Source organism: Bacillus badius NBRC 15713 (assembly GCF_001591605.1).
In the GTDB taxonomy this organism is placed as follows: domain Bacteria; phylum Bacillota; class Bacilli; order Bacillales; family Domibacillaceae; genus Pseudobacillus; species Pseudobacillus badius.
Genome location: NZ_BCVF01000012.1, coordinates 1 through 57,671, shown reverse-complemented (window position 1 = coordinate 57,671; position 57,671 = coordinate 1). Strand labels below are relative to the sequence as shown.

The window sequence follows — 57,671 nt, the reverse complement described above, 5'->3', positions numbered from 1 at the left end:
CGGTAGCTAGCCGGATTGACGATTAGCCGGGAAGTAATATCGACAATCGTTTCATATTCAACAAGACCATTTTCCTTTAATGTCCGGCCGGTGGAAACAATATCAACAATCCGGTCAGCAAGGCCGATCATCGGGGCCAGTTCAATAGAGCCATTTAATTTAATGATCTCCACTTGTTCTCCTTTTCCCCGAAAATAGGAAGAAGCCACATTAGGATATTTCGTTGCCACCTTGGGAGCCACCTCATCGACGGTTGTATCCGGCAAACCGGCAACTGCAAGATAACAAGGGCTGATTTTCAAATCAATGAGTTCATATACATCTCTTTCTTCTTCAAGCAGGACATCTTTTCCTGCAATCCCCAGATCTGCCACCCCATATTCCACATATGTAGCCACATCCATTGGCTTGGCTAGAAAGAAACGCAGCTGTTCTTCCGGCACTTCAATAATCAGCTTGCGTGATTCGTCAAGATCCGGAGGCAGCTGGTAGCCCGCTTTACGAAGCAGACCGGCGGCTTCTTCGAAAATCCGTCCTTTTGGCATCGCAATTGTTAACATCGCTATCAAAACTCCCTTCCGCTTGCTGCTTTTCCTACGAAGAATGAAACACTTTTGCATGTTTCTGTGAACCGGTCAACATCTTCCAAGCCAGCCACATCCTGCAACAGCACCGCTTCTCCTGCTTCCCTGCGCTTTCTTGCTTCTTGAATCGCTTCGATCCGCCGCTCATTGCTGAATAAGATGCAGTGCACCTTTTCCTCCTCTTCCAGCTGTTCCAGAGCGCTTAACAATACGTCCACACGCAGCCCAAAGCCAGTGGCGCTAGCCGGACGGCCAAACTTCTCCAGAAGATGATCGTAGCGTCCTCCGTTGCCGGCCGGTGTTCCCGCTCCGTCCACATATACCTCGAACACCAATCCCGTGTAATAGCTCATATGGCTGACGAGCGGCAAATCGAATTGTATATATTCTGCCACTCCATATTCCTGCAGCCTTTCATACAAGCTGCGCAATTCAGCAATGGCCTCGCTGCCCGCGCCGCCTTCAATTAAATCGGCCGCCCCTTCCAGGCAGTTCAACTCGCCTGATAAATCGAGAAAGCGAAGAAGCCGCTGCTGGTCAATGGAGGAAAGCGCCAACCCTTTAACATGCTCACGATAGCCGACATAATTTTTTTCGTATAAAAACCGGCGCAAATATTGGGCTCGCTCTTCTGTGCCTAAAATTTGCCGGAACAGCTCATCCGTAAAACGAATATGACCGAGAGAAAGCCGAAAACGCTCCATCCCTGTTTTTTTCAATACCGATACAAGCAGGGCAATGAGCTCTGCGTCAGCGCTAACCGTTTGGTCGCCAATCATTTCTACGCCAATTTGTTCAAACTCAGCCGCTCTGCCGCCCTCTCGCTGCTGGGCCCGGTAGACGCTTGCGGAGTAAGCAAGACGAAGCGGCACCCGTTCCTTCAGCAGCTTCGAGGCAGCGACACGCGCAATCGGTGTTGTCATATCAGGACGCAGCACAAGAGTGTTCCCTTGCTGGTCAAGCAGCTTAAACAGCTGGCGATCCAAAATAGCCGAAGCGGCTCCAACCGTCTCGTAATATTCAAGGGCAGGTGTTTCAATAAAGCGGTAGCCCCAACTCCTCATCTCTGCCGCTGCCGCTTCTTTTAATTTCCGCTTTGTTTCATATATATGGGGCAGCGTGTCACGCATCCCAACAGGCTTTTCAAACATTAACAGCTTCGACATTATTTATCACCCGATTATCCGTATATTTCACGCAACACACTTTAGTTCGCTAATGTGCTAACATGATGAAGTAATTATAAGTAGTTTAACGTTTCTGACAATTTTCGTCAAGAGAAAGAAAAAACGTTCCGGCTGCCGAAACGTTTTTTGATTGCTGCTTATTATTTAAAGTTTTCCGGAAAGGATGTAATGTCTACATTAAAAATCATTGGCATCATCACATACATAGCTATTGTAATGAAAACAATCGCAATAATATTAATCCAAAAACCGGCACGAACCATTTCGTTGATCTTAATTTTTCCCGTCGCAAAAATGATTGCATTGGGCGGTGTTCCAACCGGAAGCATAAATGCACAGTTTGCAGCCATGGCCGCCGGCATCATTAAGACGAACGGGTGCAAGTTCAACGCTAGGGCCAACGAGGCCAATACCGGCATAATCATAGTTGCCGTTGCCGTATTGGATGTGATTTCTGTTAAAAATAAAACGAAAGTTGTCACAAATACAACAACGAGAAGCATAGACAGACCGTCCAGCACCATCAGCTGTTCTCCAATCCACTTGGCAAGACCAGTCTCGCTAAATCCGGAAGCGATGGCCAGCCCCCCGCCAAATAAAAGCAGCACGCCCCAAGGCAAATCACGCGCTACTGACCAGTCTAACAGCGCTCCTCCCTTTTGTCTGGAGGGAAGAATGAAAAGCAGTACTCCCGCAAGGATGGCAATCATCGCATCACTAATTCCAGGGATAAATTCTTGCCAAATAAATGTCCGTGTAATCCACATAAAGGCAGCAAATAAAAATACGGTCATTACCCATTTTTCTTCTGAACTCATTTTTCCGAGCTTCTGCTTTTCTTCACGAATTAATTCCGCACCGCCCGGCAGCTCTTTAAATTTGATGGGGAAGGCAATATTCACTAAATAAAGCCAGGATAAAATCAAAAGAATCAATACAACCGGAGCTGCAAGAAAGAGCCAATCTGCAAATGAAATGGTGACTCCATATAAATTTTTAATGGCCGCCGCCAAAATAATGTTCGGCGGTGTGCCGATCAGCGTCCCAAGACCGCCAATCGTGCCGGCAAAGCCGATGCCAAAAATAACTGCTTTCTCAAATCCGCGAATGTCAATCGTCCGGTCGCCGGTTTGTTTAACAATTTGAGCAGCTTGATAAGTAATCGCTGTTCCGATCGGCACCATCATCATGACAGCCGCTGTATTAGACACCCACATAGACAAAAAGCCGGTCGCCACCATAAAGCCCAAGACGATACGCTTAGAGCCTGTTCCCAGGAAAGATACAATATTCATGGCAATCCGCTGGTGCAAATTCCATTTCTCCATTGCGATAGCAATCATGAAGCCGCCGAGAAATAAGAAAATAATCGGATCGCCATACGCTGCAGCTGCCGCATCTCCATCAAGCGCGCCCGTCAGCGGCATTAATATCAGAGGCAGCAAAGAAGTAACGGGTATTGGAATCGCTTCCGTAATCCACCAAACAGCTATCCATACGGTAATAGCCAGAACCGCTTTTGCTTCTGGATTCAAGCCTGCCGGCGAGAAAAACAATAGAATCGCAAAGAAAAGCAATGGACCAAGCAAAAAGCCTATCCATTGGACAGGACGCATATAACGGTTTTTTCGGGGAGGATGCGAGTTCCCCTCCTTTTCTTCCCCCGCTTTGACAGCTGCCGGCTGTGCCGATCTCCCATTTGAGAATAACAACAATTGCTTCAGCTTATCATGCGCCTTCCAACATTCATTCCAAACACTTACTCCTGATCGCTGCATACAATCCCCCTCTTAATTATCTAAATTGTTTTTTAATAAAGATAATTCAATGAATCGGTTAATTGTAGTTAAGTAAGTAAAAAAAGTATTTTGAAAGTAAAAAAAGCAAACGCTTTCTTTAAATAAAACAATGTATCTGCTCATGATTTTCTCCATTCAGCCGATACCGGGTTTGCGGGCGTCCAACGGAACCGTAGGAAACGCTTGCAGTTAAAATATGCGCGCTATCTAAAAATGATAAGTATTTACGAACAGATACACGGGAAACTCCCGAGCTAAAGGCAATATCCTCTGCTGAAAAATCAGCTTCCCCCTCTTCCTGTATAGCGTTCCAAATCATCTTCAATGTTTCTTTAGTCAGCCCCTTCGGCAAGTCAGAGGGCGATACGGCCCTTGTATGCTGATGAAGCATCCGGTCAATGTCCCCCTGCTTTACTGCGTGGGAAGAAAGCAAAAATTGTTTGCGCTCCCGATAAGCTAACATCGCTTGTTGAAATCGTTCCCAATTAAATGGCTTAATTAAATAATCTACCGCGCCGTATTGCAGCGCCTGTTGAATGCTTGCCGTATCATTCGCTGCACTAATAACAATGACATCTGTTTCTGAACCGGTTGTGCGCAATTGCTTAAGCAATTCCAGACCAGTCATTCCAGGCATATAAATATCGAGCAGCAGCAGGTCCGGTTTTAATTGTTGCACTTTTTGCAGCGCTTCCTCCGGCAAAGCCGCAGCAGAGATTATCTGAAAACCCGGCAATGCCTCTACATATTGCTTGTTCAGTTCCGCTACCATCGGATCGTCTTCAACAATTAATACCGTAATCATTTGGTTCTCTCCTTTTTCTCCAGAGGAATTATCACCTCTATGATCGTCCCTTTTCCTTCTTGTGAGGATACTTGAATCTCTCCGTTCAGCCGTTCCACACTTTTACGAACGAGATGCATCCCAAAGCCGCGGTGGCTCCCTTTATCGGAAACCCCTTTTTCAAAGATGCGGTCCGGATCGGCCATTCCTTTTCCGTGGTCTTTTACTTCAATTATTAAATGATCTTCTTCTGATTCAATTAATACAGTAACCGGCCGGCCGCTAACGGGGGTAGCCTCCAGTGCGTTATCAATTAAGTTTCCTAAAATCGTAATCAATTCATGCGTCAGCCGGCTATCTACAGCAGGCAAATAAGAATCCTCTGATAAGCGCAGCTCTTTTCCTTTTTCAATAGAATAGCTCATTTTAGCCAATAAAAAGCCAGCAATCACCGGATCTTTCATGCGGCGCGCCAAGTAACCGACACTATCTTGATAATGAATATTGATTTGCTCAATATAAGCGGGCAAAGCAGCATAATTTTTCATTTGTGCCATGCCTAAAATGACGTGCAGCCGATTCATGAATTCGTGCGTTTGCGCTCTAAGGGCCTCGGCATACATTTCCGTTCCGCTCAAACGCTCGGCCAGCTTCTTCAGCTCCGTTTGATCCCTGAACCTGGCAATGGCGCCAATCCTCTTTCCTTCTACGAGCAAGGGGGAAGCATTCATATAAAAAACAGAGCCGTTGATATCCACCTCTTTATCCATAATCGCCTCACCTGTTTCTAATACGGCCATCAGCCCAAAGGAAGAAATAATGGAATCTGCCTCCTTGTCCGGCAATGACCCGAATGCCCTTGTTTGCTCAAGCAACCGGCGAGCGGCTTTATTCATTAATGTCACCTTGCCTTTTCTATCTATCGCAATCGTTCCTTCATGCGCAGATTCGATCATGACATTTCGTTCTTCAAGCAAACGGGCAATTTCATGGGGCTCTAAACCAAACATCACTTCGCGCACTCTGCGGCCTAGGTAGAAAGCGCCCGATAAGCCAATGAACAGCCCGGCAGCAAGCCCGGCATAAATAATATGCCGGCTTTCTGTGACCGCGGTTTCTACTTTCTCTAGCGTGATCCCTGCTGCTACCGCCCCCACTTGACGGCCTTCTTCATTATAGATAGGGGTAAAATAACGAATCGATCGCCCTAGAGAGCCTTCTGCAGTAGACATATACTCTTTTCCCGCTAGCACCCCGCCTTCATCCCCGCCTTGAAATGGCTTGCCGATCAACGCAGGAGCAGGATGGGATTTACGGATCCCGTTCATATCAAAGACTGTAATATAATCTGTCTTTGACTGCCGGCGCACTTTCTCTGCAAACGGCTGAATGTCTGTTTCCGGCCTTTCTCCTGATAAGCTGTTGCGGACCACCTCTGATTCAGCAACAAGCCGCGATGTCATTGCAGCTTTTTCCTCCAGCGTTTCTCTTGTCGACTTGGTTACTTCACTGGCAATCAGCATGTTTGTCACACCGAGCGATGATATGACTACCAGAACAACGAGCAGCACAATAAGTGCACGCAGTGTCAGTTTATATTTTGTTCTTCCGCCCATAATCGGCCTCCCAAAAAATAGCTATATACATAGATTGGCAGAACCTATACGCTTGAACAAGCCTTAATCGCAAAAAACTGCGGGCGCCACTAAAAATGGACAGCCCGCAGTTTTTTAAGCCGAGTGCACAGTCAGTTCTTTTAACTTTAATTGCTTATGCCTAACTATTTGCCAGACATAGATTGCTCCAACCAAGACCGTTAAAACAGCGCCGATCAGAAGAGAAACTTGATAATCCATGGCAAATCCTTCTGGCGCATAAAAGATATATGTGCATACAACGGCTGTCATAAACATAGCCGGAACCCCTGCAATCCAATGCGCCTTGCCTTCTTTGAGCAAATAAGACACTGCTGTCCACAGCATGACCGCCGCTACCACTTGATTCGTCCAGCCCACGTATCTCCATAAAAAGGTGTAATCAATCGTTGAAAGGAAGAACATCGGAGTGGCCACGATAACCGTAAAAATCAACACAACATTTTTCTTTTCAGCATCCACCCACTTAGAAGCCATTTCAGTCAGCATCATTCTTGAAGAGCGAAGTGCCGTATCCCCGGTCGTAATCGGCAAAATGATAACGCCCAGTATCGCTAAGATTCCTCCGAGCGTGCCAAGCAGCGAGGTAGAAATTTCATTGACTACACCAGCTGGTCCTCCAGATGCGAGTGCCGCCTGCAATCCTCCTGTTCCTCCAAAGAAGGTCATGCCGGCTGCTGCCCAAATTAAAGCAATCACTCCTTCAGCAATCATCGCCCCGTAGAAAATCTTTCGTCCTTCTGATTCTTTCTTCATTGTGCGGGCAACAATTGGACTTTGCGTGGAATGAAATCCCGAAATAGCTCCGCAGGAAATGGTGACCATTAAGAGCGGCCAGATCGGCAGCTCCCCGGGATGCAGGTTTTCGAAAGTTAAATTCGGTATCGGCTTACTCCCGAACAGCAAAGCAGCCGCAATCGCGATTGCCATAAAAATTAAAATCGCGCCAAAAACCGGATAAATCTTTCCGATCACTTTATTCACCGGCAAAACCGCTGCCAGCAAAAAATAGGCAAACACAGCAACAAGAGCGGCCATAAAGCTCAAAGGGGTAATTTGCGCAATCAACTGGGCAGGTCCGGCTGTAAACGCAGCCGCTACCAAAATCATTAAAATAATAGACACCACATTGATCGCCGCTTTCATCCCTTTGCCCAGATAACGCCCCACAAGAGTCGGGTATTGAGCTCCTCCGTGCCGAAGTGAAAGCATGCCCGAAAAGTAATCATGAACTGCTCCGGCGAAAATACAGCCGACAACAATCCATATAAATGCGACTGGGCCGTAGAGGGCACCGGATACTGCTCCAAAAATCGGTCCAAGACCAGCAATATTAAGCAGCTGAATCAGCGATCCCTTCCACCAGCTCATCGGCACATAATCCATGCCATCCGCTTGTGTATAAGCCGGTGTTTTCTGGCTGTCATCAATGACGAAAACCCGCTCAACAAATTTAGAATAAACCAAGTAGCCTACGATCAGTAAAAACAAAGCAGCAAAAAATGTAAGCACTCTAATTCCCCCTCTTTTAATTTTCCGAATAATTTAATTAATATTCTATATTCTAAAAAATCAATTAACAACCCTTTTTTTATTTTAAGAGCGCTTACAATGAATTTTTTTCGTTTATACCTTTTTCCTGCTATAATGTTTTATTATTTTCAGCTAATTTCTCTCCCTTATCCTTATGCATAAAAAAGCCAGGACCGGCCCAACAAGCCATAAAGAATGACTTGTTGGGCCGGTCCTTTTTTCCCCGCCTGCTTCTACTTTAGAGACTTGTTCGACAGCTCCGGCTGAGGCTTTTCTTTAATCTGCATAGGATTTCCGCCGGCAAAGGCACCGGGAGGCACATCGCGATGCACAAGAGTGGCAGCAGAAATAACGGCTCCGTCTCCAATCGTCACACCCGGCAGCACCGTACTGTTGGCACCAATCATTACATGATCGCCGATGATCACTTCCCCGAGGCGATATTCTTCAATCAAATATTCATGAGCCAGAATGACTGTATTATAGCCAATAATCGTGTTGCGGCCGATCGAAATCAGCTCCGGAAACATAATATCCGGCACCACTTTATAGGCGAGCGCTGTTTGATCACCGATTTTCATGCCGAGAAAAGTCCGGTATAAACTGTTTTTCAGCCTCATAAAAGGCGTAAACCGGCCAATCTCAATGATCACTGTGTTTTTAAATGTTTTCCAAAAAGAAACGGTTTGATAAATATTCCAGAGCGAGTTGGCTCCCTCCGTTTTATACCGCTTCGTCCTTCTCACTTCTCCGGAACTCCAATCCTTAAAATATCGAGAAGTTCAGGCATCGTATCGAGCATATAATCCGGCTGGAAGGACTGCAAAAAGTCTTTTCCTTTAACAGACCAGGCTACCCCGGCTGTTAGAGTGCCGGCATTTTTTCCGCCTTCAATATCATGAAAGTTATCGCCGATCATCATCGCTTCCTCCGGCTTAGAGCCAACCTCTCGCAAGGCCTTCAGCAGCGGTTCAGGATGCGGCTTGGGCTCAGTCACATCATCCAAAGCGACGATCGTATCAAAAAACGGATACAAGTGAGTCAATTTAAGCCCTTTTATGACCGTATCTCTAAGCTTTGTTGATACAATAGCAAGCTTAAATTGATTTTCTTTTAATGTGCGGATCGTCTCATATACGCCCTCAAACTCCGTAACGAGCAGGTCATGGTTTTCAAGGTTGAATTTGCGATAGCGGGCGATCATTTCTTCTGCGCGCTCCGGATCGATCCCCGAAAATGTTTCTGCGAGAGTCGGCCCCATAAAAGGGTAGACGTCTTCACGCTTATATTGATCTGGAAAATAGTGATTTAACGTGTGTAAAAATGAAGAAATAATCAATTCATTTGTATTAATTAACGTTCCATCTAAATCAAACAGCAATGTTGTTATTTTTGTCATGAGAGTTTTGCTTCCTTTCTTTGGACCAGTTCAGCCGGCTTCCAAAGTGCTGACACCGCAAGCGTCAGCACAATGGCTGTCATCAGCCGGATTAAAAACAGAGCAAGCAGAGGCCATCCGGTAATACCGAGCGGAATAAAAATAACGGTATCCTCCACGACGGCATGGCATGCTACCAGAAAAATCATCGCCAGCGTCACATCCCGGCTGCTGACGCCATCCTCTTTTACCGCTTGAATCATAACTGCTGAACCGAGCGCGAGGCCGAAAAGCAAGCCGGATGCCAATGTCATCGATGTGTTTTCTTTCATTCCCAGCAAGCGAGTAACCGGAGCCATCCAGCGGGAAAAGATATCCAGCCATTTTAAGTCTTTTAAGACTTGAATCATCAACATTAATGGCATGACAATGACCGCCAGCTGGAAAATGCCATAACCCGCTTTTTCAAGACCAATCATCAAAATTTGTCCCCAGCCATCCGGATCGGCTTGCAGCGGCGGAGCCATCCCGTATTGCGCGGTGCCGCCTCCGCCATGCCAAATAAGGTTGATCACAATCGCTGATACAGCAGCAAGCCCCAATCTGACTGCCAGGACAACAGACAGCTTCACGCCAACACGGGCAGCAACACCAGATTCGATAAACAAATTATGCGAAAATGACAGCATAACAGCTAATATAAATACTTCTTTCACGGTTAAATCTAACGATAAAATAGCGCCGATTGCCGCGTATAAATTTAAAAAGTTGCCAAGCACCAGCGGAATGGAGGCATCCCCTGATAAACCAAACAATCCCATAACCGGACTGATCGCCTTCATCAGCCAAGGCAATATCGGCGTATATTGCAGCAGCGTCACGATGAGGGTGACAGGAAAAATAATTTTTCCAAGCAGCCAAGTTGTTTTTACCCCTGAAATAAAACCGTTTTTTAGTGTTTTCCCCATGTTACCCTCCCCATTTATTCATTCGCTAAGCTGTTATAAGGCAGCTGGTTGCTTTTCCGGCTGCGGCGGATGAACAGGAGAATAGCAGCCGCTGCCAAAAGAACGAGCGAAATCACTTGGGCGATCCGCAGCGAATCTGTCAGCATTAAGCTGTCTGTCCGCAGCCCTTCAATAAAGAAGCGCCCGATGGAGTACCACATCACATAAATTAAAAACAGTTCTCCCCGTTTTAAGTTCACTTTGCGCAAGCCTAACAGCAAGAGGAAACCAGCAAAATTCCAAATGGATTCATATAAAAACGTTGGATGATAATATTGTCCGTCAATATACATTTGATTAATGATAAACTCCGGCAAATGCAAATTCTCCAGGAAGGAGCGGGTCACTTCCCCGCCATGCGCCTCCTGGTTCATAAAGTTTCCCCATCGGCCAATGGCCTGCCCCAAAATGATGCTTGGAGCGGCTATGTCAGCCAATTTCCAAAAGGAAATATTTTTGGTTTTTGAGAAAACCACAGCTGTCGCAACCGCGCCGATCAATGCGCCATGAATGGCAATTCCGCCATTCCAAATTTTAATAATGTCTCCAGGATGCTGAGAGTAATATTCCCATTGGAATAAAACATAATAAATGCGCGCCGAAATAATGGCGAGCGGAATCGCCCAAATGAGCAAGTCGGCAAATGTATCTTTAGGCAAGCCGAGACGGTCGCCTTCTTTAGCAGCTAAATAAAAGCCAAGTGCAATGCCGAAGCCAATGATTAAGCCATACCAGTGAACCTCAAATGGCCCAATCGCAATAGCAATCGGATTAAGCGGATAACCTTCCATTCTTTTTCCCCTTTCTGCCCATCAACTGTTATTACATAAAATCTGTATCGCGCTCGCTGATGACATTCGCTAACTTATCTGTGAAGTCTTTCGCTGTGTTGATTCCGAGGCGTTTCAAGCGGAAGTTCATCGCTGCTACTTCAATAATGACGGCAATGTTTCTTCCTGGACGCACAGGAAGGGTGATTTTCGTAATTTCTGTATCAATAATCTTCAGCTTATCTTCTTCAATTCCTAGCCGGTCATATTGTTTTTTCGAATTCCAAAGTTCAAGATGAACATTGAGAGTAATTCGTTTGTTGCCTCTGATGGCGCCAGCGCCAAACAGCGTCATAATATTAATGATGCCCAGCCCGCGAATTTCCAGCAGATGCTCAATCAGCTCCGGTGCACTGCCGACAAGAGTATCATTGTCTTCCTGGCGAATCTCCACACAATCATCAGCTACAAGGCGATGCCCTCGTTTTACAAGATCAAGAGCTGCTTCGCTTTTACCTACTCCGCTTTGGCCGGTAATCAGTACACCTACACCGTAAATATCAACAAGCACACCGTGAACGGCGGTTGTTGGAGCCAGCATCTTTTCCAAATAATTCGTCAACTTACTTGAAAGTCTCGTTGTTGTCAGCTTTGATCTCATCACGGGCACTGCATGCCGTTCTGATGCTTCAATTAATTCCTCCGGTACTTCCAATTCGCGTGAAATAATAATAGCAGGTGTTCTGTCATCACATAGTCTTTCCATTCGCGGCAGCTTCTCGTTTGAATGAAGCTTCTGAAAGAAAGTCAGCTCCGTCATTCCGAGCAGCTGTATCCTTTCTTTCGGGTAATAATCAAAAAAGCCAGCAAGCTCAAGGCCTGGCCGGGAAAGGTCACTTGTTATAATCGGACGATGAATGCCGTCTTCACCGCTGATGAGTTCCAAATCGAGATTTTCCAGCAAATCAGATGTACGCACTTTAGCCACTGTTTCTTCCTCCTCATGATGGCATTCTGATACCATTGTAACACTTTTACTAGGTTCAATTAAAATGAAGAATGATAAATTTTCATTTCCATGTCATGAAAGGAGCCTTTGCCATCCCTTCACAACCTGGATAAAAGTAAAAAGAAACAGGGAGGGATACGGATGAAAAGGCTAATGGCTGCTAGTTTTATTGACCAGCTTTTTGCGTGCAACAGCCGATAGAGAAAATGCCGAGGCGGCAAAAAACTGTGTTTCCTCATAAAATAAAACCAGCCTTCTCCGCTTTTCTGTCGTTGCTGCTCGACAGATAATGGCGGAGAAGGCTGGCTTTTGCTTTTCGCTCAACAGGAGCAATCAGTCATTTTTTTTAAGGATGGTCATCTGCAGAGCCAGGTTGACAATTGCCATAATGACGGCGATAAGAAGCGCCATGCCAAAGCCGGAAATGTCAAATGCAGAGCCCATGATGCTGTCTGTCAAAAGCAATGTAGCAGCGTTAATGACAAACAGGAAAAGACCAAGCGTCAAAAAAGTAATCGGCAAAGTAAAAAGAACAAGCAGCGGTCTGACAATCATGTTTAAGATGGACAAAACAACACTAGCAATAACCGCCGATAAAAAGCTATCTACGTGCAGGCCTGTAAAATAGCCGGAAATGGCAATAAACAAGACTGCATTAACTAAAATACCTATGATCCAATTCATCTTTATCACTTACCTTCGGGAATAGAGGGCGGTTCATTCTCTCCATCATTCGATGCTTCATGAAATAACGTTGTTTTTACGGAAACTGTTCCCGTTTTTGTTTCTGCGTCGATGACTACTTGGCCAGTCGCTTCTTTTTCGCTCTCAAAACGGACAAGCTTCTGAACCATTTCCTCTTTTTCCATTATTTTTTTCATTCCAGATTCAGGAAGCAACAGGGAGCCAAGATTGGTGCGCAGCATCCCCTTCATCGCCATATGATCCGGCACATACACTTCAATGTTTCCGGTTACCGCTTGGGCTTTAACCGTGTGGGCGGCATCGGACTTTAAATCACAAAGAACGTTGCCGTTAAAGGATTTAATATCCGTGTAGCCAACCGAGCCGATAACATGAACAGCTCCGTTAAACGAGCTGGCTTCCACTTTTTTGCCTTCACAATCAACGAAGAAGATTTGGCCATTGCCCGTTTCTCCTTCAAAGTCGCCCACCTTCGATTTTTTCACTTCAATTTTGCCGTTAGCTGTTTTTACTTCCAGCTCTTGCACTTCCATGTCGCGCATGGCGAAGGAGCCGTTAAACAGCTTGACAGAAATATCATGGACAGCAGTTTCCGGCACATACAAAACTGTGTCCACTTTCATTAGCTTTAAGCCGACCGAGAAGGAGAGCTTGTCTTCACGCGCATAAAAAACACTGTTCTTGATGAACGATTCTCTTGCTTCATCTTCGTTGTCAGCCCCGTAGATTTTAACGTGGCACTCTGCCTTTACGCCGCTTTCCGTCCAAGGCTTAATCGTAAAGCTGCCGCTCGCCACTTCTGCCTTAATGCGCTTCGGAGTAAAGTCTGTTTCTTGAAACGTATGCGAGAATTCGGCTGTTTTTCCGAGCGGAAGTTCAAAATCCTTGAGCTTCTGGACAGCCGACTGGACAAACTGAAAGAGCTTATCCTTTGGCTGGTTAGCGGAAGCGCCGGATGGCTCGCTTTTCTTTTCTGCGGTGCCGCTCAGCTTTTGGCCAAGACCGATCAGCTCATCGAAGAAGCTGTCCCGCCGCTCTTTGTATGCTTGCTTCGAAGGTTCTTTATCCAGAGCCTCCAGCAAAGTTAAGCCTTCACTTGCTGAAATTAAACCTGATTCCACCATTTCTAAAATTCGTTTTTTCTCTTCGTTCATCTCAGGCACTCCATTCATTTAAGAATTGGCTTTCTGTTCATTCTTACGAAGATCAAAAGAAAAAGTTTCACTATTTTTGCAAGCATCTGCCAACCGCTGCATCTTAGCTTTCTATGTGCTCCACTCTCTGGCGCTCGCGGGCTAATACTCTATTTAAATAATGACCAGTGTAGGACCCTTCTGCTGCCGCCACTTCTTCAGGCGTGCCGGAAGCTACAATGGTTCCTCCTTTATCGCCGCCTTCAGGGCCAAGGTCGACGATGTAATCTGCCGTCTTGATCACATCAAGGTTGTGCTCAATCACAAGAACGGTGTCGCCGTTTTCCACCAGCCGCTGCAGCACAGTGAGCAGGCGGGCGATATCATCCACATGCAGGCCGGTCGTCGGCTCGTCCAAGATGTAAAACGAACGGCCGGTCGAGCGGCGGTGCAGTTCCGAAGCAAGCTTCACGCGCTGTGCTTCTCCTCCAGACAGTGTCGTCGCCGGCTGTCCCAGCTTGATATAACCAAGGCCGACATCTGCAATCGTCTGTAGCTTACGTTTAATTTTAGGAATATTTTCAAAAAACTCCAGGGCATCCTCTACTGTCATAGCAAGAACATCTGCAATATTTTTGCCCTTATATTTCACTTCCAGCGTCTCGCGGTTGTAGCGCTTGCCATGGCATACTTCACATGGCACATACACGTCCGGCAAAAAGTGCATTTCGATTTTGATAATCCCGTCTCCGCGGCATGCTTCACAGCGGCCGCCCTTCACATTGAAGCTGAATCGCCCTTTTTTGTAGCCGCGGACTTTCGCTTCATTGGTCGAGGCAAATACTTCGCGAATATCATCAAAAACACCGGTGTAAGTAGCCGGATTAGAACGAGGCGTCCGCCCGATCGGCGACTGATCAATGTCAATCACTTTATCAAGATGCTCGATCCCTTTGATCGTGCCGTGCTTGCCCGGCTTTTGCTTGGAGCGCTGCAGCTTTTGCGCAAGAGTTTTATAAAGAATGTCGTTAATTAACGTACTTTTTCCCGAACCGGACACCCCGGTCACAGCAATAAATGTACCAAGCGGGAATTTAGCTTTTACATTTTTCAGATTGTTCTCTTTTGCGCCTGTTACTTCCACCCAGCGGCCATCCGGTGCGCGGCGATCGGCTGGCAGCGGGATAAACTTTTTCCCTGACAAATACTGGCCGGTCAGCGAAGCCGGATCGTTCATGACCTCTTCCGGCGTACCGGCTGCCACAATTTCACCGCCATGCACGCCGGCCCCAGGTCCCACATCAATTAAATAATCAGCGGCCATCATCGTATCTTCATCGTGCTCGACCACAATCAGTGTATTGCCGATATCTCGCATATTTTGCATGGTGCTGATTAAACGGTCGTTATCACGCTGATGAAGCCCGATAGACGGCTCATCGAGAATATAGAGAACACCGGTCAATCGTGAGCCGATTTGGGTAGCCAGGCGGATCCGCTGGGCTTCTCCTCCCGACAGCGTACCAGCTGAACGGCTAAGCGTTAAATAATCCAGGCCTACATCGACTAAAAAGCCAAGCCGCTCGCGGATCTCACGTAAAATTAACTGGGCGATCTGCATTTCTTTTTCTGTTAATGACAGGCGCTCGAAAAATTGCTCTGCTTCTTCGATCGAAAAATCAGTGACCTCGCTAATATGCAGGCCATTGATTTTCACGGCCAAGCTTTCTTTTTTGAGACGGTATCCTTTACAGGTCGGACACTTTTGCTGTCCCATATACTTTTCCATTTGCTCCCGGATATAATCCGAGCTTGTTTCTTTATACCGGCGCTCAATATTGTTAAGGACACCTTCGAACATAATGTCATTTTCCCGGATTTGGCCAAAGTCGTTTTCATAGCGGAAATGAACCCGTTCCCGTCCTGATCCGTTTAAAACTTTATCAAGCTGCGCTTTATCCAGCTCCTTGACAGGCACATCCATCGGAATGCCGTAATGATGGCAAACCGCTTCTAGCAGCTGCGGATAATATTGTGAGCTTGTCGGCTCCCATGGGGCAATCGCATGCTCCTTCAAGCTTAACTCCGGGTTAGGAATAACTAAGTCCACATCTACTTTCAGCTTCGATCCGAGACCGTCACATGTCGGACAGGCTCCATACGGACTATTGAAAGAAAACATGCGCGGCTCAAGTTCCCCTATGGAAAAACCGCAATGCGGGCAGGCATGATGCTCTGAAAACAGCAATTCCTCGCGGCCGATAACATCGATAATGACATTGCCCTCCCCGAGCTTCAATGCCGTTTCCAGGGAATCAGCGAGCCGGGCTTCAATGCCGTCTTTTACTACAACACGGTCAATCACGACCTCAATGGAATGCTTTTTATTTTTCTCAAGCTCAATCTCTTCCTCAACTTCCCGCATTTCTCCGTTGACACGCACGCGGACATAGCCTTGGCGCTTGATATCTTCAAACACTTTGGCATGCGTGCCTTTCCGGCCGGAAACAATCGGCGCAAGCACTTGCAGCTTCGTCCGGTCTTCATATTGCATGATGCGGTCAACCATTTGCTCGATCGTCTGCGATGTAATTTCAATGCCGTGAACCGGGCAAGTCGGCCGGCCGACACGGGCAAACAACAAACGCACATAATCATAAATTTCGGTCACTGTTCCGACCGTTGAGCGCGGGTTCCGGCTCGTTGTCTTCTGATCAATAGAAATGGCCGGAGACAGCCCTTCAATCGCATCAACATCCGGCTTATCCATTTGGCCGAGAAACTGGCGGGCATAAGCGGATAAAGATTCAACATACCGGCGCTGCCCTTCCGCATAAATCGTATCAAACGCCAGCGATGATTTTCCCGAGCCTGATAAGCCCGTCAATACAACGAGCTTATCACGGGGGATGGTGATATCAATGTTTTTTAAATTATGCGCCCTGGCTCCTTTTACTGTAATTTTATCTATTCCCATATCCAAGTCATCCTTCCGATTTCAACTCTAACAATGCATCACGCAGCTGGGCGGCCAATTCAAAGTCAAGCGCTTTGGCTGCCGCCTTCATTTCATTTTCTAAGCTGGCAATCAGGCGATTCCGCTCTTGCGGAGCTAATTTCTTCTTGGAAGCGGCCGTTTCATAGCTTTCTGCTTCTTCCGCTGCATGCGTGGCCCGGATCACATCCCGAATGTCTTTTTGAATTGTTTTTGGCGTAACGCCATGTTTTTCATTGTACGCCTGTTGAATCTCACGGCGCCGCTTCGTCTCTTCTATCGCCTTGGCCATAGAATCGGTGATTTTGTCGGCATACATAATCACATGACCGCCGGCATTGCGGGCAGCCCGTCCCATCGTCTGAATCAGTGAACGCTCCGAACGGAGAAACCCTTCCTTATCAGCATCCAATATCGTCACAAGTGAAACTTCAGGAATATCAAGCCCCTCTCTCAACAAGTTGATGCCTACCAGCACATCAAATTTGCCAAGCCGCAAATCCCGGATAATTTCTATTCGTTCCAGCGTCTTGATTTCAGAATGGAGATATTGTACTTTCACACCGATTTCCTTTAAATAATCTGTTAGGTCTTCAGACATTTTCTTCGTTAACGTAGTTACAAGCACGCGTTCATTCCGAGCCGTCCGCTCGTTAATTTCACTTATCAGGTCATCAATCTGGCCTTCAATCGGGCGAACGTCGACCGTTGGATCAAGCAGGCCAGTCGGCCGGATGATTTGTTCGGTCATTTGCGGAGTATGTTCGATCTCATATGGGCCTGGCGTGGCGGATACATAAACAATTTGACGCACATGCTCTTCAAATTCTTCAAACTTCAGCGGCCGGTTATCCTTGGCTGACGGAAGACGGAAGCCATGATCGACAAGCACTTGTTTGCGCGCCTGGTCACCGTTAAACATTCCCCGGATTTGCGGAAGCGTCACGTGTGATTCATCCACTACAATAAGAAAATCATCCGGAAAGTAATCAAGCAGTGTATACGGTGTGGAACCAGGCGGGCGCAAGGTTAAATGGCGCGAGTAATTCTCAATGCCTGAGCAAAATCCCATTTCTCTCATCATCTCTAAATCATAACGCGTCCGCTGCTCAAGCCGCTGGGCCTCAAGCAATTTATTTTCCGCACGCAAAACAGCGAGCTGTTCTTCCAACTCTTGTTCAATGTTGCCAATCGCAATTCTCATTTTTTCTTCTCTTGTCACGAAGTGGGAAGCTGGAAAAATGGCGACATGTTCACGGTCGCCAATAATTTCCCCAGTCAGCGCATCGACTTCGCGGATCCGGTCAATCTCATCTCCGAAAAACTCCACCCGAATACAGTGCTCGTCACGGGAGGCAGGAAAGATTTCCACTACATCTCCGCGCACGCGAAAAGTCCCCCGCTTAAAATCAATATCATTGCGCTCGTATTGGACGTCTACGAGCTTGCGCAGCAATTGATTCCGTTCAATCTCCATCCCGGCTCGCAAGGAAATCACGAGGTCACGATATTCCTCTGGTGAACCCAAACCGTAAATACACGATACACTGGCGATAATGATGACATCATTGCGCTCAAACAAAGAAGAAGTAGCCGAGTGGCGCAGCTTGTCAATCTCATCGTTGATGCTTGCGTCTTTTTCAATGAACGTATCCGTCTGCGGCACATAAGCCTCCGGCTGATAATAATCATAGTAGCTGACAAAATACTCAACAGCGTTATTCGGAAAAAACTCTTTAAATTCACTGTACAGCTGGCCGGCAAGCGTCTTATTATGGGCAATGACAAGCGTCGGCTTGTTTACTTCTTTAATCACGTTAGAGATCGTGAAAGTTTTCCCGGTCCCTGTCGCTCCGAGCAGCGTTTGATGCTTCTTTCCTTCCTTTATGCCCGAAACAAGCTCAGCAATCGCTTTTGGCTGGTCGCCTTGCGGGCTGTATTTAGACACGATTTCAAATTGGTTCTTCACCATTCAACCCCCTGCCTCCTGGCAAATGTGCTTATTCTGTTCTATCAACATGCTTTCTATTAAAGCTTGTGCCGTTTTCTATTGTTAGTAATCATAATCCCCATTTTATCATAAATGAAACCTGGCTGGCTATTAATAAACGCACATATGTTCCTGTTTCTCTCTAAGTCCTTCTGGCCATCTTCCTTAAGTTCATAGCAGAGAAACTGATAGAACGATCAAGGCTGGTCTCATCGGCTTTAGGGAGGATAATTGCACGGCTGTTGATTGAAGCGGCCGGAAGGGAAACCAGCCGAGCCCGTCCGCCAGCAAAATAAAAAAGCTGCCGGCAAACTCGATTTTTATCGAATTTGCCGGCAGCCTAAATCTTTCTATTCATTAGAGAGGGCTTGCTTTATACTAAAATATCCACCCAAATTTTAATGGCTGTAGCCGCAATTAAGACAGCAAGCAGCCACTGCAATATTTTCGTGTTCATTTTTTGGCCTGCTTTGGCGCCGAGCGGCGAAGCAAGAAGGCTGGCCACTATCATAATAACAGCCGGCATGAACAGCACTTGTCCGGTCATAAGTTTGCCGGCCGTCGAACCGATCGAGGAAATAAAGGTAATAGCGAGCGAGCTGGCAATCGTCATTCTCGTTGGAATTTTTAAGATAACGAGCATAATCGGCACAAGCAAAAATGCTCCGGCAGCTCCGACAATCCCGGCGCCGATGCCAACAACGAAAGCAAAGAAGGCAGCAAGCCATTTACTAAATTTCACTTCCTCCATTGGCCGATCGTCCAAATTTTTCTTAGGAATAAACATCATGACCGCAGCAAGTGCAGCAAGCACTCCATAAATCACATTGACAGTGGATTCATCCATCTGCTGCGAGCCAAACCCTCCAATAAAACTCCCGACAAGAATGGCAGCCCCCATGTAAATAATCAACGTCTTATTTAAATATTCGCTTTTCCGGTATGCCCATACCCCGGCAATTGTTGCAAAAAAGACTTGGACCGCGCTGATGCCGGCAACCTCGTGGGCACTGAAGGCCGCAAATCCCAGCATGGGCGGAATATACAAGAGCATCGGGTATTTAATAATAGAGCCGCCGATGCCAACCATCCCGGATAGAAAAGAGCCAATAAATCCAATGAAAAAAATAACAGCAATCCAGCCAATAGACCAATCCATTCGTTCTTCTCCCCTTTCCTATTTTTTATTTCCACGCGCCGATGCCGCCGGCTACGTTGGCAATATACTTAAAGCCTTTCTTCTTTAATAACCGGGCAGCCTTTTGGCTGCGCATGCCGCTCTGGCACATCACAACGACTTCTTGCTGGGGATCAAGTTCCTTCAAGCGGGCAGACAGCTGATGAAGCGGAATATTTTTAAAGCCGGCAATATGACCGGCTTTAAACTCTCCCGGTGTGCGGACATCAATCCATTGTTTTTCCTTCTTCCCCGTGTCCTTTTTCAATTCTGCCGCTGTAACCTGGCGCACGCCCGCTGCCGGCATCATATTTTTTAATGCCATCACCGCAACTGCTGTCAAGATAAGATAAAAAGCAATCGTCATATTTTCCCTCCTATTACGCCATGGGGTATAATTTCACTCAAAAAATTACCGGCTCTTTACAAGGAGGTTGACCGCTTCTTTCACCAGGTCATCTGTCGGTTCCCCTTCCTGAATATTCGTCCGGATACATTGCTCTAAATTTCTGCTGACAATCAGGCCGGCCGTACGTCCGACAGCTCCCTGAATGGCGCTCAGCTGCGTGACAACAGCCGTACAGTCTTCTCCTTCCTCCATCATCTTCATAATGCCGCGCACCTGTCCTTCAATGCGTTTTAAACGGTTCTTTAAGTCTTTTCCATATTCCACGAAGAATCACCTCCATAGCCTGTTTTCTGCCTGCGGCCATCCCTTGCCATCCTTCAAGCCATTTCCGGGACAAAAGAAGGGCGCCCGAAAATGATTTCTTATAGGGCACCCTGTTTACTCTTTATTTAAGCAGCGCCATGACCGCATCCGGATCGTATCCAAGAATCCATTGGCCGTTAATTTCCGTCTGCGGCACACCCATTTGTCCGGTTGTTTCCACTAGACGCTGGGCCGCTTGCCGGTCTTGCTGCACGTTTACTTCTGTAAACGGAATACCTTGTTCCTTCAGAAAATTTTTCATCATTGTGCAATATGGGCACGTATTCGTTGAATAGACGGTTACTTTATTCATCTTGTTTCCTCCTTGTTATGATTATTTGACTGGTCCGTTTTCGTTCTTCCAGCCGGCAAAGCCGCTGGCCAGGTTTTCGATGTTTTTAAAACCTTTGGCTTGAAGCAAGCTTGCTCCAATCGCAGAACGGGCTCCGGATTGACAATGAATAATAAGCTTTTTGTCCTTTGGCAATTGATCCGCTTCTTCCTCTAAATAGCCAAGCATATGATGGTGGGCTGTTGGGATATGTCCTGCTTCCCATTCTCCCTGCTGGCGAATGTCCACTACATAGACATCTTCTTTTTCGTATTGGGCTTTTAACTCATCCACATTAATATTGGCATATTTCTCAAGTTCCGGTGCTTCACTGACAACATTCGGGCTGGCAAATGCGGCGATACGATCCAGTCCAATTGACTCAAGCGAATGCTGAATGTGAACGGTCTGTTGTTCTTCTGCAATAAGCACCAGCTGCTTTTCATAGTCGAGAATCCAGCCCGCCCAGTTTGTAAAGATTTTGGTATACGGCAAGTTGATTGTGCCTTCAATATGTCCTTGCGCAAACTCATTTCCATTTCTAGTATCCACTATAATTGTATCTTCTCGGCTGATATATGGCTCTAATTCTTTGTAGGTTTCTACATAAGGAATCGTTTCATTCGTCAGCACAGCCGGGCCGGCCTTATTGACTTTTTTCATGACAGCAAAATATTTTGGAGGCTCGGGCTGATCTTTCAGAAGTTCTTTTTCAAATTGTTCCTTATCCATTTCCTGCAAGGCCCAGTTATTAGCTTTTTCATAGCCGACAGTGGAGAGTGGAACAGCGCCGAGTGATTTGCCGCAAGCACTTCCTGCGCCATGTCCCGGCCAAACAACTAAATAATCCGGCAGCTGTCTAAATTTCTGAAGCGAATCGTACATTTGCGCCGCTCCGGAAGCAGCTGTGCCTTTTACGCCGGCCGCTTTTTCCAGCAAGTCCGGACGGCCGACATCACCGACAAAAACAAAGTCGCCAGTAAAGATTCCCATTGGCTCCGTTGAACCGCCGCCTCTGTCTGTCAGCACAAATGAAATACTTTCCGGGGTATGTCCTGGTGTATGCATTACTTTAAATTCCACATTGCCGACCATGAAAACATCGCCGTCTTTCACCAGTTGAGCGGAAAGGTTATCAAGGTACTGATACTTCCAGTTTTCATCGCCTTCATCTGATAAATATAATGTTACTCCGTGATCATGCGCCAATTGACGGGCTCCTGAAACGAAATCAGCGTGAATATGCGTTTCTGTTGCGGCTGTTAATCGAAAGCCTTCCTTTTGGGCTGTTTCTACATAAGGCGTAATATCACGGGCCGGATCAATAACGATGGCTTCTCCGGTTTTTTGACAAGCGACCATATAAGAGTATTGAGCTAACTTTTCATCAAAGTAAGAACGAAAAAACATATTTACACCCTCCTATTACCCCAATGGGTATATTTGATTTAACTTTATATTACCCTATGGGGTATAAAAAAGCAAGTGCTATTTTTCATTTATTATTTTCCCATTCGATTGTTCCCCATGATCGCGCTTCTTGACTGATTTTGCCGGCTCAAAAAAAATTCCGGCTGCCGCGAAGCATCGGCGCCGGAATTTATATTCAAGAGAGCATTAGACAGCAGTCAGTCATTGCCTGCCCGCTTACGATTTCGGTTGTTTTTTCTTTTTCACCATGAGACTGGCAAGCCAGAAGCCCAATGTTAATGAAGCAGCATCTATAATAATAAGCGGCCATGTATGCGTATACCCCTTATAAGCAGAGGCGGCAATTAACGCGACAGTTAAACCCAAGCCTAAAAAATGATTAAATGTCACCCTCGTGAAAAAAACAACGAGAAAGCCGGGCAGAAACATTGCCAATATCATTTTTCCTACCATGTTTTCACTCCCAGCAAGCAGCTTTTTCTGACTCCATCATACTGAAATTTTTTCCACTTCGGAAGCCTTTTTTAGAAAAAGAACTTACTTTTTCTCATATTTTTTTACAATCATTTCTGTCATGTAATTCAGCTCGTTATACGGAATAAACTCTTCAGACAGCATATCAGGCAAAATATTTTTAATAAAATATTTTACGCAGTTCAAATCGGAAAACTCCATAATCGTGGACAAGGCTTCTTTGTATATTTCCAGAAAAAGCGGCTCGGGATTGCGTTTTAAAATTTCTCCGAAGGATTCATACAGCAAGTCAATCTTATCAGCGACGGAGAGAATACGCCCCTCAAGCGTATCATCTTTCCCTTCTTTAAACCGTTCCATGTAAATACTTTGCAGTTCCGGCGGAAATTCCTGCTCCACAAATTTCTTCGCCATCTGCTCCTCGACTTGAGAGAACAGATCTTTTAGCTCCTTTGTAGCGTACTTAACAGGGGTTTTAATGTCACCCGTAAACAGCTCGGCATAGTCATGGTTCAACGCTTTTTCATACAACGCCTGCCAATTGACGGTTTGTCCTTCCATTTCTTCAATGGTCCCTAAGAATTGGGCAATCTTCGTGACTTTAAATGAATGGGCGGCCACATTATGCGATTGATATTTAAATTTTCCCGGCAGCCGGAATAGCTGCTCCAAGTCCGATAAACTCTTGAAATAATTATGTATTCCCATTGACTGATCCTTCCTTTCCGAAGCTATAATTGATAGGTAAAAAAATGAAAGGCATTTATTCGATTTTCTAGACATATTTTCATTGTAGCCCTACAATCGTTAAGTGGCTATTTATTTTATTTTTTGAGGTGACAACATGAATTTATGGGAATTATTTGTAGCTTTTATTCTTGGGCTCGTAGAAGGAGCAACCGAATTTGCTCCTGTTTCTTCGACAGGTCATATGATTATTGTAGATGATATTTTGTTAAAATCGAAGGAATTGTTTTCCGCTCCGGTGGCCAATACCTTTAAGGTTGTCATCCAGCTTGGCTCTATCTTAGCCGTTGTTGTGGTCTTTAAAGACCGCATTCTTAACCTGCTGGGATTGCAAAAGAACCGGGGAACGATGAGTCAGATCGGGCCTAGACTGACATTGGTTCATATATTCATCGGGCTGATTCCCGCCATTGTACTCGGGTTTGCTTTTGAGGACTATATTGATGAACACCTCTTTAATGTGTACACGGTGTTAATTGGCCTCGTTGCCGGCGCCCTGCTTATGCTGGCAGCCGACTGGCTGGCTCCTAAGAGTGTAAAAACAAAAACGGTTGACGAAATTACGTACAAGCAAGCTTTTCTCGTCGGTTTGTTCCAATGTATCGCGCTGTGGCCGGGCTTTTCCCGCTCGGGGTCCACTATTTCCGGAGGCGTTTTGCTTGGCATGAGCCATCGGGCGGCAGCTGACTTTACCTTTATTATGGCCATGCCTATCATGGCAGGAGCAAGTGCGATTTCTCTTATCAAGAACTGGGAGTATTTCTCCATCGATGTACTTCCGTTTTTCATCGTCGGTTTCATTAGCGCCTTCTTGTTTGCCCTGCTGTCGATCCGTTTCTTCCTGGCGCTTATCAACAAAATTAAATTGACGCCATTCGCTATTTATCGAATTGTGCTTGCAGCGGTGATTTATTTCGTATTTTTGTAAAAATACTTAGTATGCAAAGATTGCGCGGAGCTTTTGAGCCGGCAATTCCTATCTATAGGAATTGCCGGCTTGTTCTTTTTCTAAACACTTTCTTTCTCCAGCAGGCTCGGCTGTTAGTCTTTAATAGGTTAAACTACTGCTGCCATAAAGAAAAAACGCGTTAATGTACGTATTTGCGTGATATTTTTTTCTGTATTAAGATGTAAAACATCATAAAAAATTGAAAAGTCAGTTTTTTAAGAACCAATTAAAGGAGTGGCTAAATTGGCAGCAAAAGTGATCTCTACCCCATTATTAAGCGAGCATAAAATCAACGTCCATTTCCCTGTTCAGCAAGTCGTCAACCATCAAGGCCAGCTGGTCGATCCAGTTTATGAAAGCGCCATCAACGAAGAGTTAGCCCAAACGTTCTATCGACAGCTCGTTCGCATGCGGACATTGGATCGTAAAGCAAAGAGCCTGCAGCGGCAGGGACGGTTAGGCACTTACCCTCCTTTTGAAGGACAGGAGGCTGCTCAAGTCGGCAGCGCATTAGCTCTTGAAGCGGACGACTGGATGTTTCCAACTTACCGCGACCATGCCGCCAGCATCACTTTCGGAAAATCGTACGGCATCCTCTCTTCCTGGAATGGCCGCGTGGAAGGGAACCTGCCGCCGGCGGGAAAGAAGATTTTGCCGCCCTCAGTCCCTATTGCCACCCAGCTTCCCTTGGCAGCCGGAGCGGCAATGGCTGCTAAATTTAAAGGGTCATCGGAAGCTGTCATCGCCTATTTCGGCGATGGCGCTACATCAGAGGGAGACTTTCATGAAGGCTTAAATTTTGCAAGCGTGTATCAGGCTCCCGTCGTTTTCTTCAACCAAAACAACGGCTATGCCATCTCCCTCCCCATTCACAAACAAATGAACTCGGAAACGATCGTCCAAAAAGCGGTGGCCTATGATATTCCAGGCGTTCGGCTCGATGGAAACGATATATTTGCCGTGTACTTTCAGACAAAAAAGGCACTGGAGCGGGCCCGCAATGGCGGAGGACCTACCCTGATTGAAGCAATTACATGGCGGTATGGCGCCCATACAACCGCTGATGATCCAAGCAAGTATCGCGATCAGCAAGAAAGTGAAGAACGGCGGGAATACGACCCCGTTACGCGGCTTGAGCATTTTATCAAACGTAACGGTTATGGAGATGATGCTTGGATGGATAGCGTACAGATAGAAGCTTCTGAAGAGATCGAAGAGGCTGTAAAGGAAATGGAGTCGATGCCGCCGCCAGATATAAATGACATGTACGATTTTATATTTGCAGCACCTACCTGGACCATTGCCGAGCATAAACAGCAATATCTTAAGCATTTACAGGAGGAAGAATAAATGTTAACAACCGTGAAATCAAGACAATTAACATTCATTCAAGCGATTACAGATGGAATGCGCACTATGCTCAAAGAGCGAAAAGAAGTGGTTATCCTTGGAGAAGATGTCGGAAGGAATGGCGGTGTCTTTCGGGCAACGGACGGACTGCAGGAGGAGTTTGGAGAGAAGAGAGTTTTTGATACGCCGTTAAGTGAATCAGGATTGATGGGCGCCTCCATCGGCATGGCCTTGAACGGGCTGCTCCCAATTGCTGAGATTCAATTTTTAGGATTTATTTATCCGGCATACGAACAAATTATGACTCATGCTACACGAATGCGCTATCGCTCCAAAGGAGTTTTCACTGTTCCCCTAGTCATTCGCGCGCCCTATGGAGCTGGCGTCCGCGCTCCGGAAATCCACTCAGACAGCGCAGAAGCGTTATTTACCCATATGCCGGGAATAAAAGTGGTCTGTCCTTCCACTCCCTATGATGCGAAGGGATTGCTCATAGCAGCCGTGGAAGATCCTGATCCGGTCCTGTTCCTCGAGCCTCTGCATTCCTACCGTTCCATTCGCGGCGACGTGCCGGAGGAGAAATATACAGTGGAAATCGGCAAAGGACAAAGAGTTCAGGAAGGAGAGGATGTCACGCTGATCGCCTGGGGAGCGATGATGCCGGTCGTACTGAAAGCAGCAGCAGAAGCTGCCAAAGCGGGCATTGCCTGTGACGTGATTGATTTACGCACGCTGTATCCTCTTGATAAAGACATCATTGCGGAATCCGTTCAAAAAACAGGCCGCTGTGTCATTGTTCACGAAGCACATGCTACCGGCGGCTTAAGCAATGATATCCTTTCTATTATTAACGATACCTCCTTTCTCTATATGCGGGCGCCGATCGAGCGCGTCACCGGCGCCGATGTTCATGTTCCATTTTGGGCGTTAGAGGAGCATTACCTGCCGACCCCGTCCCGTGTTAAAGCCGCTATCCGTAAAGTGGTTCACTTTTAAAAACAGCCCCATATCAAAAAAGCCTGATCCGCATCAAGCGAATCAGGCTTTTGGTCTATTCTTGAATCAGGCTTCTTTGACAGCCTCGATTTCTCCGATCACTGGCGGGATTTCAGGAACTGTTTTTGTCACTTCAACAAATTTGATGTGGTAGCCGTCCAGTTCCACAACCTTAAATGTGAAACCGTCCCGTTCGATCGTGTCACCTTCCTGGACCTCAAACTTCTCCGTTAAAATCCATCCGCCGATCGTATCAACATCTTCCTCATCAATATCCGTTCCAAACAAGTCGTTGACTTCGCTCAGCAGCACCTTCCCATCAAGCATCGTTTGGTGATCATTGATTCGTTTAATCATTGGTGTTTCGTCCTGATCAAACTCATCGCGAATTTCTCCGACGATTTCCTCAAGAATATCTTCTGTCGTGACAAGTCCGGCCGTACCGCCGTATTCATCAATCAGGATCGCCATTTGAATGCGTTCCTTTTGCATTTTTACAAGCAAATCATGAATCGCAATAGACTCGATGACTTGAATAACCGGGCGGATATAATGGTCGATCGTCACATTCTTTTTTGTTTCATCCCGAATATAGTCTGTTAAGACTTCCTTCATATTCACCATGCCGATGATGCGGTCCTTATCGCCATCTGCAATTGGGTAGCGGGTGTAATTTTCCTCCATAGCTACCTCAATACATTGTTCCACGGTGTGCGACTTATCAAATGCTGTTACTTCTGTACGCGGCACCATGATTTCTTTAGCCAGACGATCATCAAATTCAAAAATATTGTTTACATATTTATATTCCGATTGGTTAATTTCTCCGCTCTTTAAGCTTTCTGACAAGATCATCCGCAGTTCTTCTTCGGTATGCGCCATTTCACTTTCTGACACAGATTTAAAGCCGAATAATTTAATTAACAGTGTGGATGACCCGTTCAGCAATTTAATGAATGGATACATTAGTCGGTAAAAAATAATCATTGGTTTGGCAGCCAGCAGCGTCACTTGCTCTGCCTTTTGAATAGCAATCGTTTTCGGCGCCAGTTCACCTACAACGACGTGCAAAAAAGTAACCGTGGAAAAAGCGATCAAGAATGACAGCACACTGACAACAGACTCTCCCAAATTCAGACGCTCAAACAGCGGATGAAGCAAGCTTTCCACCGTCGGCTCACCAAGCCAGCCGAGTCCAAGAGCCGTCACCGTGATTCCTAGCTGACAGGCTGATAAATACTCATCAAGATTTGAAATCACTTTCTTTGCAGCCTCTGTATTTGCCCGTCCCTCTGCTGCCAGTTGATCAATCCTTGTGCTTCTGACCTTTACAATTGCGAACTCGGTCGCTACGAAGAAACCGGTTAATGCAATTAAAAAGGCAACCATGATTAAGTTTAATATGTCCAAATAAGATCCTTGCGGCTACATTGTGCCGTAAGGAATTACACCTCCGTTAAGTTAAAATGAATATTTCTATTCAACCGTCCTTTTTTTTGCGCGCTGAGGCTTGATCCGGCCTGTTTGCTTACAAAAAACAGTCTGGTTGTTTGTTTCCATAAACTGAGCTGCACTGCCTGCAAACATTTTTACATTTCTTTCTACTGCCTTCCCAATATCCTCACCTCACTTTTACATACTTCTACTTTAAGATATCGGTCTTTTTCAGTCAATATTTAGAAAACAAAATAACAAACAATAATAACGGGCAAGCAATGAATGGATGCTACATTTTATTCTATTAGGGCCGGCTATGTTCATTTCTCTTTTTTGGAGAATTTCTTGCCAACTTCAGATGTAGAGGAAAGAGAGCGCCCGATATAAATACCCAGGGCGCCCTCTTCTTATTTATCGCATGGATGGATGTCCGGACCGGGCGGGCTGATTATTCATTCCCCCGCCCCCCATGCCTGTCAGCTGAGGAATCATGCTTGGAAGCTGTCCGCTTCGGCCCGTCATCATACTGTAAGCTACGGCGCCGATGCCGATTGAAGCAACAATAGGTAATAGCTGAATGTTCTTTTTCATCTACTTCCACCTGCCCTCTGTTGAATTGCTTTTTCAAGCATGTATAGTTTTTGTTAGTTGCACTTAAAACAATCAAGCATTTTTTACAAGCTTTTACGGGCAAAGCCGGCATCTTTTCCAAATACTGCTTTTCTTTTTTTTTTTGAAAAAGTAAACTATAGGCAGCCTCGCATGTAAAGGAGCGGTAAATTTGCAGAAAATGAAAATTTTGATTATAGAAGATGCAGAAACGGTGCGCAATGAGCTCAAAGACTTTTTAACAGCCTATGGCTATGAGGTTGAAGCGCCCGATGATTTCCAGCATGTTCTCTCTTATGCGACAAAGGAGGACATTCATTTAATTTTGCTCGATATTAATTTGCCGGTATTCGACGGCTATTTCATCTGCCGGGAAATCCGGAAATCCTCTCAGGTGCCAATTATTATCGTCACAAGCCGGAATAATGAAATGGATGAACTGATGAGCATGAATCTTGGCGCAGATGATTTTGTGACAAAGCCTTATCATACACAGATCCTTCTTGCCCGGATCGATGCCGTTCTTAAACGGGCTTATAAACAGCCCGAGGCGCTAAGCCTGACAGTAGGGGAACTCAAACTCCACTTAGCGAATGGGACCATCTCCTATAAAGGCGGGCACCAGGAGTTAACGAAAAATGAATTTAAAATTCTTCATTATTTGATGGTGAAGAAAGGCAGCATCGTTTCCAGAGAAGAGCTAATGGAACACTTATGGTCCTCCGATTTATTTGTTGATGACAATACTTTGTCCGTGAATGTAACGCGTCTGCGCCGAAAAATTGAAAGCCTCGGCATGGAAAATCCGATTGAAACGAGACGGGGCCTCGGGTATATCTTGTCATGAAGATAAGCGCCTACTTAAAGGAAAGGTCCGTTTTCTTATTTGTGAATGTCCTGCTTTTCCTTGCTGTCTCTGTTTTTCTATGGATGATTCATGTGCCTGCATGGCTGATTATCCTCCTTTTTCTTTGCTGGTTTACTCCCCTTTTTACTTCCTATGCATTGGAATTCTGGCAAAGAAAAAATTATTATGACCCGCTCGTGAAGAATGCACAGCTGCTTGATCAGCAATATTTGCTTACAGAGATGGTGGAGCCGCCTGATTTTTTGGAAGGACAGCTGATGTACGAGATTTTGCAGTCAACAAATAAGCAAATGCACGAGCACGTCAATCAGCACAAACGGATGCAGACAGAATACCGCGAATATGTGGAAACATGGGTTCACGAAATTAAAACTCCGATCGCCGCAGCCAAATTAATTATTGATAATCAGCAAAACACTGCAGCAAAAGGGTTATACGAAGAGTTAGACAAAATTGAAGGGCTCGTTGAACAAGCACTGTATTATGCTCGCAGCAGCAGCGCAGATAAAGACTATCTCGTGAAAGAATTTAAGCTAAGAAGCTGCGTGACAAATGTTTTGAAAAAAAATGCTAAAGCCTTTATTTATAACAAAATCCAATTAGAATTGGCCGAGTTTGAAGATGTTGTATACTCCGATGAAAAATGGGTGGAATTCATTCTTAACCAACTCATCATTAACAGCATCAAATACAGTCAAGCCGACAAGAAACACATTCGCATCTTTGTGAGCAGGCATGAGCATAATCTCGTGCTGCATATTGCGGATAACGGGATTGGCATTGATGAAAAAGATATCCGGCGAGTATTTGATAAGGGCTTTACGGGAGAAAACGGGCGAGCCTTCCAAGCATCGACCGGCATTGGCCTGTATTTATGCAAGCAGCTTGCCGATAAACTTCATCTCGGAATCGATATCCAATCAGTCAAGCACGCTGGAACAGAAGTAACGATCATCTTTCCAAGAAGCAAAGTCACTTTGCTTGAGCAATAAAAAAAAGCCGCTTGCCAGCAGCGTGATTAGCCATTGGCAAGCGGCTCTTTGCCAATCTTACAAAAATGTAAGGCTTTTGCAACGCAAAGCAATATGTCCCTCCCTTTAAAAGCGGTACACTGAACGTATCATACAAAGGAGCGTGGCAAAATTGGATTCCGTGTTAAGAGTTGAACAAATTGAAAAATACTTTGGCAATAAAGGGAATGTGACCAAAGCAATCGATAATATTAGCTTCTCAATCGAAAAAGGCGAGTTTGTCGGCATTATGGGGCCGTCCGGAAGCGGGAAAACAACCTTGCTGAACTGTATTTCCACCATCGATCATGTCACGACTGGAAATATTCAAATTAACGGCACCGACATCACCCAGTTAAAGGGGGGAAGGCTGGAGAAATTTCGGCGGGATGAGCTCGGCTTCATCTTCCAGGATTTCAACCTGCTGGATACGCTGACCGGTTTTGAAAATATTGCGATTGCCTTGACCATTCAGGGGCGAAACCCGAGTGAAATTACGCAGCTTGTAGAAAAAGCGGCCGCCAAGCTGGAAATCACCTCTGTATTAAACAAATTTCCTTATCAAATGTCAGGCGGCCAAAAGCAGCGCGTTGCTTCCGCGCGAGCCATCGTAACTAACCCCTCGATTATTCTGGCGGATGAGCCAACCGGGGCGCTGGATTCAAAATCCTCCCGGCTTCTGCTGGATGCATTTGAGAAGCTGAATGACGAAATGCAAGCGACCATCCTAATGGTCACGCATGATGCTTTTACAGCGAGTTATGCCAAGCGCATTTTATTTATTAAAGACGGCAAAGTCTTTAACGAGCTGATCAGAGGCACTGATTCACGCAAGGAGTTTTTCAGCCGGATTATCGAAGTAGTCACCCTTTTAGGAGGCGACACGAATAATGTTTTTTAAGCTATCGCTTCGCAACGTCAAACGAAGCTTTAAAGATTATTTCATTTACTTTCTGACCTTGACCTTCGCGGTTTGTATTTTCTATAGCTTTAACTCAGTTGCTGATCAGGAAGCGATGCAGGATTTATCGGCAAGTCAGTCAGATATGATTAAAACATTGAAACAGCTGCTTTCCTTTGTTTCCATTTTCGTTTCTGTTATTCTCGGCTTTTTGATTATCTTTGCCAATAATTTCTTAATCAAGCGGCGAAAGAAAGAGCTCGGCTTATATATGACGCTCGGCATGGGCAAATATAAGATCTCCCGGCTCCTTGTTACGGAGACTCTCGTTGTCGGCATTCTGTCATTGGCGGCAGGCTTGGCAGCCGGTGTATTTATTTCGCAAGGGCTATCCCTGCTGACAGCTTCCATGTTTGATGTTGATTTTACCGGTTATGCGTTCGTTTTTTCGAATGATGCCATGCTGAAAACCGTTCTTTATTTTGGCATCATTTATTTACTGGTCATGGTGTTTAACAGCATTGTCATCTCAAGATATAAATTAATCGATTTATTAACAGCGGCAAGAAAAAATGAGCAATTAAAGGTGCGAAAAACGGCTGTTTCAGTCATGCTGTTTATTTTGTCGCTCCTCATTTTGGGTATCGCTTACGGAGTCATGCTGAAATACGGCTTGATGGAAAGCACGGCGCTTGTCTGGACATGCGTAGGACTCGGCTCGTTTGGCACCCTGCTGTTTTTCATGTCATTGTCAGGGTTCGCTTTAAATATTATCCAGCAATCAAAAAACATTTACTTTAAAGACATCAATATTTTTGTGCTGCGGCAAATTAACAGCAAAGTCAACACGACCTTCTTGTCCATGACAATTATTTGTTTAATGCTCTTCTTCACAATCGGCGTCCTTTCCAGCGGCTTCAGCCTAAAGGATGCGATGAACCGCGATTTAGAAGCAGCCACACCGTTTGATGCCAGCGTAGGCTTGTTCATTGAAGAAAACTCATCCATCAAGGATATCCGCCAGGCTGAACAGAAGCTGGGGCTGGACTTGGACAGTTATGGAGAAACGCACCGCTTCACTCGCTATCAAACGGATCAATCGTTAAAGCCGCTTTTGCTTCCTTACAAGGATAAAAGCAGCGAGCCGCTCGTTGACCACTTTGATCAGACTTACGTGACGGCTATTGCCCGTTCCGATTATGAAGCAATTGCCGCCATGCAAGGGAAAAAGCCGGTGAAGACAAAAGACAATGAGGTTCTCCTATTATCCAGTGCCGGGAGCACCTTTAAAGACACATTTAAACGCTTCACCCGGGAAACGAAAACGATTAAATTGAATGGCCAAACCTACTCTATTGCCGGAAATGTGATTGATTTTGCGTCCTCGACGGATTTTAAAGGATTGGAGTTCTTAACAGCGGTGGTGCCTGATCAAGCAGCTGTCTCGATGAAGCCGCTCCATTCCATCACAAATATCCAGTATGACGGCGGCGAGCGTGCCAAAAATGATTACCTGTACAAACTGCTGAGTGCCTCGATGCGCGGCCAGCTGCAAAAAGAACAGGGCTTTACATTAAGCGGTGCCACGAAAACAATGGTGCATGAAACCTATACGGGTGCATCGGCCATTACCGTCTTCATCGGCATCTACCTTGGAATTATCTTCTTAATTTCCAGCGCCGCTGTGCTTGCCTTGCAGCAGCTCTCGGAAGCAAGCGACAACGCCGAAAGATATACGGTATTGAAGAAAATCGGCGTGACGAAAAAAGGCATCAACAAAGCGATCTTCAGACAAATTTTTATTTATTTCATGATGCCTCTTTCTCTGGCCATCCTCCACTCCATTTTTGGTGTTCAAGTGGTGAATAAAGAGATTATGGTCGCAGGAGGCGGAAATGTTCTGCTGTCCTCCCTGTTGACCGGGCTCATTATTATTACCGTGTATGGCGGCTACTTCCTAGCAACCTATTCAGGTTATAAGCGCATTGTAAAATAAACAAGGTGCCTCGATTGGACTCTATGCCCTTTGTCCAGTTGAGGCGCCTTTTGCTGTATTGTCTTTTCATGCGGCTGGAAAACCACATTTCCGGAATCAAACATATTCCTTTTTCGCCTCTCATAAAATGGACAAGGAGAGAAAGTCTTTTGGGAGGAGTCTATATGGAGATTAGACAAAGTAATGTAAAGGATGTATTGGAACCCTTATGAGAAAACTGTTGTTAATCTACTTCTACTTATTCGCCGGTGCTTGCTTGCAAGGGATGGCCATGTCTTTATTCTTGTTTCCACACTCCATCCCCTCTGGCGGAGCTGCGGGTCTGGCTCTCCTGATGAATCATTGGTTCCATTTCCCCCTCGGCTTTTCTTTATGGCTGGCCAATGCGTTTTTCTTGCTGTTTGCATTGAATTATTTCGGCTTTACCTGGACTTTTCGGACAATTACCTCAGTAGCAGTGACTTCCACGACGATCAGTATTCTGACGTATCAAATTCCCCATGTGCATGTCCACATTTTTTTCGATATGTTAGCGGGCAGTATTCTTTTCGGTATCGGCGTCGGTCTCCTGATTCGAGTAGGAGCTTCAAGCGGAGGAATGGTCATCCCGGCGTTGATGATTGCCTCTTATAAAAACTGGAGTCCAGGGAAGGTCATGATGGGCATTAATTTGTTTATTTTTCTGCTCACTTCCCTGATCATTGATTATAAAATTGTGATTTATGCTGTTATTTGCCAGTTTTTCTCTACCAGCATTATTGATTATATTTATGCCTTCCGCTTCCGGAAAGTCAGTGTGCTCTCTCCCCATTGGAGACGAAAATAAAAGAAGATCCGCCTTACAGGATCTTCTTTTCTGTTAAGTACGTGATGACTTTCTGCACTGCTTGCTCAATGGACAGTTGATCCGTCTCAATGACAATCTCAGGATGATCAGGAGGCTCATAAGGAGAAGTAATGCCTGTAAAATTAGGGATGACTCCTTTTCTCGCCTTTTCATATAACCCCTTCGGATCACGTTCCTCGCAAATGTGAATAGGGCAATGGATATGCACTTCAATAAATTCATCTGGCTGAAACATATTCCTGACAAGCTGCCGGTCCTCCCGGAAAGGAGAGATAAAAGCGGAAGAAACAATTTGGCCGCTATCGACAAACAACTTTGCCACTTCTCCTATTCGGCGGATGTTTTCTTTCCGGTCCCTTGCTTGGAAGCTTAAATCCTGATTTAATCCGTGGCGGATATTGTCCCCGTCGAGCACATAGCTGTGGCATTGCCGCTGAAACAGCGCTTCATCCACTGCATTGGCCACCGTTGATTTGCCAGAGCCGGATAGCCCGGTAAACCATAACACACAGCTTTTATGCCCGTTTAAAAGGTGGCGCTTTTCTTTCGTTACCGCTGCATGATGCCAAGTGATGTGATCAGCTTTTCCCATACTCTACATCCTTTATATTTTTGTATAAGCTTTCTTCATGCCTTTGATCAAGGTATCAATCACTTCCGGCCGGCTGAACTCTTGGGGCGGATGCTCTCCATTTTTCAGCATTTGCCGAACGGCCGTTCCCGAGAGAATAACATGCTCCTCTTCCCCATGAGGACACGTTTTTTCAGATGCCATATTTGCACACTTTTTGCAATAGAAGCTATGCTCAAAAAACAGCGGCTTAATCCCGAGTTCTCCCTCTTCAAAATAACTGAATATCTTTTGGGCATCATACGTGCCATAATAACTGCCTACGCCTGCATGATCCCGGCCGACAATAAAATGTGTGCAGCCGAAGTTTTTCCGGACAATGGCGTGAAAAATAGCTTCCCGCGGGCCAGCATAGCGCATGGCCGCCGGAAAAACCGCTAGAAACACCCGGTCTTTCGGATAATAATTGTTCAAAAGCACCTCATAGCTTTCCATGCGAATTTCACTCGGAATATCGTCCGCTTTCGTTTCGCCGACAAGAGGATTCAAAAAAAGGCCATCTACTGTTTCCAATGCCGTTTTTTGAATATACTCGTGGGCTCGATGTACAGGATTGCGTGTTTGAAAACCAACAATGCTTTCCCATCCAAGCTCTTGAAATTTCTTTCTCGTTTCTGCAGGATCTAAATAATAGCGGGTAAATTTGCTTTTCTCCGGCCTTTTTACAAGAGTAATTGGACCGGCTACATAGACTTCCGGCCGCGCAAACAATTTTTTCACTCCTGGATGATTCAAATCAGCCGTTTGATAGACCTTATCAGCTTCGGCTTTTTTATCCGGGAAAAACAGCTCCTCAATCGTCATTACACCATAAATGGCGCCTTTGTGAACAAGATTGACCATTTCTCCATTTCTAAGCCTCATCGCTCGCTGTTCATCTACGGCCAATGTAATAGGCAATGACCAGGGAATCCCGTTCTCCAGTCTCATATGATCAACAACCGCTTCGTAATCAGCCTTTCCCATAAATCCCTCTAGAGGACTGTAGGCTCCATTTGCGATTAACTCCAAATCACTCAGCTCTAAAGGACTCAACTCAATAGAGTGAAGTGAAGCATCAACCGGGCAGCGCAAGTTCACCCGATTGACTAATTTGCCGCCATGCGGCGCTTGTTCTCCCACATTTCTTCCCTCCGATATGTGCTTTTTAATCTTGATGAAGGCCGCATTCTGTTTTTGGGCGCCCAGCCCATCTGCCAGCCCGGGATCCATCATTCTCTGAAATTGCCTCCGTACACGGCGTGCACCCGATACTTGGAAACCCTTTATCATGCAGCGGATTATAAGGCAGCTGATGAACATGGAGATAGGTCATAATCTCTTCCCACGTCCAGTGAATAAGCGGACAAACCTTTATCTTATGAAACTTTTCATCTTTATTGATATACTCAACATGACTTCTGGACGGAGACTGCTCTCTTCGAAGCCCTGAGATCCACGCTTTGGCATCCTTTAATGCCTCCTGCAGAGGAGCCACCTTTCTCAAATGGCAGCAAAGGTTAGGATCGTGTTTCCATAATTCTTCTCCGTGCTCTTTGGCTTGCTCCTGTACCGTCATTGCCGGTTTCACCTTCTTTATGAAAAGCGATGGATAACGCTCCTGCACCTTGTCAATCAGCTCGTATGTTTCCGGAAAATGCAGCCCTGTATCGAGAAAAACAATTTCGGCCTGCTTGTTTACCTTGGCAATCAAATCGATCAACACGATTCCTTCCGCTCCAAAGCTGCAGGCATAGACGATATCCTGCCCATATTCATGGAAAGCCCACTTCAATACGTCTAAACAGTCAGACTGGCCTTCTAACACTTCTCTTGCTTTTTTTTCGTCCCACTTGTCATAGGTTAACGGCTCTGCCACCAGCTTTTCCCCCATTTCTTTCCCCGCTGTGCCTAAACGTGAAAATTCAAAATGACGCATTCGTTATTTTGAACGGTTATTTTGTTCATATGATTGATATCCCCAGAGTAGCAATAAGAGATCGCGGCTCTTATCCAGGTGCCATGGCCGAATGCTAGTATATTTTGCCGGTCCCTGTACTTCTCCAAAAATAAAACAATCCGTCTTTTCAAATTTGCCACGCTTTCTCCCAGGATTAATTCTTCCGGATGATCCATCCACTTTTTTCCACAGTATTCATAAAGCTTCTCCTTGGAAAGACCTTCGAATGGCCCAAAGTCTAATTCATCCAGCAAAGGCTCGACTGTAAATGGATAGCCATAAATTTGCGCAGTTTGTTGGGTCCGCTTCATCGTACTAGCGAGCACCTCATCAAATGGCGCTAATTTGTCAAGCAGAAGCCTATTCTGCAGGACGCCCTGCCAGGAAGCCTCCGTTAATGGCGCAAGTTCGACATCTCTTCTCCCTTGCAGCTTTTGCTGTTTGTTCCATTCCGTTGGCAAATGTCTTATAAGGGTAATTTGCATTCACTATCCTCCAAATAAAAAGTCTCGCTTCTCAGCCCGCGCCGTTGGGCTTCCAAAACCAGCACGTCGTTAATTTTCACATTGCCTAAATTTACATTTGCTCCAATCTCTTTAATAAAATACATTTGATGCTTAGGAGTAGGCGCCTCAAAAATGATTTTTTTGCTGTCGATGTCTTGGATTAATTCACTGATCAAGTTGCATTTAATATTGCCGTTTTTCTCATAAATGCCCGCTGTGCCGGAGTCTCTTCCTTCTGTAATCACATATTGGCAGCCTGCCTCAAGCAATTGCTTCATTTCATCTTTCCATTGTGAGACAGCCATTTCCTGGCTGGAATCTTTAGAGCCCACCTCTGCAATGACGCGAAAATCTTTTTTTATTCGGGAAATAAGGTCAAGCCGTTCCTGCAATGGAATATTCAGCGTCCCGTTTGAGACTTCAATGTAATCAATGCCGAAATCGCGCAAGCTGGCCAGGTACTCCGGAATTTTATTCTGGTAGTAGCATTTTTCAAACAGCGTGCCTCCAAAATAAGGATGGATGTCATGCTGTTTATAGAGGTCGACTTTCTTTTTTAAGTTTGGGGTTACGTAAGCCGAGCCGAAGCCCAATTTAGCGATATCAATCAGGGGAGCGTAATCATGTAAAATGCTTTTCAGCTCTTCTAACGGGGTGCCTAAATCAATAATTGAAGTTAAGCCGTACGTTCTGTTTCCTGCCGTTCTTTTCGGCAATTCTAAAAATTCCATAGGGAATGGGCCTCCTCTATTTTTCTAAGATAGACTATTCAAAAACTGGGTAAACGTGTAGATAATGGGCTTTTCCCCACGGAAATTAGACGATTATCTTGCATAAAGGTGAAGCGGCATCCAAACAATAGGAAGGCATATATTCTTAACAGTCAGGGGTGTACATCATTGCCAAAGCAGAAACGAAAAGGCATGACTATTTTTGCGATCGGCTCCATTCCGCTTATTCTTGTCTTGGGAAATTCCATGCTGATTCCCGTTCTCCCAAAAATGAAAACAGAGCTCCATATTACTCAATTTCAAGTAAGCTTGATTATCTCGGTGTTTTCGATCGCTGCCGCTTTATCGATTCCCATATTAGGCTACTTATCCGACCGCTTCTCAAGGAAAGCCGTCATTATTCCGGCTCTTATTCTGTATGGAGTGGGAGGGCTTTTGGCAGGAATGGCTGCCGCCTGGTTCTCTAACGCTTATACATGGATTCTTGCCGGAAGGGTCATGCAAGGAATTGGCGCTGCCGGCACTGCACCGATCGCTATGGCACTGACAGGGGATTTATTTAAAGGAGGAGAACAAAGCAAAGTGCTTGGACTGGTTGAAGCTTCCAACGGCTTCGGAAAAGTCATCAGTCCGATTATCGGCTCTCTTGTGGCGCTGCTCTTTTGGTACGCAGCATTTTTTGTTTTCCCGATTTTTTGCTTTATCTCGATCTTGCTGACGATTTTCTTTATTAAAGAAAAGAAAACAAAAAAAGAACCGCCGCCCGTTGGCCAATATATAAAGGGCCTGGTGTCTGTTTTTAAAACGGAAGGGCGCTGGCTATTTGCCGCCTATTTAACGGGAGCTATTTGTTTGTTCACCCTATTTGGAATTTTATTTTACATTTCCGATATTCTTGAGAAGACCTACAAGATAGATGGCGTGCTAAAAGGAGGCATCTTGGCCATTCCTTTGCTCTTCATGACAACTACTTCTTATATAACAGGCAGTAAGATCGGCAAAAAAATGGGCCTGATGAAATCATTGATTGTCATCGGCTTGCTTTTAATGACCCTTTCTTTTTCGGCCTTGGTGTTCTTTAAAAGCCTTGTTCCCTTTTTTGCCGTTCTCGTCATCAGCAGCATCGGCACCGGACTTGTTCTTCCGTGTATTAACAGTTTTATTACCGGGTCAGTTCCTTCTGACCGCAGGGGGTTTGTCACCTCTCTGTACGGATCAGTCCGGTTCTTAGGGGTAGCCATCGGCCCGCCCGTTTACAGTGCGTTAATGGTTTGGTCGCGGACAGGCATGTTTTTGACAACTGCCGGCTTAACCCTGCTCGCTGCCCTCTTATGCCTTGTCCTTATTAAAGTAAGTAAAAAAGAACCTTCGGAGGAAAGCGATACATTGTTTAAAAAACTTCAATTTACGTAAAGGAGCAGATCAGATTGCAAATATACTTTTCACCTGAGGTGATGACTCCTCAGTTTCAAGTGTTAAATGTAGTGGACCCTAATAATAAAGCCGTTGGAAATCTGGCCCTCTTATTCGATGAAAAAAAGCTGTATGTGTACGGCATTCTTGAAGAAGAAGAAGTAGGAGCAGATTTCAAAGATTTGGTTACTCCTTATATTAAAGGATTGTCTAAAGCAAATCCGAACCTGGACGTTTTGTCCTGCTTATATGTAGGATGCAAAAAAATCGATCTGAACGGAACAAACAACAACCAATAGACTCCTCAAGCCCGGTTTTTAGGCCGGGTTTTTCTCATTCCCCCGATGACCTTTATCGGTTTCCCTTTTTCTTTCAAAAATAGCTTATCCCCTTCCCTTCTCCTAGTAGCAAGGCATGCACGCTCTTCATAAAGTGAGGATATAAAAATTATTTTTTATACCGATTAAAGTCGGACTGGAGTGTGCAGCTAATGAGCATGGGAATAATTATCATGGGGCTCCTTGTCGGTTTTTTGGTTGGTTTGACCGGGGTGGGCGGCGCCGCCTTATTAACGCCTGTTTTAGTGCTGATCGGGATTAACCCGGCCATCGCTGTCGGTACAGATCTTGTATATAACTCGATCACCAAGCTGTTCGGTTCCATTCAGCACTGGAAACAGAAGACCATCAATATGCGGCTCGTTAAATATTTAGCAATCGGCAGCGTGCCAAGTGCCATCTGCGCCGTTGGCCTTCTGCATCTGTTCGATTCTTTCTTCAACAACCAAGAGGAAATTATTAAGCATGCCCTTGGATATGTCTTAATTTTGGTCGCTTTAACAACACTCGTTAAAACCTTTATGAAGGACAAATTTGAATCCAACTATATTCAGCGCAAACCTCTTGAAGAAAAAAGAACGCTAACCATCGCGATTGGTGCCGTACTAGGCTTTATTGTCGGCTTGACGTCGATTGGCTCTGGCTCTTTATTTGCGCTCGCTATGTTGTATTTATATAAAATGCGGCCATCAGAGCTGGTCGGCACCGATATTGCCCATGCTTTTTTGTTAGTAACGGCAGCTGGCATCATGCACGCCGGGATCGGCAATGTTGATTACGCTTTAATGATGAACCTCTTGCTTGGTTCCATACCCGGGGTGATTCTAGGAAGCAGCTTATCCGCTAAATTTCCTGCCAAGCCGCTAAGAGCAGTGATGTCAGTGATTATCCTGATGAGCGGCCTGAAACTGATTGCCTGACAGCAATCAGCACCAACAAAAGGGAGATAGGCGCAGCCTTCTCTCTTTTTTCATACTGACAGATGGTCCATATAAATGAACTGCATAGGAAAGCACTTTCTCTTTCATACTAAAATAAATGAGATGTTAACAGGAGGAGAACAGTGGGGCACAATCGAGACACAGCCATGCATTTGTTATTGCTAGTTTTTGTTCTTGCATTCATTATCTGGTCAGCCATTAAACCCGTTGATTATCTGACCTGGGCAGCGGAAGTTCTTCCAGCTGTGGCCGGCTTGATCATTTTAATCGCCACCTATCGCCGCTTTCAGCTGACGACTCTTTCTTATATCATTATTGCCATCTTAGCGGTTGCGATGTCTATTGGCGGCCATTACACTTATGCGAAGGTCCCTCTCTTTAACTGGCTGAAGGATGCGTTTGATTTAAGCAGGAACCATTATGACCGATTAGGGCACTTTTTAAAGGGGATGTTCGTTATCGTCATCAGAGAAATTCTCCTGCGGGCATCACCGTTAACGAAGGGCTTCTGGCTCTCCATCATCAGCCTCAGCCTCTCGCTTGCCATAGCAGCGCTCTATGAAATCATTGAATGGCTGTCGGTCGTAGTCATTAAAGGAAAAAAAGTATCGACAGACTTTCTCGGCATGCAAGGTGATATGTGGGACGCCCAGTGGGACATGGCGCTGAATTTAACTGGCGCCGTTCTTGCTTTGCTGCTGTTATCGAACCTGCATAACCGTCTGCTGCAGCACAAACGCTAAACACCAAAGAGCGCCGGGCAGCCCGGCGCTCTTTGGTGAAGAAGTCATTCAATGCTGTTGCAGATTAAGAAGGAAGGGATTTGTCACTTTGCCTCCTCGGCAGCCAATTCCTTGCCTTCATCTACTAAAATCAAGCCAAGCTCGTAATGCTGTCCCTCGTAAAGCGAGCCTTGGGCAAAGCGGTTTTGTCCGTTCACATCTAGCACCTCAAGCTTGCAGTAAGCTGCATTCTTCTGCAGCGCTTCATAAAATTCGCTTTCCGTATTGACGTCAATACCGTTTACTTTATAAATAATTTCCCCGATTTTCAAATCCATTTTCTTTGCCGGTGTATAGGGGAGAATCCCAAGAATCATGACGCCTTTGGGCTGCGGGGTAAAGAAATAATGGCGATCCTTTTCATATGCGTAATGGCGCCAGGAAATCCAAATACGCCCGACAAAAGCAAATACTGCGCTGACTACAGCAAGCAGCGGTACCCAATAAGCCGATACAGCAAGCAGCAATGTAACAGCCCCAATGGCCATCACGCTTTTGCCCGTCGCCTTTACAGCAAGTTCCGGCAGTGTGCTTTTAATCAGCTGGGCAAAGCCGATCAAGAAAGGAAACCAGATGAGGGAGTAAGTCTCCGACCCAACAGATATGACCGGCCACCAAGGCCATGGCGCTGTCAAATCACCGGCCGGCAGCACCAAAAACACCGGCACCAGCCATAAACGCTGAGCGAATTGCACACCTACCTTCAATCCGCGCGGGCTATCCACAAGGCGCGGCGATGTGCCCTGCCAGCCCCGTTTAAGCATCAAAATCCCCTCTGTCATCAATAAGAGAGCCAAAATAATGGCCATGGTCATCAGAATTTTGTTCAGCGAGAGACCGTCATACGGGATAAACGAATAGCCGATTTTCTCCGATACGCTAAAGATCAGCAAAGCCAGGCCAATCGTCCATGCAGGAGACAGCAAACGAAAGCCTCCTGCGCTTAACACAATCGTCACAGCAGCAATGACATTGAGCAGTTCCAAAGGGAGCGTAAAGCCAAAACCGATTGCGACAAGAGAGAGCAGCAGCCCGAGAAATAAGCTGGACGGCAAAATATAGCGAATTTCCTGGTAAATATCATACACGCGGGTATGAAAGTCTTTCCGTTCCCGGTTTACACGAAACATGCCAACGACGAAAGCAAGCAGGAACGAAAAATAAAAAATTGGATGGATAAATAATTTTCCGAAGCCGGCCAAGAGCTCCAGTAACCATTCTTGCAGCATAACGTTCCCCACCTTACGTGAATTGCATTATATTGAATATTGTAGCAAAAAAAGTGGACATGCGTGAGTATATATCTTGTTTCATTTGTGAAAGAAGTATTGCTGCACACAAAAAAGAACGACAGCCTCTTGAGCAATCGTTCTTTTTAAAGCCTCGCTTTTACCTATCCAAATTTCTAATATAAGAAAGCGCCGCTTGCAGCTGGAGATCATTTTTTTCCTCTTTCATTTCGGCCGTCCATTGCTCTTCCAGCTTTCTTGCTGTTTCTTTATTGATTTTCCCGGTCACCTTGACGCCTGACTTTATCTGCAGGGCACGTACAGCGTCCTCCGTCTCTTTGCTGAAGTAGCCATCTGTTCTTCCAGGCGCATACCCAAGACCATCCAGCATCATCTGCGCGCTTTTTACACGGTCATTGTTCATTTCACGCATTAGCGGCTTATTCACCTGGAGCGGGTGCGCGTAAAAGTAATCCGGCTGGCGCACTTCAATATCGGGGCGGATTCCTTTTTTGTGTATCCAGTTGCCATTCGGCGTAAGCCACTTATGAGTCGTCAGCTTTAAGTTGCTGCCATCTCCGAGCGGCACCGGCTGTTGAACAGTTCCTTTTCCAAAGCTTGTTTCCCCAATGATTGGATAGCCTTCCGCCTCCTTCAGCGCCCCTGCCAATATCTCAGAAGCAGAAGCGCTTCCCTCATCCGTCAGTACGGCCACCGGGTAAGGCTTCACCTTCTTCTTCTCCGAGAAATAAGGCACTTTACGCCCGGACTTTTCCTCTATTTGCATGTATGGCTTATTCTCGGTCACCAATTCTTTTAAAATTTCTTCAACGCTTGTTAAGAAACCGCCCGGATTTCCGCGCACATCAATCACGAGACCGTCCAGTTCTTTTTTCTCGAGCTTCTTCAGCTTCGCTTTGAAATCTTTCCCCGTATCTTCAGAAAAAGAGGTCATTTCAATTAAACCGATTCGCTTCCCTTGCTTCTCTCTCACTTTGGCAACTACCGTCTCAATCGGGATATCCTCACGCTTCACTTTAATATCCAGCGGCTTCGTCATGCCTGGGCGAATGATGCCCACGGTAACTGTCGTGCCTTTTTTTCCGCGTATTTTCTTGGTTGCCTCATAAATGGTCAGACCGCTCACCGATTTGCCGTCAATGGTCACAATTTGATCTTTCGGCTTTAGACCTGCTTTTTCGGCTGGAGAATCTTTAAATGGAGCGACAATCGTCAGCTTGCCCTCAACGACTGTAATCTCTGCCCCAATGCCTTCAAAGGAGGAATCGAGCGCTTCTTCAAATTGCTTTGCCGTATCGGCGTCCATATATACAGAATAAGGATCTTTTAACGAGCTGACCATTCCGTCAATGGCGCCTTCAATCAGCTCTGTACGATTGACTTTTTCTACATATTGATTCGCGATCACCTCGTACACCGTCTGCACTTTGTGAAGCTCATCCGGCGTGCTCTTTTGTTCTGATGCCATCCGCTGGGGCTGTGCCGTGTTCTCTTTTTCATCAAGCACGTTCAGCCCCCCATACATTCCGCCGGCTCCTATGATAAAAGAAGACGCCGTCAGCACTGCCACCCATTTTTTCTTCACCATTCCGTCCCCTCCAATTTGGAAAGCTAAAAAAGCCGCCCGGCTTACACTACCGCACGGACAGCCCTTTCTTCCACTTTATGAGAAGAGTGGACAAGTTATGAATGCCTCTTAGAAAAAAACGGTTCTAGTCAGGTGCCGGCTGAGTCGCTTATCCGAAAAATACAGCAGCAAAAAGGCAAGAAGCAAGCCTAAGCTTCATTGTTAGCTTGTGCTATTTTCTTGCCAGCTGTCATTTGCGCTATTCCATCTCATCGACAAGGCCGCGCATCATTTCCTCGTCCATCGGCCCTTTAACGACTTGATGGACTGTGCCGTCTGTGTTCAAGAAATAGGTGGTTGGAATAATACTGACTTGATACTTTTCGCCAACAGCCCCTTCCTCATCGAGCAAAACAGGGAACGTTAAATCATACTGCTTCACAAAGTCAGCCACTGTTGCTTGTCCATTATCCTTGCTTGTCAAATTGACGGCCAGAATCTCCGCCCCGCTTTTTTCCGCTTCTTTTTCATAAAAGCTCTGCATATGAGGCATTTCCGCTTTACAAGGCGGACACCAGGTTGCCCAGAAATTTAGAATGACCTTTTTCCCCCGGTAATCGGATAAAGACACTTTTTTCCCATCCAAGGTTTGCAGGGAGAAATCCGGCGGCAGATCACCCAGTCCGATTCCGGCAGCTGTACTTGATTCAGCTTCCTGATCAGCAACCTCTATCCCCGGATTTTCGATTTCTGTGATTTCCTTTCGATCCTTTATGATATTCACTGCTGCAATGCCTGCAAGTAAAATCAGCAGCAGAATGCCAAACCATTTCTTATCCAACAAAATCCCTCCTAATCATTAAAGTGAAAAATAACGCTGCCGCTATATATATCATATTCGCCTGGGAAAGCAAATCAGCTGACATCGATCCAAACAGCAGCTGCCATAGGGTGAATAGCCAAATCGTCCTGCCTGCTTGTTTCAAGGGAACAAAGAGCAAGACGAGTCCTCCCGCCAGCCGGAACCACATCGCTATGCCCGCCTGTCCAGTCAGCAAGGCCAGCGCTGCTTCAAAGGCCAGCACCATGACCATCCACGACCAAACGGCCTGCTTCTGTTTTTGCAGAGGGCATTTCCAGGCAGCATAGGCAATGACAGCCAAGAAGCCGAGCCACACCCCTTTCCAGCCGCCGTCGAAATATAACAAGGCGAGCGGCGAGTTCATAACAATAGTGAAGCTGAACAAAACAACGCTCCCCTTCCAAACAGCTATGAACAGAAAAACAGCATTCATATAAAAATCCAAAAACGGCTTGTCCTTTTTCAGCCAAATCGCCAAGAATGCCATGATACAGGCAGCTAAGAAGGCGAGTTGGGAAGCAGGAACTGTCAAAGACCCTATCGTAAACCAGTTCATCTTATTTTATTCCTTTACTTAAAAATATTGCCTGACAAATTGAATATGATTAATGACTTTTTTGTTAAACTTAAATAACCGCAAATGATTTAGTACCTCTACAGGTATTAACCTACACAAAAATTCTGCTTTCGTCCAATGTTTCGTCCCTTATATGTTTGCGCGGCAGGCTAACTTTCTTCTCACCTTTGAAAAAAGGAGTGTCTCTCAGCTGAAAAGTCAGCTGACGAGACACTCCTCTCCTCTGTTATTGATTAGTAACCCCAGCCAATATAAGCCGAGCCAACAATAATCAAGAGGATAAATAAGACAACGATCAACGCAAAGCCGCCTCCATATCCGCATCCGCCAGCGCTCATACTTTACACCTCCCCTTCACTTACAATTACAGCCTATTCAAAAGGGGGGAGATTGCGCGGGCGAACGCCCAGACTCTTTCGTCCTGCCAGCCGGCAAAATATAAAAGCCGTCCCTAAAAGCTGCCACCAGCTTTCAAGAACGGCTTTTTCTTAAAAGTTCACATATTTGCGCGGGTCAACCGCATTTTCTTTCGATAGTGTCCAAGGTCCTTCATGGACTTCGAAGTGCAAATGCTGGCCGAATGAGCGGCCTGTGTTACCCATATAGCCGATTACCTGTCCTTTGGAAACACTTCCTCCTTGGACCACACGCTCTGACATATGAGCATAAACGGTAGTAAAGACTTTTCCGTTAATAGAGTGAGAGATTAAAATACAGTTGCCATAAGAAGAGGAATAATAAGACCGAATCACTTCTCCATCTGCCGCGGCAACGATTGGCACACTGACGCTGTTGGCAATATCGATTCCTTTATGATCCCCTAAGCTTCTTGCACCGAACCCGGAAGAAACATGTCCTTGAGCCGGACGCATAAAGCTTCCTGCTGAAACAGCCGGGGTATCATTTGAACGGCTTTCAGTGACTGACTCTTCCTGCGGTGCTGCAGCTGGCTGCCGGCTGCTTTCCCTTTGGCCTGCTGCCGGCTGCTGCTCTTTTTGGCGAGCCAGACGGGCCTGTTCCTTGCGGGCTTCTTCTTCTTTCGCAAGGCGGGATTGCTCAGATGTGATGGCTGCTTGGATTGCTTTTTCTTGAGAAGCAAGCAGTTCCTTCTCTTCCTCCAAGCTTAGTTTCTGGTTGTGGGCATGATCTTCCTCATTGGCGAGCTGGTCCATTACTTGATCTTTAGCAGCCTTTTTCTTATCGAGGCCTGCTTTTAATTCCTTCAAATCCGCCAGCATGCTTTCCAGGTTAGCCAGCTTGGCTTTTACTGCTTTTTCGTTCTTTTCGAGCTGCTTCTTGTCTTTCTCTTGCTCTTGCAGAATATCTTTGTCTGCTTTCACAAGCGTTGTTACAGCACTGGCGCGGTTGATAAAATCAGTAAAGCTTTCGGAACCGAGCAGCACATCAATATAGCTTGCTGATCCACCGCTCTGCTGGAGAGAACGGGCCCGTTCCTGAAGAATCAAATTACGCTCAGCGATGCGGGCTTTGAGTTCCTCTATTTCTTTTCTTAATTTCTCTATTTCTTTCTTCGTATTAGCAATTGCTGTTTGCTTTTCACGGATTTGCTTTTCAGCCTTGGTAATGGACTGGTCAAGCTGCTTAATTTCTGCAGACAGCTTGGCCTGCTCACTTTGGAGTTCAGTAATTTTCTTGCTTTTCTCATTAATGTTTTGCTCAACGTTCGATTGCTTATTTTCAATTTGATTCTGGCGGCTCTCAAGATCCGATAGTTTCGAAGCAAATGCTTCTCCGGCCAAACCGAACGTGCTGCCAAAACCAATGGACGCCGTTAAAACAACTTTAAAACCTATGCCTTTCTTCAAACTCCAATTCTCCTCTCTCTTCCCCCGAAAATTTCTTGTTTATTTATCAGACTTTTAAAAACCTGCGCACAGCTACAAAGCTTCCCCACATGCCGATAAACGCTCCGATCAGCAGAAGGATTCCACTGATTTGCCATACAAATGGAGAATAAGGCAGCGGCTGAATAAAATGGCCCTGCATATATGTCGTCATTGCTCCGATTACATAAGAATAGCCAATCATCACGGCTGCGACCGGCAGCAAAGAGCCAAGCAATCCGAGCCAAAGCCCTTCTAATAAGAACGGCCAGCGGATAAACCAGTTAGTCGCACCAACTAATCTCATAATCTCAATTTCTTTTCGCCGCGCAAAAATAGTCATTTTAATCGTATTGGAAATCAAGAACATCGCTGTAAACAGCAAGCCAATGCTAAGAACCAGTCCAACATTGCGGCTTGTTTTTAAGAAGCTGAACAAACGTTCAACCTTCTTTTCCCCATAAATAGCATCTTCCGTATACTGGAAATTTTTGATCTTTTTTGCTACTTTCGGTGTATCTGCAGGCCGCTTCGTTTTCACTACAAATACGTCATAGAGCGGGTTATTTTGCTCAAATAGAGCAAAGTCTTCCCCCATGTCTTTAATTAAATTTTGAAGCTCTTTTTCTTTTGGCGAGTAGGTAACGCTTGCTACCTCCGGCAAGTTTGACAGCCGCTTCTTCAGCTCCTGCTGTTCTGCCTTCGTTGCATCCAATTTAACTAAGACACGCACTTCTACATCATTCTCTATATCGGTTGCGGCTTTGTTTAAGTTTAGTAGAATTGTCAGAAAAACTCCGACAAGCAGCAAAGTAACCGTCACAGCCGAAATAGCAGCAAACGTCATCCAGCCATTGCGGCTTAAATTTTTAAAGCTTTCCCTGAAATGACGGCGGAGTGTTCTAGATTTCATAACCATAATCCCCCCGCTGTTCATCGCGCACGATCCGGCCATCCTCAATCGCCAATACCCGGCGGCGGATCGTATTGACGATTTCCTTGTTATGAGTCGCCATTACTAAGGTCGTGCCTTTCGCATTAATCTTTTCAAAAATATCCATAATCCCCCATGCTGTATCAGGATCAAGATTCCCTGTCGGTTCGTCAGCAATAACGACCTTCGGCTGATTGACGATGGAACGCGCAATGGATACGCGCTGTTGTTCACCGCCAGATAATTCTCCCGGAAGCATTCTTGCTTTGCTTTTTAAGCCAACCAGATCAAGAACCTCCATGACCCGTTTTTTAATGGCGGACGGGCTTTCTTCAATAACTTCCATAGCAAAAGCAACATTTTCATACACTGTAAGCGTCGGAAGCAGCTTGAAGTCTTGAAATACTACGCCGATCTGACGGCGGAGCAACGGAACCGACTTGTCCTTCAAAGTCGATAGGTTGACCCCATTGACGACGATTTGTCCGCTCGTCGGCTTTTCTTCTCTATACATCAGCTTAATAAAGGTCGACTTGCCGGCACCGCTCGGACCAACAACATAGACAAATTCACCCGGTTTAATGGAGATATCAACGCCTCGCAAAGCAGTGACTCCGTTCGGGTATTTCTTTGTCACATCCTTCATTTCTATCATCAAATCACCTGTCATTTTTTGTCGTTTATGTATGGAAGAGCTGATAATATACGGCTCCCCAAAATCCAGATTCATTATATCACTGATTAAATGCTTGTTAAGGTTTATTTTGATTACATTTTCTTTTCATAGCGTAATATATCCGATTGTTTTTGGAGGATTTGCCAAAAAATGATCGTTTTTCTTGCCCTAAATGGCTTAAATACACGGTAAAAAAACTGAAATATTTTGTAACAAGCAAGGGGAATATTCTTCTGTTTATCGATAAAATATTGTCGAAAAAAGCGCGGTTATTATTAAATGCTGATGTTTTATTCATTAATATAGAGAAGCGGAAAGCGAAGTGCTTGAAATAGAAAGCAACCGTTCCCGTCCGCCTGCAAAAATAAAAAAGAATGCAAGCACAAGCTGCATTCTTTTTACACTTATTTTTTTGTAGCCAGCCATTCGGCTACTGCTTCAGCGTCATCGCCTTTAACTACATTCGGAGGCATTTGGCCTTTCCCGTTTTCAACAATATTTAAAATTTCATCCTTGCTGTATTTGCTGCCGATCTTATCCAGTGCAGGACCTACTTGCCCTTCAAGCTTTTCACCGTGGCAGCTCATACAGCTTTGCTTGTACACTTGTTCGCCATCCGCGCTGGCTGTTTCTTTGCCGCCATCATTGTCTTTGCCTGCATTATCATCCCCGCCGCCGCAAGCTGCAAGCGCCACTGATGAACCGATTAGCAGGGCCATTAATGATTTTTTAAATTCCATATTCTCTCCTCCTAGGCAAAAATAATCATTCCATGTTAAGTATACCAAAGCCAGCCTATTTTGAAACCAGATCAGTTGGCTAAAAGCAGGGCGAAACAGCAGCCAGACTAGTGAAATCAACTAAACCGGCAATTGTAAACATTTTTTGAACTTTGCACACCTAACTGATTACACGCTTAGTCCCCATCCTTTGGCATTACGGTTAGTGTATTGCATCAGGCGGATTTTATGTATCCATCCTCAAGTCCATACAGTTATTATGATAGCCTTTTTTAAGCCCTTTAAACCTTTTTTAAATGAAGAATTCAGCCGTGCTCATTGTTGACAAAAGCCCTCTGCCGGGAATGCCGGCAGAGGGCTGATTTCTTATAAGCGAGAGCGCAAATAAGCATTAATAAATGGGTTGATTTCCCCGTCCATCACCGCTTGAACATTTCCTGTTTCCTCATTTGTCCGGTGATCCTTCACCATTGAATACGGATGGAAGACGTAAGAACGAATTTGGCTTCCCCAGCCGATTTCCTTTTGCTCGCCCCGGATTTCCGCCAGTTCTGCCTCCTGCTCCTCTATCTTCTTTTGATAAAGCTTCGCTTTTAGCATTTTCATCGCATGTTCACGGTTTTTGATTTGTGAACGCTCCGACTGGCAAGTCACCACTGTATTCGTCGGCAAATGAGTAATCCGTACCGCAGAATCAGTCGTGTTAACATGCTGACCGCCGGCGCCGCTTGAACGGTATGTGTCTATTTTCAGATCTTCCGTACGAATGTCAATTTCGATATCGTCATTGAACTCAGGCATTACTTCACAAGAAACGAATGATGTATGGCGGCGTCCAGACGAATCAAATGGGGAAATACGGACAAGGCGGTGGACGCCTTTCTCTGCTTTTAAGTAACCGTAAGCATTATGGCCTTTAAATAAAAGCGTCACACTTTTTAGACCGGCTTCATCTCCAGGAAGGTAATCCATCGTTTCCACCTTGAATCCTTGCTTTTCTCCCCAGCGCGTATACATGCGCAGCAGCATAGAGCCAAAATCCTGGGATTCCGTACCGCCCGCTCCCGGATGCAATTCCAGCATGGCGTTATTCTTGTCGTAAGGGCCGCTCAACAGCAGCTGGAGCTCAAAATCACCGATTCGATTGCGAAACTCCTCAAGCTCCCCTTCAAGCTCTGCCTGCAGTTCGGCATCCGCTTCTTCTTTTACAAGCTCATGCGTCAGCTCCAGATTTTCCTGAACTTCCAGCAGCTCATTGTACTCATTAACAATTTCTTTTAAGCCGTTTGCTTCGTTGATGACCGTTTGTGCCGCCTGCTGATCATCCCAAAAATTAGGGTGCAGCATTTCATCTTCAAGCGCTGCAATGCGTTCCTCTTTTTGTTCTAAGTCAAAGAGACCCCCTGAAGTCCGCTAATTTCTTAGCTGTTTTGTCGAGCTCATTTCGAATTTCAAATAATTCCATCTCAGCACCTCTTCTTTATGTTCATCGCTATAGTTAAATGTCTTGCGTCATCTTATTTATACAAAAAAGCGCCTTCCGCTTTTCTTTTTGTCCAGCTTTAGGCGCTAGCGGCTCGCGGACAAATAACCCTCTGCCCTAGAAGCCAAGAACACTTCCTTGGCTGAAGAATATTTGCCTGTCGCCGCTGAACGAGCGCCTTCCGCTTTTCTTGTTACCCGCAGCAGTTTTTGTATTTTTTGCCGCTGCCGCATGGGCAGGCTTCATTTCTGCCGACCGCCGGAGCTTTTCTGACCGGCTTTTTCTTTGATTTGCCGTCTTCGTCTTCTTTCGGATTAACCGCTTGACCTTTTGCCACTTCCTGGCGTTCGAGGTTGTTGCGGATTTCCGCTTTCATGACATACTTAGCTGCTTCTTCGTTAATGGCCGCAACCATGTTTTCAAACATGGCAAATCCTTCGTTTTGGTATTCGCGAAGCGGATCGATTTGCCCGTAAGCGCGCAAATGAATCCCCTGGCGCAGCTGATCCATCGCATCAATATGATTGATCCATTTTGAGTCGACTGCACGAAGCAGCACTACTTTCTCAAACTCGCGCATTTGCTCTTCGCCCATTTGCTCTTCCCGCTCATTATAACGGGCAGTGACTTTTTCAAAAATGATCTCCACGATCTCATCGGCATCCTTGCCTTGTAAATCAGCCGCAGTCAGTTCACCTTCACTTAACAAGTTGGCATTTGCATAGTCGGCAATAGACTGAATATCCTTTTCGTCCTCTGCTCCCGCCGTGATTCTATGCGCTTCGACAAATTGTTTAATCACCATGAGGATCATGCCTTCTAAAATTTCACGCAGGTTTTCCGATTCCAGCACTTCATCACGCTGCTTATAGATAATTTCCCGTTGCTGGCGCAGCACATCATCATATTCAAGCAAACGTTTCCGCGCATCGAAGTTATTGCCCTCTACCCGCTTCTGAGCCGATTCCACTGCTTTGCTGACCATCTTGCTCTGGATCGGCTGGCTGTCGTCCATGCCTAGCCTTTCCATCATGGATTTCATGTTATCTGATCCGAAGCGGCGCATAAGCTCATCTTCCATAGAAAGATAAAATTGCGTAATCCCCGGGTCTCCTTGTCGGCCGGAACGCCCGCGCAGCTGGTTATCAATCCGGCGGGATTCATGGCGCTCCGTGCCGATAACCGCAAGGCCGCCCAGCTCTTTCACGCCTTCTCCCAGCTTAATATCCGTTCCGCGCCCAGCCATATTCGTCGCAATGGTGACGGCACCTGGCTGACCTGCTTCCATAATAATCTCAGCTTCACGGCCGTGATTTTTCGCATTTAATACGTTATGCGGAACTCCCCGTTTCGCCAGCAAAGAAGAGATCAATTCCGACGTTTCGATCGCTACTGTACCAACAAGCACCGGCTGCTTCAGCTGGTGGCGCTGGTATATATCTTCAACCACCGCCCGGAATTTGCCCTCCATTGAAGCATAAATTAAATCTGCCCGATCTTCCCGGGCGATTGGACGGTTCGTTGGGATACTGATGACCTTCATATTATAAATATTGCGGAATTCTTCTTCTTCCGTTTTTGCTGTACCGGTCATTCCAGAAAGCTTTTCATACATGCGGAAGAAGTTCTGGAAAGTGATGGTCGCCATCGTCATGCTTTCGTTTTGAATAGAAACGCCTTCCTTCGCTTCAATCGCCTGGTGAAGCCCTTCGCTGTAGCGGCGTCCTTTCATTAAACGACCTGTAAACTGGTCAACAATAACGACTTCATCTTCCTGCACAACATAATCCACATCGCGCTGCATCGTGACATGCGCTTTAAGCGCCTGATTAATGTGATGATTGAGCGTTACATGCTTCAAATCAAACAGGTTTTCAATGCTGAATGCCTTCTCCGCCTTGTTGATTCCTTCTTCCGTTAAAAGAACACTTTTTGTCTTTTCATCGTAAGTGTAATCATCTTCCACTCTTAGCGTGCGGACAAAGCTGTTCGCGTGAATATACAGCTGGGTTGACTTTTGCGCTTGGCCGGAAATAATCAGCGGTGTGCGCGCTTCATCAATTAAAATAGAGTCCACTTCATCGATGACAGCAAAGTGGAGCGGGCGCTGTACTTTATGTTCTTTGTAAAGCACCATATTGTCCCGTAAGTAATCAAAGCCGAATTCATTATTCGTTCCGTACGTAATATCGGCTGCATACGCTTCTTTCTTTTCTTCTTTTGATAAGCTGTTTAAATTCAGCCCGACACTTAAACCGAGAAAATTATACAGCTCGCCCATTTCTGCTGCGTCACGTGAAGCCAGATATTCATTGACTGTAATCACGTGGACGCCTTTGCCGGAAAGCGCATTTAAATACACCGGCATTGTGGCTGTTAACGTTTTTCCTTCCCCGGTCTTCATCTCGGAGATATTGCCTTCATGAAGAGCAATCCCTCCCATGAGCTGAACACGGTACGGATAAAGGCCTAATACACGGCGCGCGCCTTCACGCACAACTGCGAAAGCCTCTGTTAATAAATCATCAAGCGACTCGCCTTTGGCGTAACGCTCTTGAAACTCTATCGTTTTAGCGCGCAATTCTTCATCAGACAGCTGTTCCATTTTGTCTGCCAATGATTCGATTTGCAGCGCCATTTTTTCTAACCGCTTTACATCGCGTTTATTTGCATCAAACATTTTTGTTAATAAGCCCATTTATATAGCCGCTCCTTTTTACTTGCAACAAGTTAGTCCGTGAGCCTGAAAACCTCATAAAATCCTATTTAATATTACCACTATCACCTGTTTGAAACAACTGAACGGCATAGGGCAGGAGACGCTAAAAAAATAAAAGCGCCCGCGAAGGCGCTTTTATACTTGTACAGATTGTTTATTTTGCTGCAAATGCTCTTCCAGAACAGGTTCAATTTCCTTGACCCGCTTGGACAGACTCGCAGCAGATACCCCTAATCGGGAAGCCAGCTGGCTGTTGGAATAATCTGTGTCAACCATTCCGTGGGACTGTAAAAGCGAATAAAGGGCAGCTGTATAAATTTCCGGCTTGCGAATCGTTGGGTTTTCTTTGCGGCAATAGAGATTCCAGAGGAGCACCGCTGATTGCTGGCGCAGCTCTTCTACTCCTTCTTCTGCGAGAAAAGCCAGTAACGCATCTGCCGTTTTTTTCTGGGAATCTTTTTCCCAAGTCAGCTCGCTGTAGTCAGGCGTCTTTTCAGCCATTGGTTCTTCCTCGCCATAGATGGCAAACAGCCCTTCCAAGACAGGCAGCCAATTCGCAGCCAAGAACGACTGCGGATTCTCTTCTCCCGCTTGTTTAAACTGTGAAGCGAGCCAGCTTTCTGCCTTTGACACGACATATTGTTCAAAGTGAAAATCAATCATGAAGAAGGTATATGCTTGTTCAAATGGCAGCAATCCGCCGGTTACAAAGACCTCTTCAATCGGCAGCTGACGACGTGCGCGAATAGACATTTTCTCTCCTGACAACACATCTTCCACTTCATATACGTTGCCTTGTGCGGCTTTCACGGTACCCGCTATAAATTTGACTTGCGGCCATGTAAGAAAGACTTCTCTCGTCCGCTCTCTTTTCACCGTTTGGGCGCGCTGGGCCACGAATTCCTCAAGAATGGTCTGCCCATTCTTCACAGGCTGCGTCAAAATAAACCAGATTTCAAAAGCGATTAAATACACCTGCGGATCTTTGCGCAAAACTTCGTATGTATGTAAAAGCGATTGAAATCGTTTTTTCATTTCATATGAATGATGCTCCATCGCGTAATCGATGAGTTCACGCTGCAGGTTTTCCAGCTCTTCCTGCATCACGCCATGAATCGCCGAGCCTTCGATCTTTCCGCAGCATTTTTTGAACTTCTTTCCGCTTCCGCATGGACATGGTTCATTCCGTCCAACTAACATAAATTTACTCCCCCCTGGATCATCAACTCTTTCTCTATAGTAACATGAATTGTCAACTTGCAGTAGAGCGACCGATTTGTTAAAAACAGCCAAAAAATTTAAACAATTGTCCCTTTTTGTTGTTTAGTGTCGCCAGTTCCCTTGTGAACCGGCTGAATGTCTCCGCGCTTACAAAGAGAAACAGGCTCCCTGATTAGGGAGCCTGTTTTCTTGTTACAGTGTTGCTTCTTGGGAGTTTTGCGGCGCAGCTTGTCTTTCCAGTTCGCCTACACGGTTTTCCAGCTCATCTAATCGATGATTGATTGTTTCCCCAGATGTCCTATCTTCTTCAGAATCCGCTCTTGGCGTTTGAGAGACTGTCTCCATGTTATCTTCAGAATCTGGCCTATCACCAGGTTCTTCTTGAACCTCGCCGATAATTGTTTGAACAATCGTGTTCAATTCAACTTGCAGCACTTCCACCTTTTGCTGGCGCTGTTCAATTTCTGTCGTGTCTGCACCCTTTACTGTCAAGGAATCCAAACGGTTATTCACAGCAATGAGACGGTTCTCCAAAGCCGTTAATTTATTTTTATATTCCTCATGTGTTTCCATTCCTTCAGGAGCCGATTGCTCTTGTCCGCCGTCTTTCACCGCTGGCGTTTCAAGATTCAAGGCATCTATTTCTTGTTTGTAAGCGCCCAGTGTTTCTTCGATTTTAACAAGCTGCTGATCAATGGATTGGAATTGTTGAGTCTGCCCATTGTGTTTCTTGGTATCCGCATTCTTTGCCCACTCTTGTTTTTCGGATGGATGAACATCATTTTGTTGTGCTGCATGCCCGTACACAGGGACTGAAAACATGGTTCCTGCTGCCAGCGTCATTGCCAATATGGATGATGCTTTTTTCTTTTTTGTCATTCAATAACTCCTCCTTTAACATTGGTTAAGCAAAGATCAGCCAGCCGCCAGGAAAGCGTCAGCGCTTTTCTATCCGGCCTAGTCTTTACGCTACCCATCATAGCGGCTGGTTTCACCTAAAACCAAGGCCTAATCTCAAAAGGGGACAGGCTTACTGCTAAACTTTCATTTTTATCCATTTATCGCTTGATACTGTCTCTTTAAAAGGAACATTTTCTTGAAACTCTTCCTGACTTCTTTCCCTCTTTTTACGGGCGGGCTCTGATAACCCCTTGGGGCACAAGCATTTTCCCTTTCATAAAAAAAGTCTGTTGCCTGGGCGCTCTTATTGCTAAGCAAGCCTGCCTATAGGACCAAGCCTGCGATAAAAACAGTACGTTGGATCGAATATCAACAAAAAACCTCCGGCTGTCTGAAGACAGCCGGAGGTTTTGTTCATGTTCTATCAATTGGTTTCAATTAAACCGTATTTTCCGTCTTTTCTTTTGTACACGATGTTTGTGCCGTTGCTTTCCGCATCTGTGTAAATAAAGAAGTTATGGCCAAGCAAGTTCATTTGCAATACCGCTTCCTCAGAATCCATTGGCTTTAAATCAAATTGCTTTGTACGCACAATGGCCAGTTCATCTGTATCTTCTTCCACTTCAGTGGCTGCTGTTTCACTTTGCGCAGATGCAAAGAAATCTTGCGGATCGCCCTTTTCACGGAATTTGCGATTCACTTTTGTTTTATGTTTGCGGATTTGACGCTCTAATTTATCAACAATTAAATCGATCGCTGCATACATATCTTCATTTCGTTCTTCGGCTCGAAGCACGAGATTTTTCATAGGAATTGTGACTTCGACTTTCGAATTTTTATCAGAGTAAACTTTCAAGTTTACGTGGGCAGTAGCATCTGGAGATTCAATAAAATAACGCTCCAATTTGCTGATCTTTTTCTCGACATATTCACGAATTGCCGGAGTTACTTCAATGTTCTCGCCACGAATGCTGTAGTCTAACATGCTGACTCCTCCTTTTACAATAGCTATGTATATATAATTCTCCTTTCCTATAAAATCTCCTGCTTGACCTTGTAAAATTATTTGTCGAAATTTTGATAATTGCTGTCTATCCTGTCTATTTATTTTTTTCCATTGAAGCCAGCTCTAAATCATAAAGCTTTATCCCAACAATTGATATGCTGGGAAAGGGAAAATCATGACAGTCATTCTCTGCCCTTTCAAAAGAAAAAAGCGAACCGGCTGAAAGCGGTTCACTCCAGTATGTCGA

55 protein-coding genes (1 of these 55 running past the window's edge) are annotated in these 57,671 nt (G+C 45.5%); 12 read left to right on the top strand and 43 right to left on the bottom strand.

Annotation, left to right across the window (positions count from 1 at the left end):
* The 22 genes from hisG to BBA02S_RS08170 form a co-directional block, all read right to left on the bottom strand.
* Positions 1 to 560 carry the 5' portion of an ATP phosphoribosyltransferase gene (hisG, locus tag BBA02S_RS08275; RefSeq protein ID WP_041094849.1) on the bottom strand. It extends 70 nt beyond the left edge of the window, so the window shows 560 of its 630 coding nt (coding positions 1–560); it begins with the start codon at positions 558 to 560; the stop codon falls past the left edge of the window.
* Positions 561 to 565: 5 nt separating this feature from the next.
* Positions 566 to 1,750 (bottom strand): ATP phosphoribosyltransferase regulatory subunit, encoded by a 1,185-nt coding sequence (locus BBA02S_RS08270; RefSeq protein ID WP_041094851.1) that lies wholly within the window; start codon positions 1,748 to 1,750, stop codon positions 566 to 568.
* Positions 1,751 to 1,911: 161 nt separating this feature from the next.
* Positions 1,912 to 3,549 (bottom strand): SLC13 family permease, encoded by a 1,638-nt coding sequence (locus BBA02S_RS08265; protein ID WP_041094853.1) that lies wholly within the window; start codon positions 3,547 to 3,549, stop codon positions 1,912 to 1,914.
* Between the two features lie 118 nt (positions 3,550 to 3,667).
* The gene (locus tag BBA02S_RS08260; RefSeq protein WP_041094854.1) at positions 3,668 to 4,375 is read right to left on the bottom strand and encodes a response regulator; all 708 of its coding nucleotides are present in this window, start codon (positions 4,373 to 4,375) and stop codon (positions 3,668 to 3,670) included.
* Positions 4,372 to 5,970: a DcuS/MalK family sensor histidine kinase gene (gene dcuS, locus BBA02S_RS08255; protein WP_041113443.1), complete on the bottom strand. Its 1,599-nt coding sequence runs from the start codon at positions 5,968 to 5,970 to the stop codon at positions 4,372 to 4,374. The genes BBA02S_RS08260 and dcuS overlap by 4 nt, the downstream gene beginning before the upstream one ends.
* Positions 5,971 to 6,084: 114 nt before the next feature.
* On the bottom strand, positions 6,085 to 7,521 hold the full coding sequence (locus tag BBA02S_RS08250; protein WP_041094859.1) for a carbon starvation CstA family protein: 1,437 nt from the start codon (positions 7,519 to 7,521) through the stop codon (positions 6,085 to 6,087).
* Positions 7,522 to 7,775: 254 nt separating this feature from the next.
* Entirely contained in the window at positions 7,776 to 8,288 is a 513-nt protein-coding gene (locus BBA02S_RS08245) for an acyltransferase (protein ID WP_041094861.1), read from the bottom strand.
* On the bottom strand, positions 8,285 to 8,941 hold the full coding sequence (gene ppaX, locus BBA02S_RS08240) for a pyrophosphatase PpaX (protein ID WP_041113442.1): 657 nt from the start codon (positions 8,939 to 8,941) through the stop codon (positions 8,285 to 8,287). Before ppaX ends, BBA02S_RS08245 begins: the two co-directional genes overlap by 4 nt.
* Positions 8,938 to 9,888, bottom strand: a complete 951-nt coding sequence (locus tag BBA02S_RS08235; protein ID WP_041113441.1) for a nucleoside recognition domain-containing protein — start codon at positions 9,886 to 9,888, stop codon at positions 8,938 to 8,940. Before BBA02S_RS08235 ends, ppaX begins: the two co-directional genes overlap by 4 nt.
* A 14-nt stretch (positions 9,889 to 9,902) precedes the next feature.
* Positions 9,903 to 10,718 carry a prolipoprotein diacylglyceryl transferase gene (gene lgt, locus BBA02S_RS08230; protein ID WP_041113440.1) on the bottom strand — a complete coding sequence of 272 codons (816 nt, stop codon included), beginning with the start codon at positions 10,716 to 10,718 and terminating at the stop codon, positions 9,903 to 9,905.
* Between the two features lie 31 nt (positions 10,719 to 10,749).
* The gene (gene hprK / locus BBA02S_RS08225; protein ID WP_041094869.1) at positions 10,750 to 11,685 is read right to left on the bottom strand and encodes an HPr(Ser) kinase/phosphatase; all 936 of its coding nucleotides are present in this window, start codon (positions 11,683 to 11,685) and stop codon (positions 10,750 to 10,752) included.
* A gap of 354 nt (positions 11,686 to 12,039) precedes the next feature.
* Entirely contained in the window at positions 12,040 to 12,390 is a 351-nt protein-coding gene (locus tag BBA02S_RS08220; protein WP_041113438.1) for a phage holin family protein, read from the bottom strand.
* Positions 12,391 to 12,395: 5 nt separating this feature from the next.
* Complete coding sequence (locus BBA02S_RS08215; protein ID WP_041094873.1) at positions 12,396 to 13,565, bottom strand: DUF4097 family beta strand repeat-containing protein; 1,170 nt, start codon at positions 13,563 to 13,565, stop codon at positions 12,396 to 12,398.
* Between the two features lie 103 nt (positions 13,566 to 13,668).
* Positions 13,669 to 16,521, bottom strand: a complete 2,853-nt coding sequence (gene uvrA / locus BBA02S_RS08210; RefSeq protein ID WP_041094875.1) for an excinuclease ABC subunit UvrA — start codon at positions 16,519 to 16,521, stop codon at positions 13,669 to 13,671.
* 7 nt (positions 16,522 to 16,528) lie between these two features.
* Positions 16,529 to 18,508 carry an excinuclease ABC subunit UvrB gene (uvrB, locus tag BBA02S_RS08205; protein ID WP_041095724.1) on the bottom strand — a complete coding sequence of 660 codons (1,980 nt, stop codon included), beginning with the start codon at positions 18,506 to 18,508 and terminating at the stop codon, positions 16,529 to 16,531.
* 394 nt (positions 18,509 to 18,902) lie between these two features.
* A complete protein-coding gene (locus BBA02S_RS08200) occupies positions 18,903 to 19,688 on the bottom strand; it encodes a sulfite exporter TauE/SafE family protein (RefSeq protein WP_041094877.1) in 786 nt (261 codons plus the stop codon).
* Between the two features lie 25 nt (positions 19,689 to 19,713).
* Positions 19,714 to 20,073: a rhodanese-like domain-containing protein gene (locus BBA02S_RS08195; RefSeq protein ID WP_052474965.1), complete on the bottom strand. Its 360-nt coding sequence runs from the start codon at positions 20,071 to 20,073 to the stop codon at positions 19,714 to 19,716.
* 45 nt (positions 20,074 to 20,118) lie between these two features.
* Positions 20,119 to 20,379 (bottom strand): metal-sensitive transcriptional regulator, encoded by a 261-nt coding sequence (locus tag BBA02S_RS08190; RefSeq protein WP_041094879.1) that lies wholly within the window; start codon positions 20,377 to 20,379, stop codon positions 20,119 to 20,121.
* 121 nt (positions 20,380 to 20,500) lie between these two features.
* A complete protein-coding gene (locus tag BBA02S_RS08185) occupies positions 20,501 to 20,731 on the bottom strand; it encodes a glutaredoxin family protein (RefSeq protein ID WP_041094881.1) in 231 nt (76 codons plus the stop codon).
* A gap of 21 nt (positions 20,732 to 20,752) precedes the next feature.
* Positions 20,753 to 22,159 carry an MBL fold metallo-hydrolase gene (locus BBA02S_RS08180; RefSeq protein WP_041094883.1) on the bottom strand — a complete coding sequence of 469 codons (1,407 nt, stop codon included), beginning with the start codon at positions 22,157 to 22,159 and terminating at the stop codon, positions 20,753 to 20,755.
* Between the two features lie 237 nt (positions 22,160 to 22,396).
* Positions 22,397 to 22,633: a CsbA family protein gene (locus BBA02S_RS08175; protein WP_041094885.1), complete on the bottom strand. Its 237-nt coding sequence runs from the start codon at positions 22,631 to 22,633 to the stop codon at positions 22,397 to 22,399.
* Positions 22,634 to 22,717: 84 nt separating this feature from the next.
* Positions 22,718 to 23,362 carry a YfbR-like 5'-deoxynucleotidase gene (locus BBA02S_RS08170; protein WP_041094888.1) on the bottom strand — a complete coding sequence of 215 codons (645 nt, stop codon included), beginning with the start codon at positions 23,360 to 23,362 and terminating at the stop codon, positions 22,718 to 22,720.
* Between the two features lie 136 nt (positions 23,363 to 23,498).
* On the opposite strand from BBA02S_RS08170, the gene BBA02S_RS08165 reads away from it, so the two are divergent.
* The 3 genes from BBA02S_RS08165 to BBA02S_RS08155 all read left to right on the top strand — a co-directional run bounded on the left by BBA02S_RS08165 (position 23,499) and on the right by BBA02S_RS08155 (position 26,696).
* Positions 23,499 to 24,329, top strand: coding sequence for an undecaprenyl-diphosphate phosphatase (locus BBA02S_RS08165; RefSeq protein WP_041094890.1), 831 nt, complete (start codon positions 23,499 to 23,501; stop codon positions 24,327 to 24,329).
* A 309-nt stretch (positions 24,330 to 24,638) separates the two neighbouring features.
* Positions 24,639 to 25,700 carry a pyruvate dehydrogenase (acetyl-transferring) E1 component subunit alpha gene (pdhA, locus tag BBA02S_RS08160; protein ID WP_041095726.1) on the top strand — a complete coding sequence of 354 codons (1,062 nt, stop codon included), beginning with the start codon at positions 24,639 to 24,641 and terminating at the stop codon, positions 25,698 to 25,700.
* Entirely contained in the window at positions 25,701 to 26,696 is a 996-nt protein-coding gene (locus tag BBA02S_RS08155) for an alpha-ketoacid dehydrogenase subunit beta (protein WP_041113437.1), read from the top strand. It abuts the gene before it with no gap.
* Between the two features lie 66 nt (positions 26,697 to 26,762).
* On the opposite strand, the gene BBA02S_RS08150 is transcribed toward BBA02S_RS08155, so the two are convergent.
* The gene (locus BBA02S_RS08150; protein ID WP_041094894.1) at positions 26,763 to 28,106 is read right to left on the bottom strand and encodes a hemolysin family protein; all 1,344 of its coding nucleotides are present in this window, start codon (positions 28,104 to 28,106) and stop codon (positions 26,763 to 26,765) included.
* Positions 28,107 to 28,544: 438 nt separating this feature from the next.
* On the bottom strand, positions 28,545 to 28,724 hold the full coding sequence (locus BBA02S_RS08145; protein WP_041094896.1) for a hypothetical protein: 180 nt from the start codon (positions 28,722 to 28,724) through the stop codon (positions 28,545 to 28,547).
* 199 nt (positions 28,725 to 28,923) lie between these two features.
* Here BBA02S_RS08145 and BBA02S_RS08140 point away from each other — a divergent pair, with 199 nt between their 5' ends.
* The 5 genes from BBA02S_RS08140 (at position 28,924) to BBA02S_RS08120 (ending at position 34,343) form a co-directional block, all read left to right on the top strand.
* On the top strand, positions 28,924 to 29,589 hold the full coding sequence (locus BBA02S_RS08140; RefSeq protein WP_041095727.1) for a response regulator transcription factor: 666 nt from the start codon (positions 28,924 to 28,926) through the stop codon (positions 29,587 to 29,589).
* Positions 29,586 to 30,602: a sensor histidine kinase gene (locus BBA02S_RS08135; RefSeq protein WP_041094898.1), complete on the top strand. Its 1,017-nt coding sequence runs from the start codon at positions 29,586 to 29,588 to the stop codon at positions 30,600 to 30,602. The genes BBA02S_RS08140 and BBA02S_RS08135 overlap by 4 nt, the downstream gene beginning before the upstream one ends.
* A gap of 151 nt (positions 30,603 to 30,753) precedes the next feature.
* Entirely contained in the window at positions 30,754 to 31,521 is a 768-nt protein-coding gene (locus BBA02S_RS08130) for an ABC transporter ATP-binding protein (protein WP_041113436.1), read from the top strand.
* On the top strand, positions 31,511 to 33,517 hold the full coding sequence (locus BBA02S_RS08125) for an ABC transporter permease (RefSeq protein WP_041094902.1): 2,007 nt from the start codon (positions 31,511 to 31,513) through the stop codon (positions 33,515 to 33,517). Before BBA02S_RS08130 ends, BBA02S_RS08125 begins: the two co-directional genes overlap by 11 nt.
* Before the next feature lie 208 nt (positions 33,518 to 33,725).
* A complete protein-coding gene (locus tag BBA02S_RS08120; RefSeq protein WP_041094904.1) occupies positions 33,726 to 34,343 on the top strand; it encodes a YitT family protein in 618 nt (205 codons plus the stop codon).
* A gap of 13 nt (positions 34,344 to 34,356) precedes the next feature.
* Here the strand turns inward: BBA02S_RS08120 and cysC are convergent, their stop codons facing one another.
* Genes cysC through BBA02S_RS08095 form a run of 5 tightly spaced genes read right to left on the bottom strand, consistent with a single transcriptional unit; the run spans position 34,357 to position 38,171 of the window.
* A complete protein-coding gene (cysC, locus tag BBA02S_RS08115; RefSeq protein WP_041113435.1) occupies positions 34,357 to 34,956 on the bottom strand; it encodes an adenylyl-sulfate kinase in 600 nt (199 codons plus the stop codon).
* A gap of 12 nt (positions 34,957 to 34,968) precedes the next feature.
* Positions 34,969 to 36,117, bottom strand: a complete 1,149-nt coding sequence (gene sat, locus BBA02S_RS08110) for a sulfate adenylyltransferase (protein WP_041113434.1) — start codon at positions 36,115 to 36,117, stop codon at positions 34,969 to 34,971.
* Between the two features lie 25 nt (positions 36,118 to 36,142).
* On the bottom strand, positions 36,143 to 36,868 hold the full coding sequence (locus tag BBA02S_RS08105) for a phosphoadenylyl-sulfate reductase (RefSeq protein WP_041094910.1): 726 nt from the start codon (positions 36,866 to 36,868) through the stop codon (positions 36,143 to 36,145).
* A gap of 17 nt (positions 36,869 to 36,885) precedes the next feature.
* Positions 36,886 to 37,419 carry a histidine phosphatase family protein gene (locus BBA02S_RS08100; RefSeq protein ID WP_041094912.1) on the bottom strand — a complete coding sequence of 178 codons (534 nt, stop codon included), beginning with the start codon at positions 37,417 to 37,419 and terminating at the stop codon, positions 36,886 to 36,888.
* Positions 37,401 to 38,171, bottom strand: coding sequence for a phosphosulfolactate synthase (locus BBA02S_RS08095; protein ID WP_041094914.1), 771 nt, complete (start codon positions 38,169 to 38,171; stop codon positions 37,401 to 37,403). The genes BBA02S_RS08100 and BBA02S_RS08095 overlap by 19 nt, the downstream gene beginning before the upstream one ends.
* A 192-nt stretch (positions 38,172 to 38,363) precedes the next feature.
* Here BBA02S_RS08095 and BBA02S_RS08090 point away from each other — a divergent pair, with 192 nt between their 5' ends.
* The 4 genes from BBA02S_RS08090 to BBA02S_RS08075 all read left to right on the top strand — a co-directional run bounded on the left by BBA02S_RS08090 (position 38,364) and on the right by BBA02S_RS08075 (position 41,606).
* Complete coding sequence (locus BBA02S_RS08090; protein WP_041095728.1) at positions 38,364 to 39,584, top strand: MFS transporter; 1,221 nt, start codon at positions 38,364 to 38,366, stop codon at positions 39,582 to 39,584.
* Between the two features lie 14 nt (positions 39,585 to 39,598).
* Positions 39,599 to 39,883, top strand: coding sequence for a hypothetical protein (locus tag BBA02S_RS08085; RefSeq protein WP_041113433.1), 285 nt, complete (start codon positions 39,599 to 39,601; stop codon positions 39,881 to 39,883).
* 191 nt (positions 39,884 to 40,074) lie between these two features.
* Positions 40,075 to 40,842, top strand: a complete 768-nt coding sequence (locus tag BBA02S_RS08080) for a sulfite exporter TauE/SafE family protein (RefSeq protein WP_041113432.1) — start codon at positions 40,075 to 40,077, stop codon at positions 40,840 to 40,842.
* Positions 40,843 to 41,009: 167 nt separating this feature from the next.
* Positions 41,010 to 41,606, top strand: coding sequence for a DUF2238 domain-containing protein (locus tag BBA02S_RS08075; protein WP_041095729.1), 597 nt, complete (start codon positions 41,010 to 41,012; stop codon positions 41,604 to 41,606).
* A gap of 83 nt (positions 41,607 to 41,689) precedes the next feature.
* Here BBA02S_RS08075 and BBA02S_RS08070 read toward each other — a convergent pair whose 3' ends face one another.
* The 14 genes from BBA02S_RS08070 to hpf form a co-directional block, all read right to left on the bottom strand.
* Positions 41,690 to 42,874 carry a PDZ domain-containing protein gene (locus tag BBA02S_RS08070; RefSeq protein WP_041094920.1) on the bottom strand — a complete coding sequence of 395 codons (1,185 nt, stop codon included), beginning with the start codon at positions 42,872 to 42,874 and terminating at the stop codon, positions 41,690 to 41,692.
* A gap of 160 nt (positions 42,875 to 43,034) precedes the next feature.
* Positions 43,035 to 44,480: a S41 family peptidase gene (locus BBA02S_RS08065; protein ID WP_041113527.1), complete on the bottom strand. Its 1,446-nt coding sequence runs from the start codon at positions 44,478 to 44,480 to the stop codon at positions 43,035 to 43,037.
* 241 nt (positions 44,481 to 44,721) lie between these two features.
* Positions 44,722 to 45,303: a redoxin domain-containing protein gene (locus BBA02S_RS08060; RefSeq protein ID WP_041094923.1), complete on the bottom strand. Its 582-nt coding sequence runs from the start codon at positions 45,301 to 45,303 to the stop codon at positions 44,722 to 44,724.
* Positions 45,296 to 45,880, bottom strand: coding sequence for a hypothetical protein (locus tag BBA02S_RS08055; RefSeq protein ID WP_052474966.1), 585 nt, complete (start codon positions 45,878 to 45,880; stop codon positions 45,296 to 45,298). The genes BBA02S_RS08060 and BBA02S_RS08055 overlap by 8 nt, the downstream gene beginning before the upstream one ends.
* 254 nt (positions 45,881 to 46,134) lie before the next feature.
* Positions 46,135 to 46,239, bottom strand: coding sequence for a YjcZ family sporulation protein (locus BBA02S_RS20255; protein WP_082028000.1), 105 nt, complete (start codon positions 46,237 to 46,239; stop codon positions 46,135 to 46,137).
* A 150-nt stretch (positions 46,240 to 46,389) separates the two neighbouring features.
* Positions 46,390 to 47,727, bottom strand: a complete 1,338-nt coding sequence (locus tag BBA02S_RS08050) for a murein hydrolase activator EnvC family protein (RefSeq protein ID WP_041094925.1) — start codon at positions 47,725 to 47,727, stop codon at positions 46,390 to 46,392.
* Positions 47,728 to 47,773: 46 nt separating this feature from the next.
* On the bottom strand, positions 47,774 to 48,658 hold the full coding sequence (gene ftsX / locus BBA02S_RS08045; RefSeq protein ID WP_041094927.1) for a permease-like cell division protein FtsX: 885 nt from the start codon (positions 48,656 to 48,658) through the stop codon (positions 47,774 to 47,776).
* Entirely contained in the window at positions 48,648 to 49,334 is a 687-nt protein-coding gene (gene ftsE, locus BBA02S_RS08040; protein ID WP_041094929.1) for a cell division ATP-binding protein FtsE, read from the bottom strand. Before ftsE ends, ftsX begins: the two co-directional genes overlap by 11 nt.
* 425 nt (positions 49,335 to 49,759) lie before the next feature.
* Complete coding sequence (gene cccB / locus BBA02S_RS08030; RefSeq protein WP_041094932.1) at positions 49,760 to 50,095, bottom strand: cytochrome c551; 336 nt, start codon at positions 50,093 to 50,095, stop codon at positions 49,760 to 49,762.
* A gap of 366 nt (positions 50,096 to 50,461) precedes the next feature.
* A protein-coding gene (gene prfB / locus BBA02S_RS08025; RefSeq protein WP_099098607.1) for a peptide chain release factor 2 occupies positions 50,462 to 51,560 on the bottom strand; the annotation gives its coding sequence in 2 pieces (ribosomal slippage) (positions 50,462 to 51,487 and positions 51,489 to 51,560; 1,098 coding nt in all).
* Positions 51,561 to 51,771: 211 nt separating this feature from the next.
* Positions 51,772 to 54,276 (bottom strand): preprotein translocase subunit SecA, encoded by a 2,505-nt coding sequence (secA, locus tag BBA02S_RS08020; RefSeq protein ID WP_041113431.1) that lies wholly within the window; start codon positions 54,274 to 54,276, stop codon positions 51,772 to 51,774.
* Positions 54,277 to 54,432: 156 nt separating this feature from the next.
* Positions 54,433 to 55,497, bottom strand: a complete 1,065-nt coding sequence (locus BBA02S_RS08015; protein WP_052477266.1) for an SEC-C metal-binding domain-containing protein — start codon at positions 55,495 to 55,497, stop codon at positions 54,433 to 54,435.
* A gap of 213 nt (positions 55,498 to 55,710) precedes the next feature.
* Complete coding sequence (locus BBA02S_RS08010) at positions 55,711 to 56,397, bottom strand: hypothetical protein (RefSeq protein ID WP_041113429.1); 687 nt, start codon at positions 56,395 to 56,397, stop codon at positions 55,711 to 55,713.
* A gap of 445 nt (positions 56,398 to 56,842) precedes the next feature.
* Positions 56,843 to 57,403, bottom strand: coding sequence for a ribosome hibernation-promoting factor, HPF/YfiA family (gene hpf / locus BBA02S_RS08005; protein WP_041094942.1), 561 nt, complete (start codon positions 57,401 to 57,403; stop codon positions 56,843 to 56,845).
* Positions 57,404 to 57,671 lie beyond the last annotated feature (268 nt).

Coding starts and splice junctions, on each gene's coding strand:
- BBA02S_RS08200 (WP_041094877.1), bottom strand. CDS start 19,688: ATGGATTGGTCTATTGGCTGGATTGCTGTTATTTTTTTCATTGGATTT.
- hpf (WP_041094942.1), bottom strand. CDS start 57,403: ATGTTAGACTACAGCATTCGTGGCGAGAACATTGAAGTAACTCCGGCA.
- BBA02S_RS08080 (WP_041113432.1), top strand. CDS start 40,075: ATGAGCATGGGAATAATTATCATGGGGCTCCTTGTCGGTTTTTTGGTT.
- lgt (WP_041113440.1), bottom strand. CDS start 10,718: ATGGAAGGTTATCCGCTTAATCCGATTGCTATTGCGATTGGGCCATTT.
- BBA02S_RS08270 (WP_041094851.1), bottom strand. CDS start 1,750: ATGTCGAAGCTGTTAATGTTTGAAAAGCCTGTTGGGATGCGTGACACG.
- BBA02S_RS08195 (WP_052474965.1), bottom strand. CDS start 20,073: ATGACGATTGCTTTTTATCTTATCTTGACAGCAGTTGCGGTGATGGCA.
- BBA02S_RS08180 (WP_041094883.1), bottom strand. CDS start 22,159: ATGTTTTTTCGTTCTTACTTTGATGAAAAGTTAGCTCAATACTCTTAT.
- ftsX (WP_041094927.1), bottom strand. CDS start 48,658: ATGAAATCTAGAACACTCCGCCGTCATTTCAGGGAAAGCTTTAAAAAT.
- ftsE (WP_041094929.1), bottom strand. CDS start 49,334: ATGATAGAAATGAAGGATGTGACAAAGAAATACCCGAACGGAGTCACT.
- ppaX (WP_041113442.1), bottom strand. CDS start 8,941: ATGACAAAAATAACAACATTGCTGTTTGATTTAGATGGAACGTTAATT.
- BBA02S_RS08215 (WP_041094873.1), bottom strand. CDS start 13,565: ATGAACGAAGAGAAAAAACGAATTTTAGAAATGGTGGAATCAGGTTTA.
- uvrA (WP_041094875.1), bottom strand. CDS start 16,521: ATGGGAATAGATAAAATTACAGTAAAAGGAGCCAGGGCGCATAATTTA.
- BBA02S_RS08100 (WP_041094912.1), bottom strand. CDS start 37,419: ATGCAAATTACCCTTATAAGACATTTGCCAACGGAATGGAACAAACAG.
- cccB (WP_041094932.1), bottom strand. CDS start 50,095: ATGGAATTTAAAAAATCATTAATGGCCCTGCTAATCGGTTCATCAGTG.
- BBA02S_RS08145 (WP_041094896.1), bottom strand. CDS start 28,724: ATGAAAAAGAACATTCAGCTATTACCTATTGTTGCTTCAATCGGCATC.
- BBA02S_RS08105 (WP_041094910.1), bottom strand. CDS start 36,868: ATGGGGGAAAAGCTGGTGGCAGAGCCGTTAACCTATGACAAGTGGGAC.
- BBA02S_RS08090 (WP_041095728.1), top strand. CDS start 38,364: ATGACTATTTTTGCGATCGGCTCCATTCCGCTTATTCTTGTCTTGGGA.
- BBA02S_RS20255 (WP_082028000.1), bottom strand. CDS start 46,239: ATGAGCGCTGGCGGATGCGGATATGGAGGCGGCTTTGCGTTGATCGTT.
- BBA02S_RS08070 (WP_041094920.1), bottom strand. CDS start 42,874: ATGCTGCAAGAATGGTTACTGGAGCTCTTGGCCGGCTTCGGAAAATTA.
- BBA02S_RS08015 (WP_052477266.1), bottom strand. CDS start 55,497: ATGTTAGTTGGACGGAATGAACCATGTCCATGCGGAAGCGGAAAGAAG.
- BBA02S_RS08055 (WP_052474966.1), bottom strand. CDS start 45,880: ATGAACTGGTTTACGATAGGGTCTTTGACAGTTCCTGCTTCCCAACTC.
- BBA02S_RS08185 (WP_041094881.1), bottom strand. CDS start 20,731: ATGAATAAAGTAACCGTCTATTCAACGAATACGTGCCCATATTGCACA.
- dcuS (WP_041113443.1), bottom strand. CDS start 5,970: ATGGGCGGAAGAACAAAATATAAACTGACACTGCGTGCACTTATTGTG.
- BBA02S_RS08075 (WP_041095729.1), top strand. CDS start 41,010: ATGCATTTGTTATTGCTAGTTTTTGTTCTTGCATTCATTATCTGGTCA.
- BBA02S_RS08010 (WP_041113429.1), bottom strand. CDS start 56,397: ATGACAAAAAAGAAAAAAGCATCATCCATATTGGCAATGACGCTGGCA.
- BBA02S_RS08135 (WP_041094898.1), top strand. CDS start 29,586: ATGAAGATAAGCGCCTACTTAAAGGAAAGGTCCGTTTTCTTATTTGTG.
- BBA02S_RS08095 (WP_041094914.1), bottom strand. CDS start 38,171: ATGGAATTTTTAGAATTGCCGAAAAGAACGGCAGGAAACAGAACGTAC.
- BBA02S_RS08235 (WP_041113441.1), bottom strand. CDS start 9,888: ATGGGGAAAACACTAAAAAACGGTTTTATTTCAGGGGTAAAAACAACT.
- BBA02S_RS08155 (WP_041113437.1), top strand. CDS start 25,701: ATGTTAACAACCGTGAAATCAAGACAATTAACATTCATTCAAGCGATT.
- BBA02S_RS08220 (WP_041113438.1), bottom strand. CDS start 12,390: ATGAATTGGATCATAGGTATTTTAGTTAATGCAGTCTTGTTTATTGCC.
- BBA02S_RS08170 (WP_041094888.1), bottom strand. CDS start 23,362: ATGGGAATACATAATTATTTCAAGAGTTTATCGGACTTGGAGCAGCTA.
- BBA02S_RS08265 (WP_041094853.1), bottom strand. CDS start 3,549: ATGCAGCGATCAGGAGTAAGTGTTTGGAATGAATGTTGGAAGGCGCAT.
- cysC (WP_041113435.1), bottom strand. CDS start 34,956: ATGGGAAAAGCTGATCACATCACTTGGCATCATGCAGCGGTAACGAAA.
- BBA02S_RS08165 (WP_041094890.1), top strand. CDS start 23,499: ATGAATTTATGGGAATTATTTGTAGCTTTTATTCTTGGGCTCGTAGAA.
- BBA02S_RS08175 (WP_041094885.1), bottom strand. CDS start 22,633: ATGGTAGGAAAAATGATATTGGCAATGTTTCTGCCCGGCTTTCTCGTT.
- BBA02S_RS08120 (WP_041094904.1), top strand. CDS start 33,726: ATGAGAAAACTGTTGTTAATCTACTTCTACTTATTCGCCGGTGCTTGC.
- BBA02S_RS08260 (WP_041094854.1), bottom strand. CDS start 4,375: ATGATTACGGTATTAATTGTTGAAGACGATCCGATGGTAGCGGAACTG.
- secA (WP_041113431.1), bottom strand. CDS start 54,276: ATGGGCTTATTAACAAAAATGTTTGATGCAAATAAACGCGATGTAAAG.
- BBA02S_RS08140 (WP_041095727.1), top strand. CDS start 28,924: ATGAAAATTTTGATTATAGAAGATGCAGAAACGGTGCGCAATGAGCTC.
- BBA02S_RS08125 (WP_041094902.1), top strand. CDS start 31,511: ATGTTTTTTAAGCTATCGCTTCGCAACGTCAAACGAAGCTTTAAAGAT.